We start from the raw sequence: 56,279 nt of genomic DNA on the forward strand, positions 1-56,279 counted from the left end.
GGCCGCATCGTGGAGATGCTGCTGTTCGCCGGCCTCGTGTACTTCATCATTTGTTTCTCCGCTTCGCTGCTGGTCAAGCGTTATCAGAAAAAGGTGGCCGTATGATCGAAATTAATAACGTTTCCAAGTGGTACGGCGCCTTCCAGGTGCTGACGGACTGCACCACCAAGGTTGCCAAGGGCGAAGTGGTGGTGGTGTGCGGCCCGTCGGGTTCGGGCAAGTCCACGCTGATCAAGACGGTGAACGCGCTGGAGCCGTTCCAGAAGGGCGACATCCTCGTGGACGGCACGTCGGTGGGAAATCCGAAGACCAACCTGCCCAAGCTGCGTTCGCGCGTGGGCATGGTGTTCCAGAACTTCGAACTGTTCCCGCACCTGTCGATCACCGAGAACCTGACCATCGCGCAGATGAAGGTGCTGGGCCGCTCGAAGGAAGAGGCGACAGCCAAGGGCCTGAAGTACCTGGAGCGCGTTGGCCTGAAGAGCCAGGCGGCCAAGTATCCGGGTCAGCTCTCCGGCGGCCAGCAGCAGCGCGTGGCGATCGCCCGTGCGCTGTCGATGGACCCGATCTGCATGCTGTTCGACGAGCCGACGTCGGCGCTTGACCCGGAAATGGTCAACGAAGTGCTGGACGTGATGGTGCAGCTGGCGCAGGAAGGCATGACCATGATGTGCGTGACCCACGAAATGGGTTTCGCCCGCAAGGTGGCCAACCGCGTGATCTTCATGGACGCCGGCAAGATCGTCGAGGACTGCGCGAAGGAAGAGTTCTTCGGCAACATCGACGCACGCTCGGACCGCGCTCGCCAGTTCCTGTCGAAGATTCTCCACCACTAATTGGGCATCCCGCTTCGAAAGCGGTGGTGATGAAGCGATTGGGTTAGACGGCGTTGGAGTGCGCCGGCCGTCCGTGCCGCTGCGAGGCCGTCTAATCCGCTTGGTTGGACTTTCGAGCAGTCTTCAAGATTGCCAAGTCAACTGATTTCTGATGTTTGTAATTGATAGCTATGTCGAAAGTTAGGATTGCCGAGAGGCTTCTGGAAGCCACCCTTTTTAAGGCGCGGTGGTTGCTCGCTCCATTCTACGTCGGCCTCGTCGTGTCGTTGATGATGCTCTTGTATGCATTCTCGCTGGAACTGATTCATGCCGTGTCGGAGATCGAGAGCATGACGCCGGAGCGGGTTATTTTGACGGTACTATCGCTTATCGACCTTTCGTTGGCTGGGAATCTCGTAGTGATCGTCATATTCTCTGGATACGAGAATTTCATCTCGAAGATTGACGTCGGTCAGCACGAGGATCGACCCAGTTGGATGGGTACGCTGGATTTCTCTGGTCTGAAGATGAAGCTGATCGGATCTATCGTCGCAATATCCGCCATTTCATTGCTCCGGGCGTTCATGACTCTGACGGAGAAAGGGCAAGTGTTGGACGAGCCTAGAGTTCGATGGCTCGTGATTCTTCACATAACATTCATAGTTTCCGGAGTCCTTTTTTCCACGATGGACTGGATTGCCGCTCGTGTGGACAAAGATAGCTAATATCGGAGAGTGAAGAGCTGTCCACATATTGATGGATAAATCAAGAATTATTTTGCTAACAGCAATATATTTTTATTGAATTGAATTTTGAATAATTAATGTCTTAAACATAGATAACAGCTGCCGATAGTATGTCTGCGCCACGATTTGGCGTGAATGGAAGCTATTGGAGGATCTATGTCGTTTACTTCGATGCGGACGCGGATGACTATCATCTGCGTTGCTATTGTGATTGCAGCAATGGGTATTGTCGGCGGAGCGAACTACTTCGCAGCAAGGAAGCACAACGACGTTGCAATTCGAGATGAGGTTTTAGCCGTCTCAAACAGCGAAGTAGGCGCTCTGGAATACTGGGTCTCGTCGAAGATCCGGTCACTCCTGGCTTTAGAGGATGTAGCGACAAAGCCTGACGCAGTGCCAGTATTTACAGTCTTGGCGCGGGCTAACGGATTCAGCAACGTCTATGTAGGTTATCCGGATAAGTCCTATCAGCGGATGCCGGTTGGGACCGTGAAGCCAGACTATGACCCTACGGCACGTCCATGGTACAAGCAAGCAGCGGCAGAAAGTAAGCCAATTGTTACTGCACCCTATGTGAGCGCGAACAGTGGCAAGTTGGTAGTGACGTTTGCAGCCCCAATCTTCCGGGAAGGAAAGCTTCTTGGCGTAATTGGAGGTGATGTCGAGATGGATACGGTCATTGCGAACGTTAGGGCGATTCGGCCAACCTCTGGCAGTTTCGCTTTCCTACTCGACGGTAGTGGAAGAATCGTGGCTCACCCAAACGAACAACTGACCTTGAAGCCGGCTACGGAGTTGTCCGGGAGGTTGGATGGTTCGATGATTTCGGCGTTTTCCGACATCGATGCGCTACAAACAGTCGCCATTGGTGGCACGGACAAGTTCGTGTACGCAAAGAATGTAGCCAAAACTGATTGGCGCTTGGTCGTTGCCCTGGATGAGAAAGACGCAACTGCGGGTATGCGCTCGCTGATTCTTACTTCGGCTTGGGTGCTCGTCGCTGTCTCCTGTCTCGCTGCCATTATTATGGGTGCATTGACATCGAAATCCTTCCGTCGGTTGTCCGCAATTCGTGACGCAATGGATGATATCGGATCCGGAAGCGGCGATCTCAGTATGCGGCTGGTTAGCGAAGGGCGGGATGAAGTTGCGCAGATTGCGCATTCATACAACGTTTTTGCCGACAAGCTTTCAGCCGTGTTGCATCAGATCCGGCAAGGCAGTAACACCGTACGGACTGCTGCTGAAGAGATTGCGGCCGGGAATGCACACCTCTCGCAGCGTACTGAGGAGCAGGCAAGCTCTTTGGAGCAGACGGCAGCCAGCATGGAGCAACTAACGAGCATCGTTAGACAAAACGCCGAAAACGCACGCCATGCGAGCTCTCTTTCGATAGATGCCTCTGGTGCTGCACAGCGCGGCGGCTCCGTCGTCGAAAGTGTGATAGCGACTATGGACGGCATCAACGATAGCAGCAAGCAGGCCGTAGCGATTATTGGGGTGATTGAGGGCATTGCGTTCCAAACGAACATCCTCGCGCTCAATGCAGCCGTGGAGGCTGCGCGGGCAGGCGAGCAGGGGCGTGGATTTGCGGTAGTGGCGGACGAAGTGCGTGGCCTGGCGCAAAGGTCAGCGAATGCTGCGAAGGAGATCAAGGCGCTAATCGATGATTCAGTGCAACGAGCCGTTGGCGGTGCCGAGCTGGTAACTCAGGCCGGTGCGACTATGTCGGAGATCGTCCTTTCAGTTAAGCGGGTATCTGACCTTATGGGCGAGATCTCTACCTCCGTCCAAGAGCAGAGTTGTGGTATCGAACAGGTCAATCAGGCCGTTACCGCAATGGACCAGGTTACACAACAGAACGCAGCATTGGTGGAAGAGGCTGCTGCTGCGGCGGAATCGTTGGAAGAGGAAGTGAGGAGTTTGGATAGCGCTGTGGGTATGTTCAAGCTACCGAACCCTTGAGCGTGCATAGGTGCGAGGCCGGTCTGACGACGATACCAAGTGGTTGATTTGTCTCCCGCCCAAAGTGGAGAGACGACGTCTGCCTGGCCGCCTCTGTAATCGCAATTTGTGTCAGGCTCCCTGTTGGATGACAGGGGAGCGCCAAGAGCTTCCCGAATGGGGAGCGGTGTTATCGCGAGGATTGACGAAGGCGGCGCTCTTACATGACGTCTTCGTCAGCCGCCATCGAGCTCTTGGAAGTCTCTGGATATTCCGACTTGAACATTGCTTCCAGTTCGGGAATCAGTGTGATGGCAGTGCGATCTTCAGCAAATCGCTTCCTTCTTGTTTCGATTTCGGAAGTAAAGTGTTCTCTCAAGGTCCCGCTGTCGCCTATGCCAGCGTTAATCTCACGACGGATATCGTCAGCGACATCTAGAACTTTGATGCCGTAGTAGGCAACGCACTGCTCTTCTAGGTGATAGACGTCCTCAATATCCGCCCAGGTATCCCACTGGTCGCGAATCCAGCGTTCTGTCGATGCCGACTGCCCCGGCAGCGCCTTCAAGCGTGCAACGAACGGGATTGGAAGTTCGGTCCAATTCGGCTCCGGCTCGAAGGATAACGATACTGACTTAAGCTTTTTGATATAGAACTCATCGTGATGAGCAGCGCGATGCCAAAGGGCGTTGCTGATATCGTAGAGATAGGCATCGCTGCGTTTGGCGAAGCTTTCCAGTTGCAAAGCAATGTCGAGATAGACGTGTCCGACTCTCTTCCTATCCTTCTCGTCCTCTCGCTTCCGATCGAGCAGCTTTGAACACACGTTCCAGCCGACATTTACCAGCGCACTAACTACAGCGCTTGACGCAACTAGTGTCAACCAGCTCGCGTTGGCCGCCTCGACGGTCATGGAATTCTCCCCTGATTTATTGTTTCAGTCCATTGACCACTACTGCGCGTCGAAAAATTCTGTGGTCAATATCCCATAGTTTGCCGCAGGATTCAGTGAATGACCATGATCAAAGCTGTCCGCGAGCGAAAATAATCCTTGTCGCATGATCGTGGCTCCTAGTACAGGCATGAGATGCCAAATGGAGCGCGCCTACGCAACGATTGGTGAAGCGGTCGTCTTTGCCCAGATTCTCGAAGCGGCAATTGTTCCGCTGTCGGAGATATTCAAGATGAAGTCAGATCCAGCCTACTTCGAGAAGACTGGCGGCGGATTCATTTCCGAAGGTATCTTTAAGAGTGCGACGGCAAACATCATCAAGGAGCTCGAAAAGCGCGGCGGGATTGACGCGGGGCTGCAAGAACTTCTGACCGCATACATCGACATGCGGCATACGCTGATTCATCGATGGTTCATTCAGAAGGGCTGGCCGGCGGATGGCGACGTTGATGCATTCGCGGAAGTGATTGCGTTTGCAGTCAAGGTCAAAATGGAGGCACGTGCGCCGGCTTTTCTATTCACAAGCTACGGTGTCAAGTACGGCCCTCCGGGCGCGGACCACAACAAGCTGGAACGGACATTCTTGGATGCCCATCTTGAAGGATCGCCTCCGTCGAGCGGGAACATGTTGGGTTGTGGTAATTCTGCGCCACCACTCTGGGAACCAATTGTTGGCCGGGAGGATAGAGCCTCGCAAGAGGACTGAGACTGGCTGCAATGCGTCGCTCGCACTGCGAATCCCGATTGCTACAAACCGGATCACATCACCTGAACTTGTCCCCAAAAGAGGGGACGCGGGGATGTTAGCCCCTCTGCTAGACTCGCTTGCAAGTGCCCACCATCGCACGCTGCCGTTTCCGCCGATAGGGCAGGGCGTATTCTTAATAGATTCGGATCGAGGGTCCATGCATCTACGCCGCGCCTGCCATGGTCAGTGTTCTGCGCCCGCGGTTCCGGCAACGCACCCTGTTCAATCCTCCACGCCTATTTCTTAAGATTTAGGGTGGGCTCGCCAAGATTGAAACTTGGCGCTACGACTAATGACTCTCGTAAAGCGGAACGGTCGAATTGTTCAGCAGTTTTAGAGCACGCTTCCTCCTTTGGTTTCTCAACAGTTTTGACGGAGAGGTAAATGGACAAGGATCAAGAACATGGTGCGGTCGCGCCCGCAGCTCTAGTGGACTCCGGTGAGATCAAGCTTACATTCACCAATTTCTCCTCTTATACGTTCTACCGGGACGTCTGGGGCGCGAACCAACAAGCAGTCCTTGGAAATCTCAAAAAATCGCCCGGCAATACGCTCGAAAAACACGGTGGCATGCAGGTTCTGGACCTGGGCCAAACTGCGTTTGCGTGGTTCGCTGATGGAGCCATTGATGTTTGGATGACTTGGTATTGTGAGGAGCTCAGACTTCGGCTCGGCGCCAAGATCTCCGCGCCGATGCAGGTGATTGGCATCGGGCCGAGGCCATACTGGCGAGCAAGTTGGGACAACCTTATCAATCAGGAGCCAGATTGGAAGTCTCCGGGAGATCCGTCGACCCAGTTTACCTTTGGTGATCGTGCGTCGTGGAAGGTGAAGGTCAAAGGTAAGCCTGAATCTTGGCACACGGCACTAGATCTTGTGATCGAAATCACCGACGCAGAGTAACTAATATGCCAATGCTCAGAATCTTTACTCTAGGCGGCCCGGACGGACCTCTTGTCGCAGAATTCAGCACCGGTGCCGGGATGGAACCCTATTATTTTCTCGGGGCAAGGTGGAACCAGCAATTCCAAGCGCTACAGATGTTGAGGGATGCTATGGCCACCGGAAGGCGAGAGATGGTTGTCGACGCTCTCGACACAGGGAATGTACTCAGAAATGTCGGCGGGATGAACTCCACTAGCGCCGAAGAAACCGTCGTAAACATGTTCGAAGCGAACAATAGTGCAGATATTCTCGGGGCGACCTTTGAGGTGGTGATTGAAAGCGATATGTTAGTTGATGAGCTTGCTGCGGTAGCGGCCATAATGTGATTGACGGTTTTTAGGCTCATGACTGCTGCTACCCGGGTTCTGGGTATCATTTTGCCATTCCTAGCATTTCTTCCAATGTGGACTACGATGGAATGATCGACGTGGCCCTGCCCAGCCGCACTGAACCGATTGGCACGACGACTCACTGAGAAGTCGCCATCCGGCTTCGCTCCGCCCATTGCCACTGCCCGAATCGGGATCGGTGGATCACATGGCAGGTCGCCGTCCTCGCATTTTTCCTAATCTGTAGGGTTGCGAGCGAACGGCCGCGTTAGCCTGGCGCGGCGCGACGCATGCGCCTTGGACGGAGGACCATCATGCCCGCCAAGCTCGGCCCGTTGTCGATCTACTCTACGATAAGCCCGTGCAATACGGCTGTTTTTCTGCACGGTCAGGTAATTGGTGCGACGGTGACCTTGGGCGTTACGCGAGCCGGCGTGCCGCTGGCCGGTGACGTAGGCCACGGCGTGGCGTCGTGGCCTGATGGAACCATTGGGTTAGCCATCGCGCTTGCCCCCGGCGACTGGATTACCGCGCGGCAAAGCCTAGCCGGCTTTACGGACAGTGATCCCGCGCCTGTGGTCCAGGTGCAGGCATGGCCGAGCGATGCCGACCTGCACACGGGCTCGTTCACCCGGCCGATATACGCTTGCGCACAGTGCATCGAGCTGCAAGGCCTGTTTCCGCTCGCCGAACTAGTGATTTCCGGCAGCCAAGGGCCGCTCGGTCGCAGTGTGGTAGGCGCGGACGGCATGGCACACGTGGACTTGGATCGCGAGTTGCGCTCTGCCGACTTACCCCTGCAGGCCACGCAGACAGCGTGCAACGGCACCCGTGCGACGTTGACGGACTCGCTGCGGGAGTTTGTGGCGCAGTTACCCGTACCCTTGCCTCAGCCGAGTGCACAACTACCTGCGCGCTGCAGCCCGGTCGTGCTCTGCAGTGGGCTGACACCTGGCGCGAAGGTCATCATCAGCCGTGGCGCGCAGGCATGGGTCGCCTGTGCGGGCCGCCCGTCAACACCAATCCGCATTCCGCCCTTGGCCCCGCCCGTGCCGGGCGACAACACATTGCAGGTCCAGGAAGTATTCGACGCCTGTGGTATCAAATCCTACCCGCCGGTGGATGTCCCTATCCTTGATGGCCCGCCCATGCCGGTGGCCACCGCGCCGCTATGCACCGGTCAGCCGCTGGTGCTCACACAATTGCAGCCTGGGGCTTTGGTTGAAGTCACACTGCCTGACGGGCAGGTGTTCGTGTTCAGCGCCGGCGCCGCGACTCAGCCGTTCAACGTGCCCCCGCTTATACCGGGCCTGCTGCAGGTTCGACAGAACCTTTGCGGGCAGGCCAACAGTTGGAGTGCGACCGCGCTAATTGGGGTTGGCGATCGCGTCCCGAGTGCACCGGAATTGATCTCGCCTGTCCCCCATGCGGTCGGCGTGGATCTGCGCGGCCCGCTGCAGTGGCAGCCTGGTGTTGCCACACCCTGCAACCAGACCAGTACGTTCCGGCTCCAGGTGACAGCCGACAAGCGCTTGACAGATGCCAAGCAGGCCGATGGGCTTACCTTCAACGCTAAGGACGGCAACTACGACATACCAAATATCGTTCCACTGCACTGGTGGTACTTCTACAAACCTGGCAACCTCAAGGGCAATACGGTCTACTACTGGCGTGTGGCAGGGCAGTTCATCGGGAACGCGGGGTGGCAAACTGGACCATGGTCGGCCGTGCACCAGTTCACCACTGCGGCTGAGTCGGCGACCACGCCGGCGGGTGCGCCACCGAACCAGCCGCAGCAGACAGCATTCCAGTTCATAGAGGACTGCTGCGGCAACGGCAACTATCGTCGCGTTGTGGTGGCCTCCGGCACCTCGCTGGCCGACGCGCAGGCGAAGGTGGAACAGCAGGCGCCGGGCTGCGACGTGCGGCCGTATGACGGGTTCTCCCCGGTGCCGCCGTGTAGTGCGCCGTAGGTGCGCGGTCTGCGCTAGACGCAGGCTGAGCTATGCGCAGACTAGCATCGCACGGCGGCCAATGCTCTATGATGAATGTAGCCGCCAAATCCATGGACGGCGAACTTTAGGGCGACCCGCCACTACAGGAGGTGGCGGGCCTTTTTCCCCTACAGGCCGTCGCGTTATTGGATCCTGCGAACTGTCGCGCAACGGCCGTCCGACCTACGTCGGTCGGCCAGTTGCTGGCTGAGTGTCGCCACTCAATGCTGAATAGGGCTTCACGGCCTGAACACGGATGACTCGACTGCTGAGATCCTGATCAACTCGTCGACGGCTACTCTGACCTTTGGTTGCTGGTGCCGCGTCTTCTGCCAGATAGCGTGGATCGGCATCGTTGTTGAGAGCTCTGGCAGCACTTCTCGTAGCGCTCCTGACTGCAAACCGTCGCGCGCCAACCACCCCGGAAGCTGTGCTAGCCCGCAACCCGAGATGCACGCATAGAGCAACGCATCGCCGTCCGTCAGCTCGTGCCGAGCTCGCACGTCGAACTCCGAAGCATCTGTATCGGATTTCGCCAGTAGCCAGCCCGAATGCGAACTGCGTCGCCAGCCAATCAGGCAATCATGCGCGAGTAGATCTTCCCTCTTTACCGGTATGCCGCGCCGCTCGAGATACGCGGGAGCCCCGCAAATGACGAGCCGCTGTTCGCCGAGTTTGCGTGCGACAACGTCCGGATATGCATCAAGTGCCCCAATGCGCACCGCCAGGTCCACACCTTCGCTCACAAGATCCACCGCGCGATCCTGCAGCGTGATTGCCAGGTCGAGGCGTGGGAAGCGCTGTGTCAGGCTCAATAACGCAGGTACGACATGACGGCGACCGAAGGTTGTTGGTAGATCGACGCGCAGACGTCCGATAGGCTGCTCGTGGCCTGTAGAAAGAAAGGCCTCTGTCTGATCCAACTCGTCGAGAATGCGGCGGCACGTCGCGAGAAACGCTTCGCCTGCCGAAGTGAGGTCGATGCGCCGCGTGGTTCGATGGAGTAATTGCACGGCGAGCCGCGTTTCCAGCCGCGAAATGCTCTTTCCAACCGCAGACCCTGTTATGCCGAGCACCTGGGCTGCTGCGGTAAAGCTGCCATGGTCGACGGTAGCCACGAATTCGCGTATCCCAGCAAAACGGTCATCCATCGTTGATTCTGGAATCCAGGGATTGAATGTATGGAATTTTAACCCCTAACTCAACATCAAGGCTGGAAATACACTCTGCGACGTGATGGACATCCGCTGTCCCGCGAACATGGAGTTTGAAATGAAAGCATGGCTTCTCAAGGATTTTGGCTTGCATAACCTGGAACTTGGCGAGGTGCCGACGCCGGTTCCGCAGCCAGGCGAGCTTCTGGTCAAGGTTGGCGCCGTTTCTCTGAATTTTCGCGACAAGGCAATCGTTGATGGCATCTATGAGCCGGCTTCCGTGCCTAAGCCGCTGATTCCCGTATCCGACGTAGCGGGTACCATCGTGGGCACGGGTGCTGGCGTGACTCGCTTCCAGGTCGGCGATCGCGTTAATTCCACACTCTATTCGCGATGGATCGACGGGCCGCCTGGCCCCAATGAGCCGGCGTATTGCCTTGGTATGCCGCTTCCGGGAGGACTCGCCGAATACATGATCATTCACGAGGACAGCGCAGTACCGGCTCCTCCCTCGATGAGCGACGAGGAGGCGTCGACTCTGCCTATTGCGGCGTTGACAGCTTGGTATGCGTTGATGGAGGTCGGCCATCTCCAGCCGGGGCAGACAGTACTCGTGCAAGGCACTGGAGGCGTTTCGATCTTCGCAGCACAGATTGCCATTGCGCACGGCGCACGCGTGATCCTCACGTCGAGTAAGGATGAGAACCTCGCGAAGGTGAAGGAGTTGCTCGCGAGTGATAGCGTCGATGGCATCAACTACAGGTCGCATCCGGGTTGGGAGCGCAGGGTACTCGAACTGACGGATGGGATTGGCGCGGATGTGACGATTGACGTCGCAGGTGGCAATGGCATCAACCTATCCGTCGCGGCGACAAAGGTGCAAGGGGTAATCGCGCAAGTTGGCTTTCTCACAGGTCAAACGACCGCGCTGAACCTCATGCCGCTGATCTTCCGGCAAACAACGATTCGGGGCATTGCGGTCGCGCCGCGATCCTCGTTTGAACGGATGAACCTCTTCCTCGAGGCTAAGAAGATTAAGCCGGTTATCGATCGCGTCTATCAATTTGACGAAACTGTGCAGGCGTTCGAACATCTTGCACGCGGGCCATTCGGGAAGATCGTCATCAAAGTCGCAGGCGCATAGTGGCAAGATTCGGTCGTCTGTGCTGGCAGTCGGCCGGACCGGTTCAGTTTTGGGTTGCTGGGGCGTCGGGGCTGCGAACGACTTACGCCTTAAAGACGAAAATCCCCTCGGCAATCAATCTTCTGCTGTTTGCCTGGGCAGCCACGCTCCGTCGCACTTCAACTTCGTGACATTCCGCACCGCGATACAGGTCTCGCGTCTCCGTAGTCAGGTGATTCGAGATAACCACGGGAATGCCCCTTGCCGCTGTGGTGCGAGCCAAATCTGCCAGCTCTTGTTGGCGTTCTCGCGGGAAGCCCTCTGCGATGTACTTCGTGAAGGATGGCGCATCGTCCAGGTCGACGTACGGAGGGTCGCAATAGATGACGTCTCCACGCACCGCAAGTTTGAACGCGTCCGTGAAGTCGCCCTGCACGATAACCGCCTTGTCTCGCGCACGCTCGCTGAAGGCTCGGATGCTTTCTTCTGGCAGCGCCGGAGCGTGAGCAGCCCGATTCCACGGCACGTTGAAGTTGCCCTTTGCTGAGTACCGCGACAGTCCGTTGAAGCCAAACTTGTTCAAGTAGAGGAAGTAGGCGGCGCGGACGTCGGACGGTGCAGCTCGATTGAAAGCTTCGCGGATATGGAGGTAGATTTCCTCGTTGGCTGCGTGCTGGGAGAACAGAGGGCGAGCGAGCTCAATGATTCGCTCGGGACGTAGGACCAGCTGCTTGTACATGCCAATAAGGTCAACGTGCGCGTCGAGCAGCAGGTAGCTCGGATAATCTGTTCCTAGGAACACGCTTGCGCCGCCAAGGAAGGGTTCGATAAGGCGATTTCCTGCGGGCAGAAGTTCCCTGAGCCTCGGCAGAAGCCGCGTCTTGCCGCCCGGCCATTTCAAAATTGGCCCAGCCGAAGCTGGGATATTGAGGAGAGAAGGAGTGCCGGCTTGTTCGGCGTGGAGGTGAGGATGTTTTTGCATCCCCGGTATAGCCGATTTGGCGGGGCATGACATGCTGTATGTTGTCGCTCGCCGAGGCTACTCACAGGTGCGCGTTCACCCCTCGAAAGTCTGGTCGTCATCCGTGCCGAACGCACTACTATTTAGGTTGCAAAAAATACAAACAACAAAGTGAGGGGAGCTATGAAAAGAACCGCGTTGATCGTGGTCAGTCTGTTGACGCAGGCATGCACTACGTCGCTACAGACACAAAATGTAGCCGGGCAACAGGAGGAAATCTCGGAAGGCGTTGCATACACTCTGCCGGCGACTGCCATCGAAGGCACCATATCGTTCGCACCGACTCGCTGTGTGGACGACAAAGGCAAGGGCACAGCTTCTTTCGAATACGAAATACTGAGTGCTGATTTAAAACAGCGCTTCATACCCGATCCGAAAGAGACGCGCGTCATCAAGCATGAGGAACTTAATGCTGCGTTCAAGAGAACGAATGTCAAAGTCCTTCATTATCCGAATACAGGGATGCTGAAGTCAATTAATGCGGATATCGACGATAGAAGCGCTCAGGTTATTGCATCGATCTCGAGTGTGGCAATTAACCTTGCGAAGGCAGGAGTCTTCCAAGGTGGCATTGTTGGAGCCGCTGGTGCCAAGGATGCATGTCCCGCATCCTTGCAGAAAGGCATAGATGATTTTCGGGCGCTGCAAGGGCGTATCTTGGCTGCCAAGCGGCAGGACGATGCGTTACGTGCAGACAATGACGACGTCGACGCCGCTGCTGCTGCCATGGAGGCGGCGCGTACCGCTGCTGCTGCGGCAAAGGAAGCGGAGGCGCAGGCAAAACTCAAAGCAGAAGTGGCTCAGAAAGAGGCTGCTCTCGCAAAAGCAAAGCGAAAGGTAGCGGGTAGATCTTTGCAAGCTCCCTCGTTGCAAGGGGAATACGACCGCCTACAAGCGATCGTTGTCGCGAAGGCCTCCGTCGCATGGGTGCCTGCCGGCTCGAAGGACCCTGACTGCAGCCAGGAAGTCGTCGCGCCATTCACAGAGTATCGGCAACGCTTTATTCCTTTGGCGAAGAACAGCACCGAAGCTGATGCGATACGTACGTTGCCGGTCCTGCCAGGCAAGGGATTCGCGGCAGTCGTTTGCTTAAAGCGTCTCACAGGCGCCCCGATTTTTGATCAGGGTAAAGCTCAACGAAGTGGTGTTGTATATCGGATTCCTCAAACGGGCCAGTTGGTGGTCGCTAAGAGCGCTAGCAACGTAGGGAGCCCGGAGGGGGGATCAGCGCTCATCCCCGTCGCACAGTACGGCCCCAAGGTGGCCATGACGCTGACGAATAAGGCGTTTGATAAGAACAACATTACAGTAGCGTTCTCGGAAGACGGTACGCTAGCAAGCTTCGAGTTCAATGCTGAATCACGTGCGGAGCGTGGCGCTGCATCGATGGAGCAGCTTAGCAAGGCCTATGGACAAGTCCTGGAGGAGCGAGACAAGGCGAAGCTGGCGAAGGAGAAGGCGCTTGACGACGAGGTGAAACGTCAGCGGCAGCTAGAGATTGATGGCTACAACGCACAGCTGGCCAGCATTGCGAAGCAACGTGAGCTGGAAGTTTCGCGAAGTGGCTTGATGGACCAGATGCAGGTGCAGATCGATGCGACCAACCGCGAAACCACTCTCCTGAACAGCCAGATTGAGCGCGAGAAGAAGCGGCGGGAGCTTGAGAACCTGAAGGCAGGTACGCCATGAGGGCTCGTCTCGCATTATTGATTGCGCTTCCGCTTCCGCTACCGTGTGCGGTCGCAGCCCAAACTATCCCGTCCGGTATGCCAGCCTCATCTCAGCGAGCGTTGGCCGAGGTCATGACGAAGAACACACAGCGCGAACTTGTTCCGTTCAAACTTGACCCTACCACGAAAGCACGCATCGATGACATCCGCGACATCGGCGTGTTAAAGCGTCTGGAACGCGAAGCTGCGATGGCTAAGGCGAGGCCATCTGTCGAGGCGCAGAAAGGTTTGCAGGAAGCCGTGCGGACTCGTCTGGGACTCTATGAACTCAGCGAGCGAGTTCCCAACGATGTGCTGCGCGAAGTTGACCCGACGCTTTCACAGGAAAAGCTGCGGTCGATGGCAGCAGGTGCAGATATAGACAAAAGCTTGGCGGCCATGCTTCTCACTTCGCTTCCACCGGAGCGTTTCAAGAAAGATCTTCCGGCCATTATTCACCCAAATACGCCCACGGATACTCCCGTGCCTCCGATTGGAATGTTGCCTGTCCATATCACTAACCCTCCTACACTGGACAAGGATAAGCAAAGAAAAGACGTTGATTTTTGGCGTCGAGGGTTTGGTGCGGTCGGCGCTCTGGCAGATACGCGCCAAACGCCACCTCTGATTGTTTGTTCCGGTCTTGTACTCGAAGGAAAGTGGTTTCTTACTGCAACCCATTGCTTGCTCGATAGTACGATCCAGGGAGCAGCATCTACCAAAGATCTCGCCGTCTTCTTACCTTTCCAAGGCGGCACGGCCAAAATCGTTGACCGGCAAGGTCGGACCAGCATTGATATGTTTGGAGTCGCGCTCCGTCCAACCATCAATTGGCTGGGCCAGGAAAGTGGCAAGCAACTGCCCACGTCGGAAGATGGTTTCAAAGCTGAGGTTGGTGATGGCAACGATATCACGTTACTGGAATTGGACATTCCAGGCGGGAAGCTGCCTCAAGCCGTACATGCTTCGCGTATCGCTAATACTGCTGAAATTAAGGTGCCCATCACGGTCGCTGGTTACGGCCGTACAACTGCGGTTGATTTGGTCAACAATCTGGGCCTTGAAATAGGTTGGCGGATGACGATTGCTGATCTGGATGATCCCATCAACTTAGTCATTGGCGACGATCGAAAGCGCGCTGCCGATGGCCGAGTCTGCTTCGGTGACTCTGGTGGTCCCGTTTTCCTCGGCTCTCTGTTGGGTGTCGAGACGCCCCCGTTTGTCGTGGCGGCAATGGCGAGTGCAGTCGATCCAGATACCGGGAACGACTGCAGCGTTGGAGTCCAGTTGTATGCGCGCCTTGATCGTCCTGAGGTGCGCCAGTGGCTATGCAAGAAGGCAAAGGTGGGGTGTTAAACGACGGCGACTACCACGATGAGAATCGTGGAAGAGTGAGAGAAGTCGGTTCTAGCGATTCAATGGGCAGCAGTGTGTGAGGCTTGCTGGAGCTGACTGCTCTTCGAGTATCCACGGTTGGATGCCATCCGCGCTGGTAATGCCTCTGGCCTTGCGGGCGACGTCCTTGCGTCGCTACACGCGCCGGCGTAACTCCACATCCTGGTAGCCCGAGCGACATCCGTAGCATTCGGCTTTCTCTATGTCTCCGCGGCTCGGCGCCGGAGGTTGACTCATCCTGACTGGCTGGAGCAGAAGCGCTATGACTTCTGTTACACAATAGTTTTTGGACGGAAACCCCCAGCAATAAGCCCTGATTTCAGGCACTCCATCTTCTCCAGTGCGCCTTGCGCGCGTTTTATTGAGCAATTTCGCGATATACCTCTCCGCGAGCCGCTCCGTCGGCACGCAGAACCGAGGTCAAAGACCTGCTCAATAACACCGCTTTGGAAGGTGGCTTCACATCTGAGACGCCAACTTCCAACGCTAGCTTCGCTGGAGTTTTCCTATGGGTGTACGCTTTTGCTGTTTCATCGCCATTTCCAACCTGGCCAGGACCCCCGACCCCCTAAGCTTCCACCGCTCGCTGTTGGCACAGCAGTGCTCCACGGTCGCCGTGGTCGCGCCGGCTTCGTATCCGCAACTCGCTGAGGGGCTGGTCCCCGATGCTGCCTACGAGTTTGAGACGAGCAGCCGGGAACGGTTCTGTTACGACGACATCAATGATCCGTGGTTCTACAACTACTGTCGAAAGCTGACTGTGCTGATTTCGCCGGGAAAGCCGCTGCAAGGTCGCAGGACCGTCGGCGAGTGGTTCAAGGCGGTTGCCGCACTGGCCGAGGATGAAGAGAAGTATCCTGAGACAGGTGGTCGCGGTCCGTTCTGGGAGTTGTTCCGCTACGGCATGTCCGGCATGACGTTCGGCCCCGTCGTCTGCAAGAAGCTGGTTGCGGACTTCGATGCGTGGGAGGAGGCAGTCAAATCGATTGGCGAAGACAAGTTCTATGAGTATCACATGGAGCTTCGTCGGTGCTTCGCCCACGCGGGTGACAACGGCATGGTGGTGTTTCCCTTCGGTTGGGTTACCCGCTTGGATGACCTCCCTCCCTACGGTGAACCCGTGCTCGGGCTGGACCAGAAGGGTGAGCAACTCGTCTGAGGTGATAGTGGTTTAGAAAGCTCCAACGGGCGTCCTCGCGGCGCTCGTTTTTCTTTTCGGCGGACGGGGTGGCCGGTTCCGCGAATTGAAGCCTTCCCGAGCGAGAGGCATCGGGCACAGAGCGCCGGCTGGTGCTGGCTTCGTTCGATTCGCGCCCTAGGCTCAGCCCCCCTTGACAGTTATTCCCATTTTGCTATCCAATAGTGCTGCGCGTGCCCCAAAGGGGCGCATAGCTAGCGCGAGCATGCAGGTGCTCCCACTAGCCGCAAGTCTCACCTCTGTTTTTCTCTTTTATCGTTTGGACGTCGCCTTTTGAAGCGGTAGTTCGGGGATAAACCTGCACATCGAGCCCGAATTCCACCAACATTCGAAAGGATTGGCGTATGGACGCGCGTATTCAAGAAGTTATCTCCCTCATAGCTCAGCTCCTCAGAGAGCTTCTCAGGCTAAATCCCGAGTATCTTAAACCCAGGCATGCTGAGCACTTGATGGCAGCGGGTTTCGGCTATCCGAATCTCCATGCGTACCTGACTGCGTCAAAGGCAGGCCTCGAGCGCTGCCGTGGCTACTACATTCCGGACTCCGCCATGATCGAGGCCAGGATGATCGAACTCGGCTATCCGCCCGAGTTGGCGCGCAAGTGCGTTGTCGTATTTGCCCAGGGGGTATCCAACGGAGGCTTTGCCAGAGTTGACATGGATGATGATCTGCAAGGCGAGCGTCAATTCATTCAGGGGTCCAGCGAGTTGATGAACCACGCCATGATGGTGCAGAACCTTGAGGACGACATCACGCGCGAAGAGAGCAGCGTCTGGACCACGCTGGCAAAACTCGGCATTCCTCATGACGGTGAGACGGAAGATAACCTGACCTGTGCTATCGAACTCTCGCAGGACTTCCCGTCCTTCCAGCATCTGAATCGAACGGTCGATGTGCCTTTCGTTGTGCGCTACGATCTGGAGCAAGGCGCGAACCCAGAAGCATTGTTCTACAAGACGAACCGGCGGATGGAAATCCGAGGCAATCTCCGGTTGCAACCCAGCGGTAAGCGCGGCTGGGCTTACCCGACCATTCGTCTGGAGGAAACCCCGTTTGTTGATCACCGTACTGACGAGGAGCGCCAGGGCCAATATACGATGTATCCAACGCCGGATTTCGACGAGCAGTTGTTCGACGATGGGGTTGCTGCGGGACGCCACGATACGCTCCCTCCGTCCGGAGCGTCATTCGATTTCCTCGCGGGCTGGATCATGACGGCCCACGGCGTGAATAGCACTGGGCATATGAGCACGGGCCTAATCGACAGGGCGTTCTTCGGAGCTCTCGAAAATGCCAAAGGCCTCAGCGGAATCGGCGGCCGTGAAGCGCTTCATCTCGCTTCGCAGGCTTGTCGCTATCTGGCATCCACGCGTATCCGTGGCGCGCTGGAAGAGTTGATCCAGGAACAGGCTGAAGACGAGCAGGTCTGGTAAGCAAAAAGGCAACCAGGACTGTTGGTGATGGTGTGGCGGTCATTTGGAGCAACTTCAAATGATCGTCGCCGGCGAAGGCCTCTCATGGCGCCCTCGACTTCGTAGCCGCTTTTTTTTCCCGACGCCAGAGTCGTTGCTGACGCGAGGTAGCTCGCGTCAGCGCCGAGCCTTGCGAATAGCAGGGGTTGACTGTGCTGGAGTAGCTACGATTTCTCCGCACACGTCGCAGACTGCCACCAAGCTATCCTTCACGAAACCTCGGTCATCACTAAACGTGACGTCGCGGCGCACGAAGGTCGTGCCTACAATCTTCGCGCAGCGAGGGCAGATGGCGCGGCTCTTGTCGCCTTCGCGGTAGGGCTTCGAACTCATGGGAAACCACGATAGACATCAAGGCGTCTTGCTTTCGCCCGATACACCGGCGTTATAGGACTCGCGCCAACTCGCTAGTGTTGTTTGAAGTGTCTCAAATGGAGCCCCAAAATCGATGTTCAACGCTTCAGTGAGGGACGCGATCAACCCGCGGATTTTTCCGCAATCAGTACACAGGGGGTGGGCGATGATTGAAACGCCGTTCGAGGCTGCCCAGATGACAAGGGCACCCATATGAACCGACTTGTCGCCGTCAAAGTACAGACGCTCGGGTTTGACGTCGCAAAAGCAGCGGTTAAGGAAGTCACCTACGTCGGAGTTCTTAGCAAGCCCCTCCGTCAACTCAAGCGCATCGCATGTTCCCGTGGACATATTGATGGCGAACTTCAGAGTGTCTGGATGAGGCGGTAAGCGTTTGGAGAATAGCTGCCATGAGCCGGGACACTCGATCTCGGGGAGCAGCTTAGCTTGCAGCTCCGCAAACCACTCGTCGGACTGCGACTTTGAGGTTGTCTTGGAAGGCATGGCCAGCTCCTTGTGCTTCTTGCTCGGAGCAAAGGACAAATCTGATGTGCTGTCAAGACGGGGTGAGCAGCGGGAATGGTGCTCCGAGAAAAAGGACGCATTGTGCTTGCGGCAGATGATCTATCCGGCCGCGGTTACAAGTTCTGGCGTCGCCGCGCTTGGCGGTCATAGCCGACCCTTGTTACACCCCCCAGTTTTGCTTGCAAACTGACCCCAATCGCCTAAAGTAAGAACATGACGCGTATAAATACGCGTCATGTGATGCGAAATCTATATGGTTGCAGGGATGGCGGCAGCTTCAATGTCGCATTGGTCTACAAACCGGCTGAGTCCGTGAATTGGCGCTGTCAGGCCGAGCTGAAGGAACAGCGTGAAGGGAACATCATGGTCCGCGAGCAACGTAGCGACCGTCGACGCGTCAATCGAAATACCGCGCTGTCCCAGCAGCGAGCACAAGACTTCGATGCTCAGCTTGTTTGCCAGGAGTTCGTTATGAAATATCTGGGTCGCGGCTTCAGCGATCGACAAATCCGACTCGAGGTAGGCGGCCCATTGAGGTGGGTACTCAGAATCAATGACCTTGAGCGTTGCCACAAAGAACTCCAGGCGAAAGCTGCCTCGTTGAATCTTGCTCTCAACGCTTCGAAAGGTCTCCGCCATTCCGGCGGCGGTTAGCCTAGTGGCAAGTTCTTGGTAGGCGATACCTTTACGCGCGAGAAGGCCGCGAGCAGTCCTCGCAGCCAGCCGCGTCCAAGACGTATCGGTATGGCGCAATTGATATATTCCGTTTGCACAGGCGAGCGCCGCCTGTTAGCAAGCTAACAAGCGGAAACCTGTGTTCGACTCGAAGAAGTAGAACCAAATGCCACCAAGGCAGAGTCGTCCAGCCCCCACGGCTTTGGCGCATCCATTCTAGCCGCACGGCTTGTATGTTGGCGAGAGCGTGTGCCAGGCCCCTCGGTTGGGGAGCCGCCTGTATGGCCACCCTCTTGTATCTCAACATCGATGGCGTATTGCATCCCCGAGCGGTGACCTTCGAGAACGGAAGGGCGCCCAGCTTGCGTACTCAAGATGGTCACAGACTATTCGAGAGGGCCGCGCTGCTGGAATCCATCCTCAGCGTGTATCCCGATACCAAGATTGTTCTCCACTGTTGGTGGCCCTATGTCATCGGATACCGCAATACCGTGCAGCATCTGCCGATGGAACTGCGAGCGCGAGTCATCGGATCAACAATGCCGGGAAACAAGAAGCTACGCTTTCATGCGCGGAGCCTGTGCATTCGAAAAGAGTGGCTCCGCCAGGACCTTCGTCGGCGCTCCCCAATGCATCCGATACTCCTCGACTCGGATTGGTCCCAGGCGCTACCTGAAATTGCGGAAGCTTCGATTATCGTGACGAACGACCAAGGCCTAGCAGCGTCAGGCGTATGCGATGCGTTGGGCCGGCTTCTTGGCCAAGCCACGCTCCTTGCGTGAATCGCACGTGCGTTGAAGGGGAAGACTGCCATGGAATACGATGAGCGCACGAGGATCTTCATCAATCTTGAAGGCGTGCTTGTACCGCCCAGGGTGGGCCCACTTCCTGACGAACCGACTAGCGAAGAAGGCTTGCATTATTGGCGTTGGAGCAGCGCCTTCGCAGAGATGGTCGATCTCTTCGATGCTGTCCTTGTTATCAGAAGTAGTTGGCTGCTGAACTGGACGCTAGACGAGTTACGTGAAAAGCTCCCGCCCGCGCTTGCCATGCGAATGGTGGGTGCAACAGACCCCATCGCGAGCTTGCGACTATCCGGTCTTTTCCGGGTTGCGACCCAGTATGAAGTCATCGCCCGATACGTGAGACTGCACAAGTTAGTGAACTGGTGCGTCGTGGACGATAGGTCGGAAGATTGGCCAGAAATGGAGCTCTGGCGCCAAATCAGTCCTCATCCTGGAATGGGTTTGAGCGACCATGCAACCTTGGCGGAGCTTGAGCTTGTGTTGCGCAGAATGGCATCATGAGGACTGAACGCGGCTCACCTTATCGAGAGTTTGAGTCTACCAAGCTTGAGCGATATGAATGTCTTTGGAAGGCTAGCCTTACCCAAGTACTTGATGTACTTATATTTCAATGACGCCTCTTCCGCGATTTCCGTGTAAGTCATTGGCCGCAATGATAGTGGGTGGGCGATTTGAAAGGCGACAACTGCATCAATTCGCTTGCTCCACCTTTCATCTAGTTCATTCAGCGGCAGATGCCTGTCATCGATGTTGGGCGATGATGCAATATTCCAATTGGCATGTTTGCGATTGTAGGTGGTTAACCAATGATTATCAGAAATCTCCAATGTCTTGTGCAGGATATAATAAGCGCTCTTTGCATCTGATAGAACGCCGCCGTACATGGCATAGGCTGCCTTCCATTGTTCTCGCAGCAGAACTCTTTTCCGTTCATCGAGTGCCGTGCAATATGGATAGTTTTCTCCGATCGTCTTGCGAATCGTCTGCGAATCCACCTCAAGAATCTCGGCGATTCTCGGTGCGGATTTTCCATCGGCATGGAGAGACAATACTTCTCTTCGCCACGATGGCGATGTAGATTCAATTTGATAATCTCCCGGCGATAGCTTGTCAGCTACATTGGTTTTTGAGAAGCTGAATGCAAATCCACACGAGCACTTCGCCGTGATCCGAAGGCCGGATGGCCAACAGTCCGCTGCTACGATTCTAGCAGTAGCAAGGCCATTATCCTTGTGGCATCTCTGATTTAGACACTTGAATGGTCCGAAGCCAACATCAACTAGGATCTTTCGTTTTTTCGCAACATCGTTTAGAAAGACCTCGATTGCAGCATGTTGCAACGGGTGTCCGTAGTCTCGATTGTTGATGCATTTGAATATCCAGCACGATCTATCACGCTCTAACTTTGGCAGCCCGAGAAGATCCAGAAGTGTGCCAGAGTAATAATCGTAAAACTCATCTATGATTGTTACCGGAAGCATTCGGGTGGACTTGCAGAGTCCGCCGTCCACTGCAAGAAGCATATAATAAATCGTGCGGTCGACATGGATGTCTAACTCACCGTTCAATGTCTTCGCTAGATGTTTGGAAATCTCCAGAGCGCGTGCAGCCTGTGTGGGTGTCAAACAAGAGGTATTGGATTCTGCAAGCGCAGCGTCATTGGCGTCTGCCCACTCATTGAGCCTATGGATGACGTATGGGGCATCCGTTTCGACGATGGATGTCTCATGATTAGGGCAAAAAAGTAACCCTGGTATCTGATGAGTTCGGTGCCAGTACGCTTCGCCGTTTTCCATATCTTCGCTCCGGCATACTGGGCACATTCTTAGATGAGGTGGACGCTTAACATGATTCACGGACGCTTTTGCGAAGCTTTTAATCCCTGTGCCAATCGGACCGCACGCCATCGTCATTAGGAGTTCAGCATCAAGGGGATGCAGGTGCCAAGAATAAAGAGGGAGTAACGTGAGTTGGTTAGCGATTCGAACTGGCGACATGCGCCATGTTGAGTACGTCATCTCGCTAATGTGGGTGAGACACCAGGGTAGATCCATTACCGGCCGTGTTCGACATCCTGTCAGAATTTCCAGGAATCGATTTCTATCGACAGGCCCTGCGTATGAAATGTATCGACGGACGGCTCCATAGAGCAGTTCGTCAGAGTATGGTCGCGGTAGAAGTACTGAAGCCATAGCTTAGCGGCCATCTGGGCCGGAGCTGTCCTTGGCTCGCTGTGCGATCGAGCGCCTGCGAGGAGGGCCCCCCTGAGCAAGGTACAGATTATGTGCCTTGTGGACCAGGGCAGATGCTCGAAGCGAAGGTGCTTGATTGTAGACTGCTTCCAGATGCGGCATGATTGACGCGGCGAGATCGGGAAAGCTGTCGGCAATGTACTGGCTCGCTTCCTGGTATTGCTCGTCTTCGGTATTTTCACCGATCTTCGCAGAATTGGCTGCATACTGTTTGACCTTTTCCTTTATCGAGAAAATAACGTCCCCTATGACATCGGAATAATTATTGGCTTGCCTCTTGTCGCGGGTGCGTATGGAATCAAGAATTTTTGTGACCATGTGCAGTTCACTGTAATAGACTTCAGTAACCAGCTCCGGCGTCAGACATTCCTTTCCGGATGTGATAGCTCGAATTTGGGAAAGCTGGAATAAGCAAATCGCGATGCCATATATTCCTTGAGAAAAGTTGTGGAAGAGAACTATAAACTCAAAGGTAAGCTCAACATATACCCTAGTCCACTGATATGGCCAGAGCGCGGTCATAAAATTATTCCAGTGGGCGTCTAGAGCCGGAAGATTCCACTCGATAGAGCCGTATTTTGCGGAGCGGCGTGCGGAATGAAGAGCTATTTGGAGGGGCTCCTCCCCTTGAGGGGTCGCTGCAATGAAAACTGGAGTTGGTGTTGTATTATTAAGATTAACAAAGTAATTGGTAATAGATCTTTGCGCGACTCCGCGTTGACTAAGGCAATTTTGGAATTCATCTATAACAAGAATGCCAACATTGTGTTTATCGATGACTTTATAAGCTTTGGCTTCGAGTTGCTCGATGGATGGCTTGGCAGAAAGTTCACTAATATATGGATGACCTACGCTATCGCCAATTTTCTGAATAACGTTGCGAAGCATGCCAGTTAGTCGTCCATCGGGTGAGCATTGGGTATATACGTAAGTTAATTGTAAACTGCCATCTCTGTGAACAACCCAAGGTCGGATTCGGTGAAGGATATTTTGTATTGTGAAAGTCTTTCCGAGTCCTGATATGCCAAATAAGCTGGCCATCGGCGCGCTAGTCGGTGCGATATACAGGTCTTTCGGAGCAGCGTATTCATAGAAATCCGGATTCTTTCGAAACCAGGCTATTCGGTCCTTGTTGTGATAATGTAATCCGAGTTTTACGCGCTCAATATATCCTTCTGTTATCATCCTGTGCATCGTGTCCACTACAGGATAATGTCTATCCAATTTTTGAAAAAACGTATCTAGTCGGCTTATTGCTACAAAACGATAAGAATCTAAAAGAAGTCGCTCGTCCGAACTGAATTCTGGGTAGATGGAGAAATTCGAATCAAAACTCTCCATGCCTAACAGGGGATCTAACAAACGAAGGAATGAATTGGAGCCATAATGAGTGCTCCAAAATTCCTTATAGTCGAATGATGAAGGTTTCATTGCAATTACTCCTGGCGCTTCCGGGAGTCAATCTCAGCCTGTATCTCTGCCGCTCGTTTGGCGCTGGTTTCTGAGGAAACTGATGTTGCCGGATTTGGTGTAGGTTGCCCTGTCTTGGTATGTTTAGCGTGAAACGGGTGCATTTTCGCCAAGTAGCGTTCAGCAGGGCGAACATCCCGAACGTGATGTGTAATCGGCTGCTTGAGTCCGGAAGCGGCGAGAACATCCTTTGTCTCTTTTTTGGCGTCGGATTTGATCTGACGCTGGGCGATCTGTGCGGCTATCCGCTGAGGTTGAGCACGAGCGGTTCCAGCGGCCTGATTCTCCAGCCTACGAAACTCGAGTTCGTTCTGCTCGGCCCAACTGAACTGTTGCAGTTCCTCGTTCACCAGCGTACAACGCTCGGGAGGACGAGCTTGCAACTGGATGGTGAGCTGACCAATGCGGTTCGGATTGATTCTCCCAGGGATGCGCCAAACACCTTTCTGACGCGCTCGTGCTGGCCAGTTCTCTGAAATACATGTGGGGCTGCTGTAAAGCGCATGCGCGCATTCGAGACCCTTTTCGGTGACAGCGACGCTGACTTCAGGGAAGACGCACGCCTCGACCTCAGCTTCTGTGCGAGAAGCCAAAACGCCGGAATAGTTCGCGATCCCCCAGTCCCACAGTAGTGCCGGAACCGCGGGGGTTCCATTGCCAATCATCTCTGCTGGGACGGGGTAGTCCCGAATGACGCGGCTACAGTTGTGGGTGATGACCGCGAGGATGGCGGAGCGAGTGAACTGGTCGATATCGAACGCCGCAGTGGTTTGGGGGTCAGGCTCCCGGTTTTGGGACCAGTTTGGCTCTACGTAGCCCGGGTATGAAGGGCCAAATGCTGAGCCGTAGATGCCAAACCGGCGCTCCACAATGGCCTTCAGGTCGGGGCGCCCGCCGGGCGTATTGTCAAGGCGAACGTTGAGGATATTAATGATGTCGTGAGCCAGACGAACGCTTAGCAACTCTCCCTTGTCCGCAAGGAGGCACGCGGGAAGGTGCCTGGAAGGCCATTGCCATGCTTCAATCTCAATGCCGTAACGTCGGCAGTACTGGACTTTGTCTTCCACGCAGTTCACGAGCGCGAGCATCGCTGCGTTCCAAGAGGGAGGCTCCAGTCCTATGTACATGCCAACAATCAATCGACTCCATGTGTCAATAACGAAGTACAGCGTTGGCCGACAGACCACAAAACGGCGGTCGAAGCGGCTTAGGATGTAGACCTTAGCCGTATGCGCGTCGATCTGAAATCTCTCGCCGGGACCTCGAGCAATATCGAATGAGCAGCCACTTAGCGAGCGTTTTGCGAGCAGCCATTCCTTTTCCGTGATGCGGCAATGCTTCCGAGAGCCGACCGGATATACAATACTTATTAGATATTGAAGTTGCCGAACTGTTGGGCGACAGTTTTTATCTATTTCTATATATTCTAGTCGTCCGTCGACAGCGATTATCTTGGTAGAATAAAATAGCTCAACGACGAAATCTACAGCATCCTGCAGGGTGACCTTTCTGGAGCTAAGCCAATAGTCAGCTCCGACAAGCAGGTGCTGTCGCAAGTCCTCGCTACTAACAGCGCCGAGATTTTCTTTTGTTGCGTATATTCTCCGGGCACCTAATGCTATTTCTGACACAGAGTTTTCATTTTTTCCTGGGCCGCCACAATTTCTGTAGTTTGTGCCAAGAGCGGTTTTGTTCATCCCGTATCGCCAGAATATTCTGAGAATTTTTTCGAGATGCTGGCGAGAGCAAAAATGTTTTTCGGCCAGAGAATCCAGAGCATTTGTGCGTGAATGACCATATAGTATGTCGATATATTCGGTCGACTCTACGACCTTTTTGATAAGGTCATTTCTTTGGCTGGTGATACGTTCATCGCCAGTTGATTCGGCAATCGCCAAGACCGATTCGAATTTAGCGGGTGGCGTATAAGGTAGTAATCTTGTGCAAGTTTCTGGATATCGTTTGAACGTCGATGCGAAAATATTGTCCACAACGTACTTTCCAGATTGTAGATCTTCAGCTAATGACGGGCATCCGAAGGGCCAGTATGAAAATTCATCAATACAAAATAAGACTGGACCAAGCGGAGGGGTTCCGCGGAATACGACTCGGAACCGATGATTGGTTTGAGTATTTCGGAGGACAAGATTCTCCGCGATTGGGATCGTTCCTGCTACTACACTCATATCCGACGAGTAATCAGAAAGCCGGGTGCCCGATAGCAACTACCTGTGCTGAGCTTATCGCTGGCGGCCGGGACCGCTAATGGCGATGCGCTTGAGGGGTGCGCCCACTGAAGTAGTTTGGTGGCACGGGTTGCCCACTTGCCTTGGGGCTTGAATTCAGCGCATAGATTGCACTCATAGCGCCGGCGTGAAAGGTCTGTTGCGAACTGCTTCGTGGCGAGAAGTACTCGAAGGATTGCGAGATAGGTCCCAGGGGTTGCGCCGGCTAGGTGATCACATTCTCGACAAACGCTTGTGGCTGTTTCTGAGGGGCGTCGCTGGAACTGAAGCAGCAGAAGGTCAATCTGTGCTTCGTTCGGCTTTAGCTGACGGTTGTAACCGTAAAGGCGCTCGAGATTGTCGCCGTAGTTAGTTCGGAGTTCGGTGTCAAGCCATAGCACCCATTCGAAGCCATGCAACTGAGAAACCTCTCTCTCCAAGCGAAGTTTTTCGACTGTGCGTTCGTTGCTAAGCGACTCTGTTGATTTTATAGCGTAAGCTCGCCTGAAAATAGTGCCATCGTTAAGATGAGTGGCCAGAATATCCGTAGTTATTACAATAGGAATTTTCGTTATCGGGTCTTCCGGATGCCGAATTTTGAGGCGAATGGCGACTCCAATTGTCTCCATTCGGTCGAGGAAGGGAAACTGCTCTTGTATCCCAATGCACTCATCGTCATACCACAGGTGGAGGTGCGCATACCATTCGTTGGTCGAGAGGTAGTGCAGGGTTCTTTTTCCGAATTTCTCTTCACCCGAGACTCGAGTAGATTTCCCGCGTGATGGAACATCGGAAACTGTGAACCATGGTATGTACGCTTCCCGTTCTTCCCGACCGCGTCCTTGCTTTATCCAGCGATCGATTTTTTCCTCATCGAATGAGTATTTTTTCTTGCGCTGCACAACATATACGGTAGGAATACCGAGTGTTGAGTCTATTTCAACTCTTTGTGCTGCTTTCATTTCATTTCGCTTGATCGAGAGGCTTCGCCTCTCGTTATAGCGATGATGGCAAAGAAGTCGAGCCCGGTACTTGACAAATGCCATATTTGATTCTATGCAGTAGAAAAATATCATCGCGTGCGATTTGCTGCACTGCAAATCGTATGATCTAAGCTGTACTGGCTATGTTCGTCGAACCGCTACATCGACGGTAAAGAGACTGTCGAAGCACGCATTTTCCCAACGAAGATTCCCGCTGGCTCTTTGAAGGGATATGGGGTCGGGAAGGCCGCGAGGATTCGCGAGGATTCGGGTGCCGCTCAAAACATAGTCGCAGCTACGCTGCACGTGCCCGTGTATCCATAATTCGCTGCGGCCCAACAGTCGAGTTAAGTCCGAAACGCAAGTGGGATTCAAGTCACTGTCCTCCAGGTACTTTTCCAAACTATTGGGATGAGGCGCGTGATGTGTCACCACGACGGTGGGGCCGCTGAATCGATGGTGTAAAACACGATCCAACCAAGCGAGGCTCTTCGTGTGTTCGCGCAATGCATCGCCGGTTTCGAAGGGCTTCAACCCGATTCGAATGTATTTGTAGTCGTACAACTCTGATGCGGCTATTCGACGCGCTTCTTTCCGGTCGCCATAGAGGGCGAAGTCGGTCCAAAGTGTCGTTCCTACAAACCTCACTCCCATGTACTCGTAGACGTCGCGGTCTAATGCAATCACGCTTGGATAGGTGCCAGTACGTGTGGCTTTGAACTTATCCCGCAGCAGAAGGAAGTCGTTCTCGAAATATTCGCGATTGCCAGGCACGTAGACAACCGGTTTGGGCCAGGTCGCAAAGTGTTCAATGCCCTTCATGCCGGCATGCACGTTTCCCGCAAGTACTAGCAGGTCCGCTTCGGGCGCCGGGGTTATGCCAAGCGAATGGCAGTCCAACTCCTCATTGAGGAACTCTAAGTCCAGGTCGGATGCAATCTGCAGCTTCACTTCACACTCCTTAGCGAATGCGCGCTAGGGGAGGGTGTGAACGCAATGCAATTTTTTTCCGGGCACCTAGCTCGCGGTAAGTGGCGCGGAATACCCACAGCGCATATGGCTGGCAAGGATGCGTTGCAACTGGGGGGCAGAAGTGCCAGCTGAGAATGGTGCTGGGCGTAAGAGCGCGGTGTGGTTCCGCAAGGTATGCCTGGCGAGGGGAGCAGGCGTGCGGGCAGCCGTCGCATCAATCAAGTGCTTCGGGCAGATGGAGAGTGAGGCAAGTTCAATATAGCGGAAGTAAGTCTTGTTGAGTCTGTGTGACCATCCGCTCCATTGCGTAGTCCGGAGCACAAATGTTCGTTTTGGTAACGACTTTTGTATAAGTAACGACTTTATTGTTCCCGGACAGCGGTACATCGAAGCAGTGTGACGTAGACGATTCAATACATTCGACCTGCGAGTGGTCTTTCGCACTGCGTCACGGGCGGCAAGGAAAAGTGGCATGCTATGGCCGCGCGCAAAATGCCCGCGTGGAGGTGTGCCATGACGATGCGTCAATTCGACGAGTTTCCCCCTCAGGAGCGGCAGGACGTTGAGGCCGTGTTCAGACAAGTCGGTCTCGCCGTGCAGGAGTTTGAGATTTCCGATGTCAACGGCACGGCGCGCCAGGTGACGGTGAGAAGGCAGGGCACGGGCGCCGAAAGCGTCTACGACGCCGGCCCGGGCACCTCATGGGTGGAAGAACTGGAGAGCGACCTGGAATGCGGGCTGTTCGGGCAATTGTCGGCCTGAGCGCTTCCGACTCCTCACGCGACCGTCGACTGCGGACAACCGTTACGCAGAACTCGTTCTCAGCCTTCAGCTTCGTCCGCGATCCGAACTGCGACCGACGATCGAGGCCCCGGCGATCAGTTCCTTGAGCAGTGCCAGCGATGCTGCGCCAGGCATGCGGTACGGGTCGAGTTCGCCCTGTGCCGAGTACTTGAGCAGTGTCGCGGCATTGATCTTGCCGGCGTTGACGCGCCCCATCGACCAGCCTGAAAACGCCCGCTCCGCGATTTCCTCGAAGTGCAGAAGCACCACATCGTGATGGCGCTTGTCCTGTCCGATATTGAGGTAAAGGCGCGACACCGTTTCACGGCTGCCCTCAAGCGCCTGCAGGAAGATGCTGTTGCTGTGGCACAGCACGCCGGTAATGCCGTGGCGGGGGTTTTGCGCCAGGCTGGTTTCGAGGATGGCATCCAGCACATCGGCGGCCAGTGGTTCCCGGGCGCGGCTGGCGTATAGCAGTCGAACTAGCATGGCGGCCTCCTGCGGTGGCGGAGCGGATCAGCGGCGATTCAGGTTCAGCAGCGTCAGGAATTCGCGACGCAGCTTGTCGTCCTTCAGGAATGACCCACGCATCACGCTATTGGTCATCTTGGCGTCGGTATCTCGCACGCCGCGCCAGTGCATGCAGAAATGCTCGGCTTCCATCACGATGGCAAGGCCGTCGGGATTCATCTTTTCCTGGAGCAGGTCCGCCACCTGGGCCACCGCCTCTTCCTGGATCTGGGGGCGGCACATGATCCACTCGGCCAGGCGGGCGTATTTGGACAGCCCGATCAGGTTGGAATGGCGGTTCGGCATGACCCCTACCCAAAGGCTGCCGATAATCGGGCACAGGTGATGTGAGCAGGCACTCCGCACGCGGATGGGGCCCACGATCATCAACTCGTTGAGCTGCTCGACGTTGGGAAATTCCGTCACTTCGGGCGCCTTGGCGTATCGTCCGGCAAAAATCTCCTTCAGATACATCTTGGCCACGCGGCGGGCCGTTTCGCGGGTGTTGTGATCCTGGTCGACGTCGATCACCAGCGTGCGCAGCACCTCTTCCATGCGTGCCTCGACCTCGGCCTGCAAGGCATCGAGTTCGCCGTGCTCGATGAAGCGGGCGATGTTGTCGTTAGCATGAAACCGCTCACCGGCCTCGGCGATCCGGGCACGAATGCGGTTGGAAACCGGCGTGTGGGCAGGGTGCGTGGTCCCCTCGGGGTGATCCTTGTGTGACATGTGCGGCCGCTGGTGATCGGCGGGAAAAAGGGCGCGGTGCGCGGTGCTTCACTATAAGCGAAAACGGGCCGCGCGGATTCAGCGCAAGATGGCAAGGGCCGGAAGGAGTGCCAGCGGCATCACGATGGCGCCCGTTTTAAGGAATGTGACGGCGCTGACAACATGCCCTTCGCGGCGCAGCGCCGTCAGCCACAACAACGTGGCCAGCGAGCCGGTGACCGACAGGTTGGGCCCCAGGTCCACGCCGATCAGCACCGCGGCCGTAACGGTGTCAGACGCGTGCCCGGCTGCCAGTGCCGACGCGGCGAATAGCCCGGCTGGCAGATTGTTGACGATATTGCTGACCACGCCGACCAGGGCGCCGGCCATCCCCGCGCCGACTACCGCTTCCGCGCCGTGACGCAGCGACAATTCGTGCACCCAGCGGGCCAGTTGCACGGTGAGACCGGTCCGCGACAGGCCTGCCACCAATACGAAGAGTCCGGCCACCATTGGCAGCACGCCCCACGATACCTCGGTCAGCGCTGGCCGCAGCAGCCGGGGCTGCGTGGCACAGACGGCCAGCAGCGTGGCGGCGCCGCCGATAAAGGTGGGCCAGCCCAGGTCCATGCCGCGCAGTGACGCCGTCAGCAGCGCCGCGCCGGTTAGGACGATGCCCACCGTGGTCAGCCATGCCTGCAGCGTTAGCGGCGGCGTTTCCACGTCGTCCGCGATGCGTTCGGCCAGGGATTCGCGCTGGGTCCAGTACAGGGCCACGAACGTCATGACGATGGCTACGACCGAGGGCAGCGTGAATCGCGCCAGCCAGCCCATCAGCGGTGGCATGCGTTCGCCGAACAGCACGAGGTTGGCCGGGTTCGAGATCGGCAGCAGGAAGCTGGCGGCGTTGGCGATGAACGCGCAGGCGTAGAGGTAGGGCAGGGGATGCCGTACGCGTGCGGCGCGCGTGGCGGCCAGCACGGCGGGGGTCAGCACCACGGCTGTGGCGTCATTGGACATGAAGGCCGTCACGGCGATACCGAAGCCATAAACCAGCACGAACAGGCGCCGCGCCGACCCGCGGGCGCTGCGCACGGCCAGGGCGGCCACATGATCGAACAGCCCGGTCTTGCGCGCCAGTTCGGAGATCAGCATCATCCCCGCCAGAAACAGGTAGACGTCGTTGCCACGCGCCACCGCTTCAAGGGCGTCGCGCCAGGGCAGCAGGCCGGCCACGCAAAGCAGCAGCGCGCCGGACATGGCCCAGAACGGCTCCGGCAGCCGGAACGGGCGGAACAGCACGCCCAGGGTGGCCAGCGTGGCAACGACCCAGATCAGCGGCGTGGCGTAGACGGGCATGGTGGCGTCAAAAGGGTGGCGTCAGATCAGAGGGTGGGCGTCAAAGATGCGGCATCAAAGGGCGGCGCCGCCGGCGCGCTGGGCGTTGGTGGATGCAGGCACGTCCAGCGCGGCGGGCGTCGGGGCCGGGGCGACCGGCACGCTGCCATCGGCCGGCAGGTCTGGCACGGCCGGTGGCGGCGGGAATCCCAGCGACGCCATGCCGTGGGTGCCGTCCGCGTTCTCGGCGTAGGCCCAATCGTTGTTGAACTGGGCCAGTTGCGGCGGTGGCGCGAAGCCGGCGTCGGGCACGCCGGCCAGGCGCCCTTCCATATAGGCAGCCCAGATGGGCAGTGCCGTGGTCGCGCCGAACTCGTGCCGGCCAAGGGTGCGGTTGTCGTCAAAGCCCATCCACGCCACGGTGACCACCTGTCCCCCGTAGCCCGCGAACCAGCCGTCCACCGAATCGTTCGTGGTGCCGGTCTTGCCGGCCACATCGTCGCGGTGCAGATAGCGCTTCACGCCGGCGCCTGTGCCTTCGTCTACCACGCTCTGCAGCAGGCTGTTCATGACGAAGGCGTTGCGCTCGGAAATCACGCGCGGCGGCTCGGTGGTATCGGCGGCAAACAGCACGTTGCCGTCGCCGTCGGTAATCTTCTCGATCAAGTACGGCTCGATGCGGTGGCCCTGATTGGCGAACACGCCATAAGCCGCCGCCAGCCGTAGCGGCGACGTGGTGCCCGTACCCAGTGCCATCGGCAGGTACGGCGGCAGGCGCTTGGTGGCAAAACCGAACTTGCCCGCGAAGTCGATCGCATACGGAATGCCGATGGTCTGCAGCGTGCGGATCGCCGGCAGGTTGCGTGATTCGGCCAGCGCCTGGCGCACCGTGATCGGGCCGACAAAGCGGCCGTCGTCGTTCGACGGCTGCCAGCGCGGTGAATTGTCGAGCGGCGCGTCGTTGATCAGCGTGCCTGGCGAGATGCCGCGCTCCAGCGCCGCCGAATAGATGAACGGCTTGAACGTCGAGCCTGGCTGACGCTGTGCCTGCGTGGCGTGGTTGTACCGGTTCGTGTTGAAGTCGCTGCCGCCCACCATGGCCTCGATGGCGCCGGTGCGGGCGTCCAGCGAGATCAGCGCCGCCTGGGGCAGCGCCGTGGCGGACTTTGCCGCGCCATGCCGTTTGCCGTAGCGCTCGATGCCGGCCTGCACGGCGTCATACGCCTGCGTCTGGTGCATCGACGATACCGTGGTGTAGACATTGATGCCGCGGGTGTAGGCTTCGTCGCCGAAACGGTCGTGCGCCAGCTGGCGCGCCAGTTCGGCCACGTATTCGGCGTGTCCGTCGAAGCGGCCATTGGCATCGTGGCTGACCACGATCTGCGCGTTGCGCGCATCGCGATACTGGTCCTGCGTGATCATGCCCAGCGCCAGCATGCGGCCGAGCACGTATTCCTGGCGGCGCTTGGCCCGCGGCAGGTTGACCACCGGATTCATCGTCGAGGGTGCCTTCGGCAGGCCCGCCAGCATGGCGGTTTCAGCCAGCGACAACCGCGCCAGCGGCTTGCCGAAATAGGTCTGCGCCGCGCTGCCGAACCCATAGGCGTGCTCGCCCAGGTACACCTGGTTCATGTAGAGCTCGAGGATGCGCTCCTTGGGCAGCGATCGGTCGATCTCGAAGGCCAGCAGGATCTCGTACCATTTGCGCGACAGCGTCTTCTCGCGCGACAGGTAGAAATTGCGCGCCACCTGCATCGTGATGGTGGACGCGCCCTGGGCGTAGCCTTCGCCGATGTTCGCCAGCGCGGCGCGGACTAGGCCTGGCACGTCCACACCCACATGGCTGTAGAACTGGTCGTCCTCGGCCGCCAGCAGCGCGTCGGACATCAGCTTCGGCATGCGGTCGATGGGGACGAACTCGCGATGCTCGGTGCCGAATTCACCGATCTGCACGTCATCACGGGTGAAGACACGCAGCGGCACCTGGGGGCGATAGTCGCGCAGCGCGTCGACGGACGGCAGCTGCCGCAAGCTGATCACCGCGGCAAAACCGGCCAGCAGCACACCGGCCGCCGCCAGCCCTGCGGTCACGGCCGCAGCCTTGACTACGATTTTTTTCATGGCGCGCATTCTACCGCGCTGCGGAAAGCGGCAACGGCACACCGGTTTCGGTCACGTCGGGAGGCGGCGCCTTCGGCGCATGCCGGGGCCCTTCGTGCGCCGGGGGCGGCTGATGCGGCACCTGCTGGGCGAATTCGCACAGGGCAAGCCAGGTCTCGGGAAATTCGACGATGGTGTAGTGATCCGCCCCGGCAATGGTCTGCACGGCCACCGGGCCGGGCCACGCGGCCATCAGCCGCTCGGAGCACGCGTGCGGCACCACGTCGTCGCGCTCGGCAAGCAGCACCTTGGTGCTCTGCACCACTTTCTTGCAGTGGGAGATCGAATCGAAGTGATGGCGCATCAGCTGGCGCAGCGGCACCAGCGGAAAGCGCTTGCGCACGATCTCGAGCAGCGAATCGTACGGGGTGATCAGCTGCAGGCTCTCGAAATCTTGCAGGTCGGCCAGCTGGATCGCCACGCCGGTACCGAGCGAGCGACCCACCACATGCACGCGCACGCCCGGAAAGGCGCGACGGATATGCAGCAGGAACTGGCTCGCGTCGGCCACGGCGGCGGCCTCGGACGGCATGCCGTCGGAGTGGCCCAGCCCACGGTAGTCGAAGGTGGCGAAGCCCATGCCGCCGGGCAGCCATTTCATGAACTGCAGCGTTTCCAGGACGTCTTCGCCGCGTCCCGGCAGGTAGAACAGCAGGTCGCGCACGCCTTCGTGGTCGGCATGGTAGGTGTAGCCGCGGAACAGGCCGCCGGGCACCGGGTGCGAATAGGCGTCGATGCCGTCGGGCAGGTCGCGCGGCGGGCGCCGGCGCGCATCGAACAGCAGGCGCTCTTGGTTGACGGTGAGATAGGTCCAATAGCAGGCAAAGCTGCCGGCCGTCACGAGAGTGGCGGTCAGCGTCCTGCGCAATAACGACGATGACATGGGGGCGTTGAACAGTGACGACGGGCGGTGACAGACGGGGTCACGGACAGTAATGTCCCGTCCAGCCTACCCGAATTTCTGGCAATGCGGCGTTGGACCCGGCAGGGTGCCCGCAAGTTCTTGTACGATATGCCGCATATCGACATTACGGCCACAGGGGGCTGTTGCATGAGTGACGAACAGAAGCGCGCCGAGGAGGCGCAGGCAATGGAGCGCGTGGTCAATGCCACGCGCCAGGTGCAGGTGGCCTTCACCGCGCTGCAAAGCCAATACCCACCGGAAGGCGGCGGCAAGCCGTCGAAGATCGCCTTGCAGACGTTTGACGCCGCGCTGCAGGCGCTGGAAGACGCCCAGGCGACGTTCGACGAAGTGCTCAACGACCTGCTGGACGGCAATCGCTGAACCTTCCCGTCGATGAAGTTTGACGCCCCGGCCCGGCGTGGCGCCGGGGCGTGGATATCGATCATTCGAGCGTGAACCTCGCTTCCTTGACGGCAGCCGAGTCAAAACCCACCTGCACGTTGAATTCGCCCGGTTCGGCCACGTATTCGAGGCTGGTGTTGTAGAACCGGAGCTTGTCCTCGCCGATCGGAAAGTCGATCACGCGCGATTCGCCCGGTGCCAGCATCACTTTGCGGAAGTCCTTGAGCTCCTTGACTGGCCGCACGGTGGATGCCATCACGTCCTGCAGATACAGCTGCAGCACCGTTTCGCCGGCACGGTCGCCGGTGTTCTTCACGGTCACGCTGGCCGTGAGCTGACCGTCGCGGGCCAGTTTCGCGCCGGACAGCCGCACATCGGACATGCTGAACGTGGTGTAGCTCAGGCCGTAGCCGAACGGGTACAGCGGGCCGTATTCCTCCTCGAAGTACTGCGAGGTGTAGTTCGGCGCCTTGCCCGGCGTGAACGGCCGGCCAATGCGCAGCGCGTTGTAGTACGTGGGAATCTGGCCCAGCGAGCGCGGGAACGTGACCGGCAGCTTGCCCGACGGATTGGCATCGCCGAACAGCAGGTCGGCGATGGCATGGCCGCCCTCGGTGCCGGGATACCAGGCCTCCAGAATGGCGTCGGCGTTCTCTTTTTCCCAGTTGATCGTCAGCGGGCGGCCGTTCATCAGTACCAGAACCAGTGGCTTTCCGGTGCGCTTGAGCGCCTTGAGCAGGGCCAGCTGGCTGCCGGGCAAGCCCAGGCTGGACCGGCTCGACGCCTCGTGCGACATGCCGCGCGTCTCGCCCACCGCCACCACGATCGTTTCCGCGCCACGCGCCACGCGCACGGCTTCGTCGATCATGTCGCCGTCGGCGCGCTTGTCCTGCACCACCTCGGGGTCGTCCCAGTTCAGGAAGTTCAGGTAGCCCACCACGCGCGGGTCGTCGGTGATATTGGCGCCGCGCGCGTAGGTCACCTGGCCCTTGCCGGCCAGCGCATCGCGCATGCCCTGCAGCAGCGTGACCGACTGCTTCGGTACGCCTGCGGCCGACCAGCTGCCCATCATGTCGATCTGCGCATCGGCCAGCGGGCCGATCACGGCCACCGTGCCGCCTTTCTTCAGCGGCAGCGTGCGATGGCGGTTTTCCAGCAGCACCATCGACTTGCGCGCCGCGTCGCGCGCTTCGGCGCGGTGCAGGCGGCTTTCGGCATTGACGTCGGGCGGATCGTCGGCGGCGCGGCCGATGCGGCGGAACGGGTCCTGGAACAGGCCCATGTCATACTTGGCGTTCAGCACTTCGCGTACCGCTTCATCGATCAGCGACATCGGCACCGCGCCGGACTTGACCAGCGTGGGCAACTGTTCGAGGTAGCGCGTATCGGCCATGCTCATGTCCACGCCGGCCTCGATGGCCAGCCTGGCGGCGTCGCGGCCCGTGCTGGCCACGCCATGGCGCAGCAATTCGTCGATGGCGCCGTGGTCGCTCACGGTCACGCCCTTGAAGCCCCATTCCTTGCGCAGCAGGTCGCGCAGCAGCCATTTGTTGGACGTGGCCGGCTGGCCGTTGACCGAGTTCAGCGCGATCATCACGCCGCCGGCGCCCGCTTCCAGGCCGGCGCGGTAGGGCGGCAGGTAGTCGTTGTACATGCGCTGCGGGCTCATGTCGACGGTGTTGTAGTCGCGACCGCCTTCCACGGCGCCGTACAGCGCGAAATGCTTGACGAACGCCATCACGCTGTCCGGGTTGGCCGGCGACGTACCCTGAAAGCCTTTCACGCTGGCGCGAGCGCATTGGGAAACCAGGAACGGGTCTTCGCCGAAGCCTTCCGACGTGCGGCCCCAGCGCGGGTCGCGCGAGATGTCGACCATCGGCGCGAACGTGGCGTCCAGGCTGTCGGATGCGGCCTCCTGGCCGGAAATCCGTGCGGCCTTTTCCACCACGCCCATGTCCCAGCTCGACGCCAGGCCCAGGCTGATCGGGAACACGGTGCGGTGGCCATGTACCACGTCATAGGCAAAGAAGATCGGAATCTTCATGCGACTGCGCATGGCAGCTTCCTGCAGCGGGCGATTATCCTTGCGCGTGACGGAGTTGAACGTGCCGCCAACGCGTCCGGCCGTGATTTCCTCCATCAGCTTCGGCGCGGGCATCTCGGGCCCGATGCTGATCAGGCGCAGCTGGCCGATCTTCTCGTCCAGCGTCATCCGGCCGATCAGGCTGTCGATGAACGCCTGCCTGTCGGCGGCAGTGGCCGGGTTGGCCGACGCCGGGGCGGCAGTGTCGGCGGGTGCGGCAGGGGCGGCGCCGGCAAACATGGGCGCGCAGGCAAGGCTGGCGGCAAGCGCCAGCGTGGAAAGCATTCGCATTGTTCGTTGTCTCTGATGGGCGGACTGGCGGACGCACTGCCGGGATCATCGGGCCCCATGATGCGGCAAGGGCGCATGCCCGGCTGTCGCCACGTGTCTGACAGGCACGTCAGGCGAAATCGGTTATTTTTCTGAACTGCGCCGCAAGTTTACAGCCTTACTGTGCCTAAAATGGCTAGTTTGTGGCCCCTGTGTGGCTTTTTCCGATGTAAATCCAGGAGGTTGATTGGTGTTTGCCGCTTTCGTCGCTCGCCCCGTCGCGTCGTTTCGTAACAGGTTGCAATTTGTCTTGCCGGGCGTCGCCCTTGTCGGATGCCTGCTCGGCGCCGCGCAGGCGCAAGCGTTTTCGCTGGATGACGTAACCGCCCGCGCGAAGAAACTGGCCGACCAGCCCTATGCGGCGCCGGTCAGCAACCTGCCGCCCGTCTTTGCGCAGATGCAGTTCGGCGACTACATCAAGATCCAGCCGAAGATGGACAACGTGGAGTGGAAAGGGGAGGGCACGCCGTTCAAGCTCGGCTTCTACCACCAGGGTATGCATTTCAGTACGCCGGTGCGGATCAACGAGATCGTCGACAGCCGCGTCCATGAGATCAAGTACGAACCCAGCCGCTTTGATTTTGGCGATCTCAAGCTCGACAAGGCCGCCACCAACAAGCTTGGCTATGCGGGCTTTCGGGTGCTGTACCCGATCAACCGCGCCGACAAGCTGGACGAGGTGATGAGCGTACTGGGCGCCAGCTATTTCCGGGTGATCGGCAAGGGGCAGGTCTACGGTCTGTCGGCGCGGGGCCTGGCGATCAACACCGGGCTGTCCGAGCCCGAGGAATTCCCGGCCTTCCGCGAGTTCTGGATCGAGCGGCCGAAGCCCGAAGACAAGCGCCTGGTGTTCTACGCGCTGCTGGATTCGAAGAACGCCACGGGCGCCTATCGCTTCGAGCTGCAGCCCGATTCCGACGCGGTGCTGAAGGTGCAGGCGCGCGTCTTCATGCGCGGCGCGGTCAAGAAGGTGGGTATTGCGCCGCTGACCAGCATGTTCCTGTTCGGCCCGCAGCAGATGCGCGATGCCAACAATTTCCGCCCGGCGCTGCATGACTCGAATGGCCTGGCGATCCATACCGGCGACGGCGAATGGCTCTGGCGCCCGCTGAACAACCCGAAGTACGTGGCGCTGAGCATGTTCCAGGTGAACAATCCGCGCGGCTTCGGCCTGATGCAGCGCGGCCGGGATTTCTCGTCATATGAGGACCTGAAGGACCGCTACGACCTGCGCCCGAGCGCGTGGATCGAGCCGCAGGGCGACTGGGGACGCGGCAAGGTCGAACTGGTGGAGATTCCCACACCGGACGAAACCAACGACAACATCGTGTCGTTCTGGACGCTCGACCAACTGCCGCCGAAGGGCACGCCGATCAGGGCCGACTACACGATCCACTGGACCATGGACGAGCGCGGCATGTTCGCGAAGGACCTGGCGTGGGCCAGGCAGACGCTGCGCACGGCCGGTGAGATCACGCAGAAGAACCTGATCCGTCATCTGGATGGCAGCTTGGGCTTCGTGATCGATTTCGAGGGCGGCCCGCTGGCCTCGCTGCCGGCGAATACGCTGGTGCAGGCGCAGTTCAGCGTCGGTGACAACGCCGAGGTCATCGAGAACGTGCTGCAGCCGAATCCGGTGACCAAGGGCTATCGCGTGACGCTGCGCATCAAGGTCAAGGATCCGAACAAGGTGGTGGAAATGCGCGAGGCCCTGGTGGCCAACGGCAAGCCGCTCAGCGAGACCTGGAGCTACCAGATCCCGCCGGGTACCGCCAACCAGCCGACGCCGGCCCAGGCCGTCAAGTAAGGGCTGCCGGCACGACTACAGGGCCAGCCACGCGCTGGCCCTTTTTCATTGCCATCTATCGGCCGGACACGCGGGCGCGCAGCGGCTTCAGCAGGTCCGCAAGACCGTTGTGGTCGAGCTCATGCATCAGCGCCAGCAGCCGGCCGATCTCGCCGGGCGGAAAGCCCTCGCGCGCAAACCAGTTCAGGTAGTTGCCCGGCAGGTCGGCGATCAGTGTGCCCTTGTGCTTGCCGAAGGGCATTTCTCGTGTGACGAGCAGGAGTAGCGATTCGCTGTCCGGCAGCATGCATGCGTTTCCTAGGGTAGAGAGCGCGCATTGTAGCGCCGCGTGGCGCGTGCTACCCACCGCCTTGGTCCTCTCCGCGCGGCCCGGCGCCTAGCACGGCGGCGCGGCGCAGACATACCGCTTGCGTGATCCGGCCCATTTCCGGTAGTCTCCGTTTTGCATACAAAAAATGAACGCAAATCGGAGACAATCCACATGGAGCTTGCCGCTCAAATCCCTCAGTTGCTGACTGGTCTGGAATGGTCGGGGTGCGCCCTGGCCATGAGTGGATCGTTCCTGGTGGCGCTGCACAATCGTGCGTCGCGCTGGGGATGGATCGCGTACCTGTGCTCGAACCTGGTGTGGAGCGCCTTTGCACTGGTCACGGGCACCTATGGCCTGTTCGTCCAGCAGCTGGGCTTCACGGCCACCAGCCTGTACGGACTGTATCGCCACACGCGGCATTACCGTCAGGAGGCACGCGCAGCGCGCGGTCCACAGGCGGCCTGAGCGGCTCGGTCGGCAAGCCGCCACCCAAGCCGGTTCAGCGTGCTTTCTTCAGCGCCGCGGCCTTGTAGATCGCCTTCTTGCCGGATTTGGCACTCTTGACCTCGTACTGCGGGTCGTCGGGAGATGCCTTGGCCACATGACCGCCCGCACGGGCCGTACCGGTCACCTTGCGGGTGACCGTGCCCGCCGTGGGGCCCTGAGAAGTTTGCCAATGGACCTTGTCGCCCTTCGATAGCGTGGCCATGCCGGTCTCCTGATTGGCGGCGACGGGGTTGCCGTCAGTGCCCGCCGTCAAAGCAACGCGCGTGCCGCCCATCCGGACTAACTGCGGCCAGCCGGGAAGCGTGAAACTTCCCGGCCCACCCTGACGTCGAAGCCTGCATTGCTACGATTCAGGCTCTACCATGCGCGTCATCTTCAGCACGATCGGCATATTTTTCCTGCTGGCTTCGGCCCAGGGGTGCACCACCGTTTCCGATATCGGCGAGCGGCAATCGAGCGTGACCGCCTACGGCACCGTGGATGCTGGCGTAAGCGTCACCCGGGACCGGTAGGCTGATAACTCCCTCCGAGCCGCCCCCGTCGATTTCAGAGCTCAGGCCGCCTCGGACACATGGGCCGCATAGCCGGTCTGTCCCGCGGCGATATCGGACCGCAGCGTCAGCGCCGGAATCTCGTAGGCGCCGCTGTTCTGCGGACGAAACGCGATTGGGGCGGCGGTGAAGAGCTGGTCCAGCCGCTCGCCCAGCGCATCGGTCGTGGCCTGGTAGCGCGCCGCGTCCATGCGGTTGGTGCGATAGACCAGGAACGGGGGCAGCACGTCGAAGCCCGGGTAGAACAGGATGCCGTGCTGGATCGGGAACAGGATGTCGTCCATCGGCCCGTTGATGCCGCGCGGGCCGTAGTGCGATTCCCAACCGCCCGTGGTCACCATCAGCATCGCCCGCTTGCCGGCCAGATTGCCTTCGCCATACCGGTTGCCCCAGCGCGCGTCCGAGTGCTCGCCCACGCCGTACGCGAAACCGTAGGCGTACACGCGTTCGACCCAGCCCTTGAGGATGGCCGGCATCGAGAACCACCAGAGCGGAAACTGCAGGATCACGGCGTCGGCCCAGCGCAGCTTTTCCTGCTCCCGGACGATATCGGGGCTCTGCACGCCGTTCTCGAAGGCGTGACGGGAATCGAGCGAGGGGTGGAATGGTGCGCCACCGGGTCGGCGCTCCAGCGTATCTCCGGCATCGAGCGGTGCCTTCCACTGCATGGCATAGAGATCCGATACCTGCACCTGGTGCCCGGCGGCTTCCAGTCGTTGCACCGCAAAATCCCGCAGCGACCCGTTCAGCGACGTGGGCTCGGGGTGGGCGTAAACAATCAGTACGTTCATGACAGCCTTCCATTGATCAATCGGTGAGGTCAGGATAGGCGCGGCTTGGGTATAGTAGAAATGAATATCCAGAATCCCAGCTATTAGCCATTGCAATGCGACACAAGCCATGACCAACCTGCGTCGCCTCGACCTGAACCTGCTGGTCACGCTGGATGTGCTGCTGTCGGAGCACAACGTCACCCGCGCCGCGGAGCGCCTGCACTATTCGCAGCCGTCGGTCAGCGTGCATCTGGCCCGGCTGCGCGAGATCTTTGACGATCCACTGCTGTTGCCGGGGCCGCGCGGCATGCGACCCACCGCACGTGCCGAATCGCTGCGCGGGCCGTTGCGCGACGCGCTTGCCGCGCTGGAACTTGCGGTCGCGCCGGAACACCCGTTTGATCCGGCCGTGGCCACCGACACCTGGCGCATCGGGGCCACCGACTACAGCGAGTCGACGGTGTTGCTGCCCGCGTTGGCAGGGCTGCGCCAGGCCGCGCCCGGCACCCGGGTGGCCGTGGTGGAGATGGTGCCGGCCAACCTCGTGCGGCAGGCGGAGCACGGCGACATCGATCTGGCCTTCCACACCACTGAAGGGTCTCCGGCATCGCTGCATCGCCTGCCGTTGTTCACCGAGCACTACGTGCTGGTGGGGCGCGCCGGGCATCCGCGCCTGAAGCGCAAGCCGACGCTCGCCCAGTTCTGCGCGCTGGAGCATGTGATCGTGTCGCCCGACGGCGGCGGCTTTTTCGGCGTCACCGACGAGGCGCTGGCGGCGGCGGGGCTTTCGCGTTGCGTGGCGCTGTCGGTGCCGCACTTCCTCTATGTGGCGGCCGTGGTGGCCAGCACCGATCTGGTGGCAATGCTGCCGGCGCGGCTGGTCGCCGACAACCCGGCGCTGCAGGTGATGGACGCCCCGATCGATGTCCCCGGTTACGAGATGTCGATGCTCTGGCACGAGCGCGTGCATCGCGACCCCGCGCACCAGTGGCTGCGCCAGGCCATCGTTGCATCGTTGCCCGCCGCCTGAGCGGGCACTCCGTTTCAGTTGCAGGCCGTGCCTGGCACGGGTTTGCCGGTGGTGGTCATCCCCTGGCAGGCATCGCCAGCCACTAGCGGGGCGTCGCCGGACTGGGCCGGTGCCAGCCGCAACTTGCCCGCAACGGTGCAGCAGCTGCGCGGCACGCTGACGTGTTGCGACTGCGGCTGACTCTGCGAAGGCGGCGACTGTTGCGGCGATGGTTGCGAAGGTTGCTGCGGTTGCGAGGAGGGCGGTGACGATTGCTGTGGCGACAGCTTAATCGTCGGCATCGACTTGTTGGCGGAGGATGTCGGCGTCGAGGCATCGGAGCCGTCGGCGTCGGGCGCCGTGCACGTGCCCATGTTGCAGATCCGGTCACCCTTGCACTGCATGTCGTGCTGGCATCCCTGCCCCAGGGCGGGAAGGGTCCAGGCCAGGCCAATGGCCGAAAAAAGCAGAGCATTACGCAGGGACATATCCCCTCCCACACGATAAAACGCGCGGCAACCGGCGCCATGCTTCGTGGGTACGGTACCCCGGCGCCGCATGTATTCAGCATAGGGCGACGCGTGCATGCGCCGCCATGCTCTTGTGCCCTATCCCACAGTGGCGGACCGGCCGCTGGATACCGGCGGATACAGGACTCCAGCGAAGGGCCATTGCGGCGGGGTCCGGCAGCGAAAACGGTTTTGCTTCACAATAGCGCCCTCGCGTAGTCGGGCCGCCCTCCGGCGGTACAACGCAGTACTACGTAGCAGTATCACCCGTATCACCCGCATTTCCCGCATTACCCATTACGACGCCGCACCGGAGCACGCTGGAGCCCCCGAGGCAGGACGCAAGATCCTGCCCGCCAGTGCGCGGCGCAAAGCCATAACAAGTGTCTCGCGATCTCTCCTCATGACCGCTCCTTCCGGAAATTTCGATAACGTCCCCGATCTCGCCCCCCAAGCCCACACCGATACGCCCCGCGACCGTGCCGCCGACCGCCGCGCGCTGCTGGCGCTTGGTGTGGGCAGCTTTGGCATTGGCACCGGCGAGTTCGTCATCATGGGCCTGCTGCCCGATGCCGCCCGCGACCTGGCCGTCAGCATCCCCGAAGCCGGACACCTGATCAGCGCCTACGCGCTGGGCGTGGTGATCGGTGCGCCGCTGCTGGCGGTGCTGGGCGCGCGCTGGCCGCGCCGCAACCTGCTGATCGCGCTGATGGCGTTCTTTGCCATCGGCAACGTGGCCAGCGCGCTGGCGCCGAGCTACCTGTCGATGCTGGTCCTGCGGCTGCTGACCGGCTTTCCGCATGGCACTTACTTTGGCGTGGCGGCGCTGGTGGCGGCCAGCCTGGTGCCGCGCGAGCGCCGGGCCCAGGCCGTGGGCCTGGTCATGCTTGGCCTGACCGTGGCGACGCTGGTGGGCGTGCCCATCGCGGCCGGCATCGGCACATGGTTGGGGTGGCGCGCGGCGTTCATGATCGTGGGCGCCATCGGCGCGTTGACGGTGCTGCTGGTCTGGTGCTGGGTGCCGTTCGTCCCGGCCGATCGCCATGCCAGCCCGCTGCGCGAGCTGTCGGCGCTGGCACGCAAGCAGGTGTGGTTCACGCTTGGCATCGGCGCGATTGGCTTTGGCGGCATGTTCGCGGTGTTCAGCTATGTCAAGCCGACCATGCTCGAAGTGGCGCACATGCCGGCCAGCGGCATCCCCATCGTGCTGGCGCTGTTCGGTGTCGGCATGGTGGCCGGCAACCTGGCGGGCGCCAAGCTGGCCGACCGCGCACTGATGCCAACCGTGGGCGGTGTGCTGGTGTGGTCGGCGCTGGTGCTCGGCGCGTTCGTGTTCACGGCGCACCACGCCTGGCTGGCGTCGCTGAACGTGATGCTGGTGGGCACGGCGGTGGCATTGGGCCCGCCGCTGCAGATCCGGCTGATGGACGTGGCCGGCGACGCACAGACGCTGGCCGCCGCGCTCAATCATTCGGCCTTCAACATGGCCAACGCGCTGGGCGCCTGGCTGGGCGGCGTGACCATCGCCGCCGGCATGGGCTGGACATCCACGGGTTGGGTTGGCGCGCTGCTGGCGCTGGGTGGCCTGATGGTGTTCGCGTGGTCTCTGGCCAGTGCGCCGCGCCGTGACGTTACCGTGACGGCTTGATGTCAGGTTCGACGGCGGACTTGCCCGTCGGCTGCGGCGCGGGGCTGGCATGCTCGTGCGCCGTGGCATCGATCACACGATGCACGAACTCCAGCTTGGCCACCACCGCCGGCGACAGGGTGAACGGGTAGCCATCCGGCACGCCCAGGCTACGGTTCAGGCTGTTCAGTACGTAGGTCAGCGGAAACCAGCGCTGCATCAGGCTGCGGAAGCTGGCGTCCTCCACGGGCGTCTGGTCTGTCAGTGTCGGCTCGCGCGGGCTTTCCGGCTTGAGCACCAGCCCGCATGACACTGCCGTGTCAAGCGTATCCACCATATGCAGGTAGTGGGCCCAGGTTTCGGCCCAGTCCTCCCACGGATGCATCGACGCATAGGCGCTGACAAACGACGCCTGCCAGTCGGGCGGCGCGCCTTGGTCATAGTGCCGCTGCAGCTCCGCCGCGTAGTCGGCGCTTTCGTCGCCGAACAGTTTGCGGAACGGTTCGATGCGCCGCGTGCCGGCAACTAGCCGGTTGAAGTAGAAATGTCCCACCTCATGTCGAAAGTGCCCCAGCAGCGTGCGATAGGCTTCGCCCATCTCGGTGCGGGTGCGTTCGCGGTACGCGTCATCGGCCTCGGCGATGTTGATGGTGATGCGGCCGTTGTCGTGACCGGTCATCGCCGGATCGTGCGGCCCGGTGTCCGCCAGAAAGTCGAACTGCAGGCCCGATACGGGATCGTCGTCGCGCGAGATGACCGGCAACCCCAGCGACTGCAGCGTATAGAGCAGGCGCCGCTTGGCGGATTCCAACCGGTACCAGTACAGGCGGTTCTCGGGCGCGTCGAGATTCGGAATGGTGTGGGTCAGCTTGCACGCCTCGCATAGCGTGCCGGGATCGTCCGCCGGCACCATCCAGTTGCAGACGGCTTCCATCTGATAGTTGTGGCAGCGGCGGAACATGGCGCCGTGGGCGTCGGGATGCAGGCTGCGCCAGCCGCCGGCATCGTCGCCCTCGAAGGCTGCCAGCTGCGATAGCGCGGGAACGAAGCCGAGCGTGGCCTGGCAGCGTTCGCAGGCGATGTTCTCGAAGAACACCAGGTTGTCGCAGCGATTGCAGTGGAACGTCTTCATGGCGCCGGCTCCCCTTGCCGGGCAGTCGGCGCCCGGTTGCCCTGATCCTGCGCGCAATGGGGCAGGGCGGCAACCGGTGCCTGTCCTACAGGCGCCGTGCGGCGCCGCGGGGTCAGAAGAACGACGAGTCGTCGTCCTGGCTGCTGTCGACGTAGTCGTCCAGCCCGTTGTCCAGGTTGCCGCCGCCGCTGTCGTCGCCGTAGAAGTTGTTCACCACGGTTTCGGAGCCCGTTGCTGGCTGCCCGCCGAAGAAGCCACCGCCGCTGCTGCCGCGATGGAACAGGTTCTCGATGCCCTGGAACAGCATGGCGCCGCCCGCCACGCCGGCAGCCGTGGTGGCGATGCTGCCGAGCGTGCCGCCTAAGCCGCCACCCAGAAAGCCTGGGCGCGCCGCCTGGGCTGGCTGTGCCGGTGCCGCCTGGTACTGGGGCGAGGGGTATTGCGGGGACTGGTACTGCGGGGACTGGTATTGCTGCGCCGGGGCAGCCTGCGTTGCGCGGCCGGCGCTGTTGCCCCAGGCGGTGTCGTTGTCCATGAAGCCGCGCCCGCCCGGGCCATTGGCAGCCTGGGCTGCCTGCAGCTGCATCTGCAGCGACTGGATCTGCGCCTGCGCCTGTTGCAGCGCGCGATCGAGCAGCATCGACCGCTGCACCAGCAGGTAGGCGGTATCGGGCTGGTGCGCGGCCGCATCGGCAATCATTGCCGCGGCCTGGGCGTCCTTGCTGTCCACGCGCGCCTGGGTCAGTTGGCTCAGGAAGGCTTCCAGTGCTTGCACGTCTTGGGGAGTCATGGCTTCACCTCTTTGGGGTTCGGTTGCGGTACGGCTCAAATCTAGGGCCGCAGACTTAAACGAAACTTAAAGCCATCCGGCCACGCCGAGGCTACACTTTTGTTTCAAATGATCTCCACCCGAAACATTTCATGTCCGCCCTGCGTACGCTCTATCCCGAAATCGAACCCTACGAGACCGGCACGCTCGACGTGGGCGACGGTCATGTCCTGTATTTCGAGCGCGTCGGCACGCGCGGCGCCAAGCCGGCCGTCTTCCTGCATGGCGGGCCCGGCGGCGGCATTTCGCCGGACCATCGGCGCCTGTTTGATCCGGCGCGCTACGACGTGCTGTTGTTTGACCAGCGCGGTTGCGGACAGTCCACCCCCCATGCCTCGCTGGAGGCCAATACCACCTGGCATCTGGTCGACGACATCGAAAAGCTGCGCCAGTTGATCGGCGTGGAACAATGGCTGGTGTTCGGTGGGTCTTGGGGGTCGACGCTGGCGCTGGCCTACGCGCAGACCCACCCGGTGCGTGTCAGCGAACTGGTGCTGCGCGGGGTCTACACGGTCTCGCGGGCCGAACTCGACTGGTATTACCAGTTCGGCGTCTCGGAGATGTTTCCCGACAAGTGGGCGCGTTTCCAGGCCCCGGTGCCTGCCGCCGAGCGGGGCAACATGATGGCGGCCTACCGCAAGCTGCTGACCGGCGACGACCGCGAGAAGCAACTGGAAGCCGCACGCGCCTGGAGCGTCTGGGAAGCCGAGACCATCACGCTGCTGCCCAATCCCGACATTGCGGCCAAGCATGACGAAGGCCACTTTGCGCTGGCCTTTGCGCGCATCGAGAACCACTACTTCACGCATCGCGGCTGGCTTGACGACGGCCAGTTGCTGCGCGATGCCCACAAGCTGGCCGGCATCCCCGGCGTGATCGTGCATGGCCGCTATGACATGCCGTGCCCCGTCCGCTACGCCTGGGCGCTGCACCAGGCATGGCCCGACGCCGACTTCCACCTGATCGAAGGCGCCGGCCACGCGTGGACGGAACCGGGCATCATGGACCGGCTCCTGGCCGCCACCGACCGCTATGCAGCGGATGTTTCCGGCAAATCGAGGAATTAATCTATCCGCCGGAAAGCCCGTGGCGATCGAACGATCGTGCGCCTATACTGGCCCCTGTTGCGTTGCAGCAATGTCTGCAAGTCAGGCGGACATGGCTGTTGCAAGGTCCGAAGTCAGAGTCTGGAGAGCACGATGGTTCCTTGCGAACTTTGCAAGAACCTGCTGGGTCGTCCTGGTTATGTTCCGCCTCATCCGCGCCTGGCGCGGTCCGGCGATGCGCTGCGCGCCGGCAAGCAGGTCTTTGTCTACACATGCCAGCATTGCCGGCAAAGAATTGTCCTGTCCACGCACGACGACGGTGCCGATTACTGGACGGGGCACGAACCCGGCGGGACGTAGCCCGCCAGAAGTCGCCCAATCCCACGGCCGCCGTCGTCAGCTGCCCAGCGCCGCCGCCATGTTTTCCACGCGCAGCGTCTGCGGTTCGGACAGCGAAATGTTGGCGGCGCGCAGCCGCTTCAGGATCTCGAACAGCAGGTCGCTCTTGGTGCCCGCGGCGATGCGCGGGCTGCCCACATAGCCCGTCACACTCAGCGTGATGCCGTTGGGCGCCAGCTGGCTGAACGTGACCGATGGCGTGGGGATGTCCAGGATGTTCTCGTTCGCACGATAGACCTCCAGCAACAGGTCGCGCACCGCTTCGGGGTCGGTGTTGAGCGGGAAGGTAAGCTGAAGCGTGGCCACCCCCTGGGTGCTGTTGCTCATCGTCACGTTGCGCACGTTCTGCGAGATCAGCTGCGAGTTCGGCACGATCACCGTGGATCGGTCGCCAAGCTGGATCTCCGTGGCGCGCACGTTGATGCGGCGGATGTCGCCTTCCACGCCGGCCAGGCTGACCATGTCGCCCACCTTCACCGGTCGTTCGGTCAGCAGGATCAGGCCCGACACGAAGTTCTTCACGATCTCCTGCAGGCCAAAGCCGATCCCGACGGACAGCGCGCTGACGATCCACGCCAGGTTTTCCCATTTCACGCCCAGCAGCGACAGCGTCAGCAGTACCAGCAGCACATAGCCGACATTGCTGAATAGCGTGATCAGCGATGCGCGCAGGCCGGGCTCGGAACAGAGCTTGGGCAGCAGTTCGGCGTCCAGCCAGCGGCGCACCGAGCGCAGCAGCCAGATGCCCACGGTCAACGCGATGACCGCGTTGAGAATGCGGTCCGGCATGATGTTCATGCTGCGCAGCCGTTCGCCACCCAGCACCGTCAGCAGGCTGTTCAGCAGGTCTACCGGCGTGGTGCCGAAGCCGCCCGTCAGCAGGGCCAGCACCGCCAGCAACAGCAGCACGCTGGCGCCGATGCCGGACAAGACCGTCGACACCTGTTCCAGGTGCGAATCGCCCACCCCGAACAGCTGCTTGATGATGCGACCGCTGCGATGGCTGGCCGAGAACAGTGCCTCGCTGATGTCGCGCGTCAGCTGGGTCAGCAGGTACAGGCTGCACAGCACGATGTCGAACCAGACCAGTTCGTAGGTCAGGAAGCGCGCAAAGCTGATGTAGCCGATCAGCAGGGCGCCGAACGACACCACCACGATCAGCGTGACGGCCGCGTGGATCAGCCCGGCCAGCGTGGCGCGCTCTTCAGGCCGCTCGCCGGCAGCCACCAGTTCACTGCGCACGCGGTTGGCGCGCAACAGCGCAGCGCCGATGGTCAGTACCACCACCAGCGAGACCAGGCCCCGTCCCAGCAGCGTGACCTGCACCGTGGTATCGGCCATGCGGTTGAGTTGCTCCAGCGTACCGGCGAGCAGCAGCAGGCCGGCCAGCACCGTGGGGAACGGCCGCATCGCCAGCGCTACCGGATCGGCCAGCGCGGGCAGCCGCCAGCTGGGGTGGCGCGTGCACAGCAGGGCGCGCCCCAGGCCGGCGATCAGCGCGCTGGTCATGGTCAGCTTGGCGATCTCGTTCATCAGGTCCTGCAGCGCGGGCGATATCTCGTCGCCGCCCGTGAAGGCGGCATAGACGATGCGCACGGCCAGCGCCGTGGTGGCCACGGTGGTCAGCGCCGTGGCCAGGGCCAGGGCGCTGCGGCGCAGACGCGTTTCAGGCAGCTGGGTCAGGCAGAACCAGGCCAGCCCGCGCTCCAGCAGCCGCCGGCCCAGCGACCACACCGCCAGCGCGACGGCCAGCAGGATGATGGTCTTGCCGCGCTGCGAGGATTCCCAGGCCAGCTGGATACGCGGTCCGATGTCGTCGGTGAAATTGCCCAGCCGCTCGCGGTCTTCCTCGGACACCTTGAACAGCGGCGTCCAGAAGGTGGGGTTCAGGATACTTTCCGAGCGCAGCGCGAGCTGGTCCTTCAGGCGGCTGCGCTGCAGCTTGCCCAGCTGGTCGCGCAGGTGGGCGATGTTGTCCTTGCTGTCGGCCGCCTGCTTCAGTTCGTCGTCGAGCTGGCCCTTGCGCGCGTTGAGTTCCGACCGCTGCCTGATGACGGCGGGGGCTTCCTTGGCGGCTTCCTTCGCCTTGCTGCCGGGGCTGGCTTCGGGCGGCAGCCCGAGCAGGTCGACCTGCGCCTGCAACTGGGCGCGCTGCGGCGTCAGCGACGCGGTGAGCTTGTCGACATCGTCGTCGAGCTGCTTCAACGCGTCGTTGAGATCGCCCAGCTTGATGTTGCCGGACGCACTGGACGCCTGCTGTTTCACGCGATCCTGCTCGGACTGCAGGCGCTTCAGTTCGGAGATGGCTTCGGCGTGCGTCAGCGTGGGAATTTGCTGCACTTCCGCCTCGGAGGCGGGTTCGGCCGCGAAACCTGCGGGCACTTGGATCAGTGCCGCGATGACAAGGCTCATGATGAGCCAGGAGATTCGGCGCATGACTTGGGGCGCGGTGGTTGACCGGCCGGGCAGTATAAAAGCCGCCTCCCGCTGGCCCGGTGTACATTACGCCTTGCACTGCACAGCTACACATGCTGTTACATAATCGCTTCTCCGAGAGACCACAAAAGGACCCCCACGCCATGACGCTTGCGATCGAACGCATTGACCACATCGTGCTCAACGTAAAGGATGTGGAGGCCAGCGTGGCCTGGTATGAGCAGGTGCTGGGCATGCATCGCGAAGACTTCGAGTCGCGCACCGGCAAGCGCGTGTCGGTCAAGTTCGGCCAGCAGAAAATCAACCTGCGCCCGGTGAACGAAGACACGGTGGCGTGGTTCACCGGCGTGCACCCTACGTCGGGCAGCGACGACCTGTGCTTCATCACGAAAATGCCCCCGAAAGAGGTGATCGCCCATTTCCTGGCGCACAAGGTGGCCGTGGAAGTGGGGCCGGTGCAGCGTACCGGCGCGCTGGGGCCGATGACGTCCGTGTACTGCCGCGATCCCGACGGCAACCTGATCGAAGTGGCGAGTTATCCGGCGTAGCCAGGCGCCTCGCACCGCTGACGCTTGCCCTCTCACCCAACCCCTTTCCCGCATGCGGGAGAGGGCAGGCCGATCCATCTCTCATCACGCATCATGAAGTACGCCGCACCGCTCGCATCCGCACTGTTCGCCCTGTCTGCCGTCGCCTCCGCCCACGCCGCTGGCGATATCGCGTCTGGCAAGGACATCTTCACCACGCGCTGTGCAGCGTGCCACCACGTGGGCCCGTCGGCCCGGGCGGCGTTCGGGCCGCAACTGAACGGCGTGTTCGGCCGCAAGGCCGGCGGCACCGACGACTACCGTTATTCCGATGCGATGAAGGCATCCGCCGTGGTCTGGGATGAGCACACGCTGCGCGCGTTCCTGCAATCGCCGGCCAAAGTCGTGCCCGGTACCAAGATGCGCTTCTGGGGCATGAGCAACGCGCGCCAGCTGGACGACCTGCTGGCCTACCTGCGCACGTTCCAGCAGTAGCCGTAGCCGTCGCCGCCCGTCATTCCACGTGCGCTTCGAGGATATCGATCATCCGCTGCGCCAGCGGTGACAGGTAGGCCCCTGCGCGCGTGATGACGCCCACGCGGCGGCCCAGGTCCAGTGCATCGGCGCGCAAGGCAATCGGCCGCAGGCCCAGGCGCTTGCTGTTGGTCGTCGATCCGGCAATGCACAGCATCTCGGTGCCACGCACCAGGTCGAACAGCGTGGCGCTGCCGAAGTCCGTTTCCACGCGCAGCATGGGCGCGGGCAGGCCGATGCTGGCAAAGGCGCTGTCGATCTGCTGGCGGATCAGCACGTGCCCGGTCGGCAGCAGCCACTGCTGGCCCACCAGATCGGCCAGTGTCAGGTCGCGCCGGCGCTGCAGCGGATGGTTTTCGTCGGCCACCACGGCCAGGCGGTCGGTGAACAGCTCGCGCGTCGCCAGCGCCGGGTTGGCCTGGCGCGGCAGCGGGGCCACGGCCAGGTCCAGTTCGCCGGCCTGCACCTGGTCCATCAACTCGCGTGCCACGCGCATGCTCAGGCGCAGCCGCGCCACGGGCCGTTCGCGCAGCAGTTGCTGGCAGGCGCCCAGCACCAGCGCATTGGGCATCGATGGCGAATAGCCAAGCCGCAGCAGCCCCTGTTCGCCAGTCTGGATGCCGCGCATCTCCTTGATCGCGTCGTCGTATTCCAGTCGGATGCGGCGCGCGCGCTCCAGAAATACCGTCCCGGCCTGCGTCACGCGCATGCCCAGCGTGGTGCGCTCGAACAGCGGCACGCCCAGTTGCGCCTCTACCCGCTGGATCGCCTTGGTGAGCGCCGGCTGGGTCATGCCCAGTGCCTCGGCGGCGCGGCCGATGCCGCCGTGGGCGCCCACGGCCAGCACGTAGTCCAGGTCACGTGTCTCCATCGTGTCTTGTGTTCCTCATTCCGACTGGTTATGACTTAATTCCAGTCACGGCATTGTGGTGATGTCATGCATCTTACAGACTTGGGTCACAACACACATCCAGATTGGAGACAACGATGACGTTCGCCTACTTCCTCCGGCGTGCGGCGCGCTACTGGGGCGACAACCCCGCCGTGCTGTACCGCGACCGCGTGCTGACCTATCGCCAGCTTGACGATCGGTCGACCCGGCTGGCCAATGCGTTGCTGGCGCTGGGCCTGCAGCAGGGCGACCGCGTGGCGATCCAGTCGCGCAACTGCCCGGAGATCATCGAGATCGAATGTGCGCTCTACAAGGCCGGGCTGGTTAAGGCGGCGCTGAATCCGCGCTTCACGGCCAACGAGGCGTCCGACGTGGTCGAGAACTGCACGCCGCGCGTGATGATCGCGGGGCCGGGCTACACGGGCTATTCGCGTGACACCCGTGGGTTTGGCTGCATCGAGCATTTCATTGCCCTCGCGGGTGCGGAAGGTGCCTATGGCGCCTACGAGTCGTTGATCGAACGCGGTGCCAATTCGGCAATCGACTATGTGCCACAGCCCGACGACCTCGCCGTGCTGCACTTTTCATCCGGCTCCACTGGCAAGATCAAGGCGGCGATGCAGAGCTACGGCAACCGGCTGGCGTCGATGCGCAAGATGATCCTGACCATGGACCGCCCCGCGCGCCCCGGCGACCGGCTGGCGCTGATCGGCCCGATCACGCACGCGTCGGGCATGCTGATGCAGCCCTATCTGTTCCTGGGCGCCACGCTGGTGCTGTTCGAGAAATTCGAGCCCGCAGGCTTCCTGGCCGATGTGGCGCGCCTGAAGCTGACGCACGTGTTCATGGTGCCCGCCATGATCAACATGCTGCTGGCCGAGCCCACGCTGGCTACGGCCGACCTGAGCAGTCTCAAGACGCTGGCCTACGGCGCCGCGCCGATGGCGCCGGCACGCATCCGCGAGGCCTGGGCGCGTATCGGGCCGGTGCTGTCGCAGGGCTACGGCGCAAGTGAATCGACTTCGGGCGTGACGCGCCTGTCCATCGCCGACCACGCGCTGGCGATCGAAAGCAAGCCCGAACGGCTGGCGTCGTGCGGCCGCGCGCTGGGCGAAACCGAGGTGCACGTGGTCAACGAACGCGGCGAGGAGGTCAGCGGCGACGAGATCGGCGAACTGGTGATTCGTGGCGCGGACGTGTTCCAGGGCTACTGGGGCGAGCCCGACCTGACGCGCGAGGTGCTGATCGACGGCTGGCTGCACACCGGCGACCTGGCGCGCGTGGATGCCGACGGCTACGTGTACCTGGTCGACCGCAAGAAAGACATGATCATCTCGGGCGGCTTCAACGTGTATCCGACCGAGGTGGAAGCCACGCTGTACCAGCATCCCGACGTGATGGAAGCCTGCGTGATCAGCGTGCCCGACGACACCTGGGGCGAGAGTGTCAAGGCCGTAGTGGCGCTGTGGCCGGGCAGGCAGGCCAGCGCCGCCGAGCTGATCGGCCACTGCCGCGCGCGCATTGCCGACTACAAGTCGCCGCGTTCGGTGGACTTCGTCGCCGAACTGCCCAAGAACGCGAGCGGCAAGCTGGCGCGCAAGCTGGTGCGCGAGCAGTACTGGCTCGGCGCCAGCCGCCGCGTGAACTGATCCACGGAGACAAGAGACATGTTCGACCATCTGACCAATCCCGTGCTGATCGAAACGCGGGCGGCGGTGCAGCGCTTTATCGACGAGGAACTGCTGCCGCTGGAGCGCGAACTGGGCCTGGGCACCGAAGACCCGTGGCCGCGCGACGTGCTGCGCAACGTCTGGCGCCGTTCCAGCGAACTGGGGCTGTACGCGGCCTGCCTGCCTGTGGAGCTGGGCGGCAAGGGCCTCAATATCTCGGAACAGTGCGCGCTCAAGGCCGACCTCGCCGCCAGCGGCGCGGTGCTGGCCCCGCACGTGCTGGGCGACCTGGGCGGCCCGCCGCGCGTGGGCAATATGCTCAAGTACGCCACGCCCGACCAGGTGGCGCGCTACTTCCAGCCGGTGATCCAAGGCCAGAAATCCACCTGCTTCGCGCTGACCGAGCCGCATTCGGGCTCCGACGCGCAGAGCATCCGCACCAGCGCGGTGGTGGATGGCGACGAACTGGTCATCAACGGCGAAAAGCATTACATCAGCGGCGCGCCGTTTGCGGACTTCGCCATCGTGATGTGCGTGACCGATACCACGACCACACCGCCGTCGATTACGGCCGTGCTGGTCGACCTGAACTTTCCCGGCGTGACCGTCAGCACCGAGTACGTGCCGATGTCGGGCCAGCATATCGACGCCGACATCCGCTTCGAGAACGTGCGCGTACCGCGCGCCAACATCTTCGGCGGCGAAGGGCGGGGCTTCAAGCTGGGCATGTCGCGCATCAACGTGAACCGGCTGCTCCACTGCCCGTCGATGCTGGGGCTCGCCACGCGCGCCTACCAGGCATCGGTGGCGTATGCGGGCCAGCGCCGCCAGTTTGGCGGACCGATTGCGCGCTTCCAGGCCATCCAGCACATGCTGGCCGACATGGCGGCGGCGCTGTGGGCGTGCGAGAGCATGATCGCCCAGACCGCGTTGCTGGCCGATGCCGGCGCCGACCTGCGCATGAAGGCGGCCGCGTGCAAGCTGTTCGTGTCGGAGCGCTGCTTCGAGGTGGCGGACAAGGCCGTGCAGATCCACGGCAATCTGGGCGTCACGCGCGGGCATCCCGTGGAGCAGACCTGGCGCAAGCTGCGCATGTTCCGCATCTTCACGGGCACCAGCGAGATCCAGCGCAATACCATTGCCAAGGCCATCCTGGACCCGGCCGGGGCCTGATTGCGCCACACACGCGCCACATACAAAAAAGACAGGAGACACCATGAATCGTCGTCAATGGCTGGCCACGGCAGGCACCGCGGCCGGTGCCGCCGCACTGGGTGGCGTGATGAGCCGCGTGGCGGTGGCCGCCGCGCCGTATCCGTCACGCCCGATCCGGCTGATCGTGCCGTTTATCGCGGGCACCGCGCCCGATTCCATCGCCCGCACCATCTCGGCGGAACTGTCGCCGGTGCTGGGCCAGCCGCTGGTGGTGGAGAACATCGGCGGGGCCGGCGGCATCATCGGCGCGCGGGCGCTGAAGCGGGCCGAGCCCGATGGCTACACGCTGGGCATCCTGGCCAACCAGCATGTGATCAACGTCCATCTGTACAAGGATCAGCCGTACGACGCCGCCAAGGATTTCACGGCCATCTCGGCGCTGTCGGGCGGCCCGGTGGTGCTGGCCGTGCCGGCGGCGTCGCCGTTCAAGACGGCGCGCGAACTGATCGACGCGATGAAGCAGAAGCCCGGCGCGCTGAACTTCGGGTCGGGCGGCAAGGGCAGCGTCTCGCACCTGGCCGTGGAATCGCTGCTGCACCAGCACCATGTCGAGGCCGTGCACATCCCGTACAAGGGCGCCAGCGAGATCCTGACGTCGATGCTGAGCGGCCAGACGCAGTTCGGCATGCCGGTGATGTCCACGGCGGCGCCGTTCCTGCGCAACGGGCAGATCCGCGCGCTGGCGGTGTCATCGGCCGCCCGGACGGGCTACTTTCCGAACGTGCCCACGCTGGCCGAATCGCTGCCGCCCGGCTTCGTGCTCGACAACTGGAGCGGACTGTTTGCCCCGGCTGGTCTGCCGGCGCCCATGGCGAAACGGCTATTCGATGCGGTGGCGGCGCTGCAGTCCAGCGGCAAGCTTGACGCAACGATGAAGGCGAACGCGGGGGAACTTCGGAAGAGCGATTCGCCAGCCCAGTTCACGCAGATGGTGGCGGCGGACAATGCGCGCTACGGGAAGCTAATCGGAGAGATCGGGATGCGGGGGGAGGCGGGGTGAGGTGAGGTTGTCAAGTCCTAACATAGGTTGACAGGTTTTGACGCCGCTACTCGCACCTAGCCCGCCAAGGCAACAGACGCCCGATGAATTTCATGGGGTGTTTTGTATTGCAAAGCCTGATGGGGCCTTTCGCGGTTATAAATTCGCACGGACTCCCTGACCATGTGGCTCGCCTGCTACAGAACGGCAGGGCGACTGAGCAGGAGTTCGCTCTTGAGGATGCCGTTGATGCGCTCGGCCATGGCGTTCTGATAGCAGTCGTAGCCGTCGGTCATGGAGCAGGTCAGACCATACCGCTCGTGGATGGCCTGGCAGTAGGTGGAGCAGTATGGGCGGACTCAACCGGGTCGGCAATCAATCTCAGGAGGCGATCGAACTTTCGCTCTTTGTTCTCCGTTGACCATGTCGTCAGTTTGCTTTGCATTTCACTGATTATCAAAGGTCTCTACCTCACTATGGTCAGCTAATCAACCGAACAAAC

General features: G+C 60.4%; 51 protein-coding genes and 2 pseudogenes. 28 read left to right on the forward strand and 25 right to left on the reverse strand.

Annotated features, from left to right (window positions below; translation table 11 throughout):
• The 4 genes and pseudogenes from CYJ10_RS29950 to CYJ10_RS29965 all read left to right on the forward strand — a co-directional run.
• Window positions 1–105: pseudogene (locus CYJ10_RS29950) on the forward strand (amino acid ABC transporter permease); the annotation flags it as partial.
• Window positions 102–836, forward strand: coding sequence for an amino acid ABC transporter ATP-binding protein (locus tag CYJ10_RS29955; protein WP_101685074.1), 735 nt, complete (start codon window positions 102–104; stop codon window positions 834–836). The pseudogene CYJ10_RS29950 and the gene CYJ10_RS29955, both read left to right, overlap by 4 nt.
• A gap of 170 nt (window positions 837–1,006) precedes the next feature.
• A complete protein-coding gene (locus tag CYJ10_RS29960) occupies window positions 1,007–1,540 on the forward strand; it encodes a TIGR00645 family protein (protein WP_101685075.1) in 534 nt (177 codons plus the stop codon).
• A 156-nt stretch (window positions 1,541–1,696) separates the two neighbouring features.
• Window positions 1,697–3,526, forward strand: a complete 1,830-nt coding sequence (locus CYJ10_RS29965; protein ID WP_101685076.1) for a methyl-accepting chemotaxis protein — start codon at window positions 1,697–1,699, stop codon at window positions 3,524–3,526.
• Between the two features lie 199 nt (window positions 3,527–3,725).
• On the opposite strand, the gene CYJ10_RS29970 is transcribed toward CYJ10_RS29965, so the two are convergent.
• The gene (locus tag CYJ10_RS29970) at window positions 3,726–4,418 is read right to left on the reverse strand and encodes a hypothetical protein (protein WP_101685077.1); all 693 of its coding nucleotides are present in this window, start codon (window positions 4,416–4,418) and stop codon (window positions 3,726–3,728) included.
• Window positions 4,419–4,599: 181 nt separating this feature from the next.
• Here CYJ10_RS29970 and CYJ10_RS29975 point away from each other — a divergent pair, with 181 nt between their 5' ends.
• The 4 genes from CYJ10_RS29975 to CYJ10_RS29990 all read left to right on the forward strand — a co-directional run bounded on the left by CYJ10_RS29975 (window position 4,600) and on the right by CYJ10_RS29990 (window position 8,452).
• The gene (locus CYJ10_RS29975) at window positions 4,600–5,163 is read left to right on the forward strand and encodes a hypothetical protein (RefSeq protein WP_101685078.1); all 564 of its coding nucleotides are present in this window, start codon (window positions 4,600–4,602) and stop codon (window positions 5,161–5,163) included.
• 426 nt (window positions 5,164–5,589) lie between these two features.
• Complete coding sequence (locus tag CYJ10_RS29980; protein ID WP_101685079.1) at window positions 5,590–6,108, forward strand: hypothetical protein; 519 nt, start codon at window positions 5,590–5,592, stop codon at window positions 6,106–6,108.
• A 5-nt stretch (window positions 6,109–6,113) separates the two neighbouring features.
• Window positions 6,114–6,476: a hypothetical protein gene (locus tag CYJ10_RS29985; RefSeq protein ID WP_146002148.1), complete on the forward strand. Its 363-nt coding sequence runs from the start codon at window positions 6,114–6,116 to the stop codon at window positions 6,474–6,476.
• A gap of 317 nt (window positions 6,477–6,793) precedes the next feature.
• Entirely contained in the window at window positions 6,794–8,452 is a 1,659-nt protein-coding gene (locus tag CYJ10_RS29990) for a hypothetical protein (protein WP_146002149.1), read from the forward strand.
• Between the two features lie 260 nt (window positions 8,453–8,712).
• On the opposite strand, the gene CYJ10_RS29995 is transcribed toward CYJ10_RS29990, so the two are convergent.
• Entirely contained in the window at window positions 8,713–9,624 is a 912-nt protein-coding gene (locus CYJ10_RS29995) for a LysR family transcriptional regulator (RefSeq protein ID WP_101685082.1), read from the reverse strand.
• Window positions 9,625–9,745: 121 nt separating this feature from the next.
• On the opposite strand from CYJ10_RS29995, the gene CYJ10_RS30000 reads away from it, so the two are divergent.
• Window positions 9,746–10,771: a zinc-dependent alcohol dehydrogenase family protein gene (locus CYJ10_RS30000; RefSeq protein ID WP_101685164.1), complete on the forward strand. Its 1,026-nt coding sequence runs from the start codon at window positions 9,746–9,748 to the stop codon at window positions 10,769–10,771.
• An 82-nt stretch (window positions 10,772–10,853) separates the two neighbouring features.
• Here CYJ10_RS30000 and CYJ10_RS30005 read toward each other — a convergent pair whose 3' ends face one another.
• On the reverse strand, window positions 10,854–11,732 hold the full coding sequence (locus CYJ10_RS30005; protein ID WP_257993602.1) for a Dam family site-specific DNA-(adenine-N6)-methyltransferase: 879 nt from the start codon (window positions 11,730–11,732) through the stop codon (window positions 10,854–10,856).
• 162 nt (window positions 11,733–11,894) lie between these two features.
• On the opposite strand from CYJ10_RS30005, the gene CYJ10_RS30010 reads away from it, so the two are divergent.
• The 4 genes from CYJ10_RS30010 to CYJ10_RS30025 all read left to right on the forward strand — a co-directional run bounded on the left by CYJ10_RS30010 (window position 11,895) and on the right by CYJ10_RS30025 (window position 17,506).
• On the forward strand, window positions 11,895–13,460 hold the full coding sequence (locus CYJ10_RS30010; RefSeq protein ID WP_101685084.1) for a hypothetical protein: 1,566 nt from the start codon (window positions 11,895–11,897) through the stop codon (window positions 13,458–13,460).
• A 113-nt stretch (window positions 13,461–13,573) separates the two neighbouring features.
• On the forward strand, window positions 13,574–14,836 hold the full coding sequence (locus CYJ10_RS30015) for a trypsin-like serine peptidase (protein ID WP_180863111.1): 1,263 nt from the start codon (window positions 13,574–13,576) through the stop codon (window positions 14,834–14,836).
• Between the two features lie 547 nt (window positions 14,837–15,383).
• Window positions 15,384–16,034, forward strand: a complete 651-nt coding sequence (locus tag CYJ10_RS30020) for a hypothetical protein (protein WP_101685086.1) — start codon at window positions 15,384–15,386, stop codon at window positions 16,032–16,034.
• A 383-nt stretch (window positions 16,035–16,417) separates the two neighbouring features.
• The gene (locus CYJ10_RS30025; RefSeq protein WP_101685087.1) at window positions 16,418–17,506 is read left to right on the forward strand and encodes a hypothetical protein; all 1,089 of its coding nucleotides are present in this window, start codon (window positions 16,418–16,420) and stop codon (window positions 17,504–17,506) included.
• Between the two features lie 390 nt (window positions 17,507–17,896).
• Here CYJ10_RS30025 and CYJ10_RS30030 read toward each other — a convergent pair whose 3' ends face one another.
• Together CYJ10_RS30030 and CYJ10_RS34480 are read right to left on the reverse strand one after the other, a co-directional pair.
• On the reverse strand, window positions 17,897–18,403 hold the full coding sequence (locus CYJ10_RS30030; RefSeq protein ID WP_101685088.1) for a hypothetical protein: 507 nt from the start codon (window positions 18,401–18,403) through the stop codon (window positions 17,897–17,899).
• A 270-nt stretch (window positions 18,404–18,673) separates the two neighbouring features.
• The gene (locus CYJ10_RS34480; RefSeq protein ID WP_219621551.1) at window positions 18,674–19,177 is read right to left on the reverse strand and encodes a DUF6471 domain-containing protein; all 504 of its coding nucleotides are present in this window, start codon (window positions 19,175–19,177) and stop codon (window positions 18,674–18,676) included.
• Between the two features lie 203 nt (window positions 19,178–19,380).
• On the opposite strand from CYJ10_RS34480, the gene CYJ10_RS30040 reads away from it, so the two are divergent.
• Window positions 19,381–19,881, forward strand: coding sequence for an HAD domain-containing protein (locus CYJ10_RS30040; protein ID WP_101685090.1), 501 nt, complete (start codon window positions 19,381–19,383; stop codon window positions 19,879–19,881).
• Between the two features lie 30 nt (window positions 19,882–19,911).
• On the forward strand, window positions 19,912–20,406 hold the full coding sequence (locus CYJ10_RS30045) for an HAD domain-containing protein (RefSeq protein WP_101685091.1): 495 nt from the start codon (window positions 19,912–19,914) through the stop codon (window positions 20,404–20,406).
• Window positions 20,407–20,420: 14 nt separating this feature from the next.
• On the opposite strand, the gene CYJ10_RS30050 is transcribed toward CYJ10_RS30045, so the two are convergent.
• The 5 genes from CYJ10_RS30050 to CYJ10_RS30070 form a co-directional block, all read right to left on the reverse strand.
• Window positions 20,421–22,097, reverse strand: a complete 1,677-nt coding sequence (locus tag CYJ10_RS30050; protein ID WP_101685092.1) for a TnsD family Tn7-like transposition protein — start codon at window positions 22,095–22,097, stop codon at window positions 20,421–20,423.
• 3 nt (window positions 22,098–22,100) lie between these two features.
• Complete coding sequence (locus tag CYJ10_RS30055) at window positions 22,101–23,588, reverse strand: ATP-binding protein (protein ID WP_101685093.1); 1,488 nt, start codon at window positions 23,586–23,588, stop codon at window positions 22,101–22,103.
• Between the two features lie 5 nt (window positions 23,589–23,593).
• Window positions 23,594–25,525 (reverse strand): DDE-type integrase/transposase/recombinase, encoded by a 1,932-nt coding sequence (locus CYJ10_RS30060; RefSeq protein ID WP_180863112.1) that lies wholly within the window; start codon window positions 25,523–25,525, stop codon window positions 23,594–23,596.
• Window positions 25,526–25,809: 284 nt separating this feature from the next.
• Window positions 25,810–26,814: a TnsA endonuclease N-terminal domain-containing protein gene (locus CYJ10_RS30065; protein ID WP_180863113.1), complete on the reverse strand. Its 1,005-nt coding sequence runs from the start codon at window positions 26,812–26,814 to the stop codon at window positions 25,810–25,812.
• Window positions 26,815–26,976: 162 nt separating this feature from the next.
• On the reverse strand, window positions 26,977–27,786 hold the full coding sequence (locus CYJ10_RS30070) for a metallophosphoesterase (RefSeq protein ID WP_101685096.1): 810 nt from the start codon (window positions 27,784–27,786) through the stop codon (window positions 26,977–26,979).
• Between the two features lie 534 nt (window positions 27,787–28,320).
• On the opposite strand from CYJ10_RS30070, the gene CYJ10_RS30075 reads away from it, so the two are divergent.
• Window positions 28,321–28,569, forward strand: a complete 249-nt coding sequence (locus CYJ10_RS30075; protein ID WP_101685165.1) for a hypothetical protein — start codon at window positions 28,321–28,323, stop codon at window positions 28,567–28,569.
• Between the two features lie 66 nt (window positions 28,570–28,635).
• Here CYJ10_RS30075 and CYJ10_RS30080 read toward each other — a convergent pair whose 3' ends face one another.
• The 5 genes from CYJ10_RS30080 to CYJ10_RS30100 all read right to left on the reverse strand — a co-directional run bounded on the left by CYJ10_RS30080 (window position 28,636) and on the right by CYJ10_RS30100 (window position 34,189).
• On the reverse strand, window positions 28,636–29,079 hold the full coding sequence (locus CYJ10_RS30080) for a BLUF domain-containing protein (protein WP_101685097.1): 444 nt from the start codon (window positions 29,077–29,079) through the stop codon (window positions 28,636–28,638).
• Window positions 29,080–29,106: 27 nt separating this feature from the next.
• Entirely contained in the window at window positions 29,107–29,829 is a 723-nt protein-coding gene (gene folE / locus CYJ10_RS30085) for a GTP cyclohydrolase I (protein WP_101685098.1), read from the reverse strand.
• Between the two features lie 78 nt (window positions 29,830–29,907).
• Window positions 29,908–31,167 (reverse strand): arsenic transporter, encoded by a 1,260-nt coding sequence (locus tag CYJ10_RS30090; RefSeq protein ID WP_101685099.1) that lies wholly within the window; start codon window positions 31,165–31,167, stop codon window positions 29,908–29,910.
• A gap of 54 nt (window positions 31,168–31,221) precedes the next feature.
• On the reverse strand, window positions 31,222–33,276 hold the full coding sequence (locus CYJ10_RS30095; RefSeq protein WP_101685100.1) for a penicillin-binding protein 1A: 2,055 nt from the start codon (window positions 33,274–33,276) through the stop codon (window positions 31,222–31,224).
• A gap of 1 nt (window position 33,277) precedes the next feature.
• A complete protein-coding gene (locus tag CYJ10_RS30100) occupies window positions 33,278–34,189 on the reverse strand; it encodes an alpha/beta hydrolase (protein ID WP_101685101.1) in 912 nt (303 codons plus the stop codon).
• Window positions 34,190–34,357: 168 nt separating this feature from the next.
• Between CYJ10_RS30100 and CYJ10_RS30105 the strand changes: the two genes are divergently transcribed.
• Window positions 34,358–34,591 carry a hypothetical protein gene (locus CYJ10_RS30105; protein WP_101685102.1) on the forward strand — a complete coding sequence of 78 codons (234 nt, stop codon included), beginning with the start codon at window positions 34,358–34,360 and terminating at the stop codon, window positions 34,589–34,591.
• 61 nt (window positions 34,592–34,652) lie between these two features.
• Here the strand turns inward: CYJ10_RS30105 and bglX are convergent, their stop codons facing one another.
• Window positions 34,653–36,980: a beta-glucosidase BglX gene (gene bglX / locus CYJ10_RS30110; protein ID WP_101685103.1), complete on the reverse strand. Its 2,328-nt coding sequence runs from the start codon at window positions 36,978–36,980 to the stop codon at window positions 34,653–34,655.
• Window positions 36,981–37,275: 295 nt separating this feature from the next.
• Between bglX and CYJ10_RS30115 the strand changes: the two genes are divergently transcribed.
• The gene (locus CYJ10_RS30115; RefSeq protein ID WP_101685104.1) at window positions 37,276–38,832 is read left to right on the forward strand and encodes a glucan biosynthesis protein G; all 1,557 of its coding nucleotides are present in this window, start codon (window positions 37,276–37,278) and stop codon (window positions 38,830–38,832) included.
• A 55-nt stretch (window positions 38,833–38,887) separates the two neighbouring features.
• Here CYJ10_RS30115 and CYJ10_RS30120 read toward each other — a convergent pair whose 3' ends face one another.
• Window positions 38,888–39,118 carry a DUF3820 family protein gene (locus tag CYJ10_RS30120; RefSeq protein ID WP_101685105.1) on the reverse strand — a complete coding sequence of 77 codons (231 nt, stop codon included), beginning with the start codon at window positions 39,116–39,118 and terminating at the stop codon, window positions 38,888–38,890.
• A gap of 195 nt (window positions 39,119–39,313) precedes the next feature.
• Between CYJ10_RS30120 and CYJ10_RS30125 the strand changes: the two genes are divergently transcribed.
• Window positions 39,314–39,607 (forward strand): nicotinamide mononucleotide transporter, encoded by a 294-nt coding sequence (locus tag CYJ10_RS30125; RefSeq protein ID WP_101685106.1) that lies wholly within the window; start codon window positions 39,314–39,316, stop codon window positions 39,605–39,607.
• Window positions 39,608–39,641: 34 nt separating this feature from the next.
• Here the strand turns inward: CYJ10_RS30125 and CYJ10_RS30130 are convergent, their stop codons facing one another.
• Complete coding sequence (locus CYJ10_RS30130; protein ID WP_101685166.1) at window positions 39,642–39,851, reverse strand: hypervirulence associated TUDOR domain-containing protein; 210 nt, start codon at window positions 39,849–39,851, stop codon at window positions 39,642–39,644.
• 160 nt (window positions 39,852–40,011) lie between these two features.
• Between CYJ10_RS30130 and CYJ10_RS34340 the strand changes: the two genes are divergently transcribed.
• The gene (locus CYJ10_RS34340) at window positions 40,012–40,161 is read left to right on the forward strand and encodes a hypothetical protein (RefSeq protein ID WP_180863114.1); all 150 of its coding nucleotides are present in this window, start codon (window positions 40,012–40,014) and stop codon (window positions 40,159–40,161) included.
• A 41-nt stretch (window positions 40,162–40,202) separates the two neighbouring features.
• On the opposite strand, the gene CYJ10_RS30135 is transcribed toward CYJ10_RS34340, so the two are convergent.
• Complete coding sequence (locus CYJ10_RS30135; RefSeq protein ID WP_101685107.1) at window positions 40,203–40,991, reverse strand: NAD(P)H-dependent oxidoreductase; 789 nt, start codon at window positions 40,989–40,991, stop codon at window positions 40,203–40,205.
• Window positions 40,992–41,100: 109 nt separating this feature from the next.
• On the opposite strand from CYJ10_RS30135, the gene CYJ10_RS30140 reads away from it, so the two are divergent.
• Window positions 41,101–42,003 (forward strand): LysR family transcriptional regulator, encoded by a 903-nt coding sequence (locus CYJ10_RS30140; protein ID WP_101685108.1) that lies wholly within the window; start codon window positions 41,101–41,103, stop codon window positions 42,001–42,003.
• 14 nt (window positions 42,004–42,017) lie between these two features.
• On the opposite strand, the gene CYJ10_RS30145 is transcribed toward CYJ10_RS30140, so the two are convergent.
• Window positions 42,018–42,470: a hypothetical protein gene (locus tag CYJ10_RS30145; RefSeq protein ID WP_101685109.1), complete on the reverse strand. Its 453-nt coding sequence runs from the start codon at window positions 42,468–42,470 to the stop codon at window positions 42,018–42,020.
• Window positions 42,471–42,894: 424 nt separating this feature from the next.
• Between CYJ10_RS30145 and CYJ10_RS30150 the strand changes: the two genes are divergently transcribed.
• A complete protein-coding gene (locus CYJ10_RS30150; protein WP_101685110.1) occupies window positions 42,895–44,139 on the forward strand; it encodes an MFS transporter in 1,245 nt (414 codons plus the stop codon).
• Here CYJ10_RS30150 and CYJ10_RS30155 read toward each other — a convergent pair.
• Window positions 44,123–45,250 carry a zinc-binding metallopeptidase family protein gene (locus tag CYJ10_RS30155; RefSeq protein WP_101685111.1) on the reverse strand — a complete coding sequence of 376 codons (1,128 nt, stop codon included), beginning with the start codon at window positions 45,248–45,250 and terminating at the stop codon, window positions 44,123–44,125. The genes CYJ10_RS30150 and CYJ10_RS30155 overlap by 17 nt on opposite strands.
• A 112-nt stretch (window positions 45,251–45,362) precedes the next feature.
• Window positions 45,363–46,040 (reverse strand): DUF2076 family protein, encoded by a 678-nt coding sequence (locus tag CYJ10_RS30160; protein WP_101685112.1) that lies wholly within the window; start codon window positions 46,038–46,040, stop codon window positions 45,363–45,365.
• Window positions 46,041–46,171: 131 nt separating this feature from the next.
• Between CYJ10_RS30160 and pip the strand changes: the two genes are divergently transcribed.
• Window positions 46,172–47,146, forward strand: coding sequence for a prolyl aminopeptidase (pip, locus tag CYJ10_RS30165; RefSeq protein ID WP_101685113.1), 975 nt, complete (start codon window positions 46,172–46,174; stop codon window positions 47,144–47,146).
• 375 nt (window positions 47,147–47,521) lie between these two features.
• Here pip and CYJ10_RS30175 read toward each other — a convergent pair whose 3' ends face one another.
• Window positions 47,522–49,960 carry a DUF3772 domain-containing protein gene (locus tag CYJ10_RS30175; RefSeq protein ID WP_101685115.1) on the reverse strand — a complete coding sequence of 813 codons (2,439 nt, stop codon included), beginning with the start codon at window positions 49,958–49,960 and terminating at the stop codon, window positions 47,522–47,524.
• Between the two features lie 143 nt (window positions 49,961–50,103).
• Here CYJ10_RS30175 and CYJ10_RS30180 point away from each other — a divergent pair, with 143 nt between their 5' ends.
• Together CYJ10_RS30180 and CYJ10_RS30185 are read left to right on the forward strand one after the other, a co-directional pair.
• Complete coding sequence (locus CYJ10_RS30180) at window positions 50,104–50,508, forward strand: VOC family protein (protein ID WP_101685116.1); 405 nt, start codon at window positions 50,104–50,106, stop codon at window positions 50,506–50,508.
• Between the two features lie 93 nt (window positions 50,509–50,601).
• Complete coding sequence (locus tag CYJ10_RS30185) at window positions 50,602–50,982, forward strand: c-type cytochrome (RefSeq protein WP_101685117.1); 381 nt, start codon at window positions 50,602–50,604, stop codon at window positions 50,980–50,982.
• A gap of 19 nt (window positions 50,983–51,001) precedes the next feature.
• Here the strand turns inward: CYJ10_RS30185 and CYJ10_RS30190 are convergent, their stop codons facing one another.
• Window positions 51,002–51,892, reverse strand: coding sequence for a LysR family transcriptional regulator (locus tag CYJ10_RS30190; RefSeq protein ID WP_101685118.1), 891 nt, complete (start codon window positions 51,890–51,892; stop codon window positions 51,002–51,004).
• A gap of 116 nt (window positions 51,893–52,008) precedes the next feature.
• On the opposite strand from CYJ10_RS30190, the gene CYJ10_RS30195 reads away from it, so the two are divergent.
• From CYJ10_RS30195 to CYJ10_RS30205, 3 genes are read left to right on the forward strand one after another with little or no spacing between them, the layout of a single operon-like run.
• A complete protein-coding gene (locus CYJ10_RS30195) occupies window positions 52,009–53,562 on the forward strand; it encodes an AMP-binding protein (RefSeq protein WP_101685119.1) in 1,554 nt (517 codons plus the stop codon).
• Between the two features lie 18 nt (window positions 53,563–53,580).
• On the forward strand, window positions 53,581–54,756 hold the full coding sequence (locus CYJ10_RS30200; RefSeq protein WP_101685120.1) for an acyl-CoA dehydrogenase family protein: 1,176 nt from the start codon (window positions 53,581–53,583) through the stop codon (window positions 54,754–54,756).
• A 43-nt stretch (window positions 54,757–54,799) separates the two neighbouring features.
• The gene (locus tag CYJ10_RS30205) at window positions 54,800–55,798 is read left to right on the forward strand and encodes a tripartite tricarboxylate transporter substrate-binding protein (RefSeq protein WP_101685121.1); all 999 of its coding nucleotides are present in this window, start codon (window positions 54,800–54,802) and stop codon (window positions 55,796–55,798) included.
• Between the two features lie 56 nt (window positions 55,799–55,854).
• Here the strand turns inward: CYJ10_RS30205 and CYJ10_RS30210 are convergent.
• A pseudogene (locus tag CYJ10_RS30210) lies at window positions 55,855–56,127 on the reverse strand (integrase core domain-containing protein); the annotation flags it as partial.
• Window positions 56,128–56,279 lie beyond the last annotated feature (152 nt).

This window comes from Cupriavidus pauculus (assembly GCF_002858765.1).
Taxonomy (GTDB): domain Bacteria; phylum Pseudomonadota; class Gammaproteobacteria; order Burkholderiales; family Burkholderiaceae; genus Cupriavidus; species Cupriavidus pauculus_B.

Coding starts and splice junctions, on each gene's coding strand:
- CYJ10_RS30135 (WP_101685107.1), bottom strand. CDS start 40,991: ATGAACGTACTGATTGTTTACGCCCACCCCGAGCCCACGTCGCTGAAC.
- CYJ10_RS29965 (WP_101685076.1), top strand. CDS start 1,697: ATGGAAGCTATTGGAGGATCTATGTCGTTTACTTCGATGCGGACGCGG.
- CYJ10_RS30075 (WP_101685165.1), top strand. CDS start 28,321: ATGACGATGCGTCAATTCGACGAGTTTCCCCCTCAGGAGCGGCAGGAC.
- CYJ10_RS29975 (WP_101685078.1), top strand. CDS start 4,600: ATGGAGCGCGCCTACGCAACGATTGGTGAAGCGGTCGTCTTTGCCCAG.
- CYJ10_RS30120 (WP_101685105.1), bottom strand. CDS start 39,118: ATGCTGCCGGACAGCGAATCGCTACTCCTGCTCGTCACACGAGAAATG.
- CYJ10_RS30000 (WP_101685164.1), top strand. CDS start 9,746: ATGAAAGCATGGCTTCTCAAGGATTTTGGCTTGCATAACCTGGAACTT.
- CYJ10_RS30125 (WP_101685106.1), top strand. CDS start 39,314: ATGGAGCTTGCCGCTCAAATCCCTCAGTTGCTGACTGGTCTGGAATGG.
- CYJ10_RS30145 (WP_101685109.1), bottom strand. CDS start 42,470: ATGTCCCTGCGTAATGCTCTGCTTTTTTCGGCCATTGGCCTGGCCTGG.
- CYJ10_RS30140 (WP_101685108.1), top strand. CDS start 41,101: ATGACCAACCTGCGTCGCCTCGACCTGAACCTGCTGGTCACGCTGGAT.
- CYJ10_RS30100 (WP_101685101.1), bottom strand. CDS start 34,189: ATGTCATCGTCGTTATTGCGCAGGACGCTGACCGCCACTCTCGTGACG.
- CYJ10_RS30095 (WP_101685100.1), bottom strand. CDS start 33,276: ATGCGCGCCATGAAAAAAATCGTAGTCAAGGCTGCGGCCGTGACCGCA.
- CYJ10_RS29970 (WP_101685077.1), bottom strand. CDS start 4,418: ATGACCGTCGAGGCGGCCAACGCGAGCTGGTTGACACTAGTTGCGTCA.
- CYJ10_RS30025 (WP_101685087.1), top strand. CDS start 16,418: ATGGACGCGCGTATTCAAGAAGTTATCTCCCTCATAGCTCAGCTCCTC.
- CYJ10_RS30055 (WP_101685093.1), bottom strand. CDS start 23,588: ATGAAACCTTCATCATTCGACTATAAGGAATTTTGGAGCACTCATTAT.
- CYJ10_RS30200 (WP_101685120.1), top strand. CDS start 53,581: ATGTTCGACCATCTGACCAATCCCGTGCTGATCGAAACGCGGGCGGCG.
- CYJ10_RS30130 (WP_101685166.1), bottom strand. CDS start 39,851: ATGGCCACGCTATCGAAGGGCGACAAGGTCCATTGGCAAACTTCTCAG.
- CYJ10_RS29990 (WP_146002149.1), top strand. CDS start 6,794: ATGCCCGCCAAGCTCGGCCCGTTGTCGATCTACTCTACGATAAGCCCG.
- CYJ10_RS30010 (WP_101685084.1), top strand. CDS start 11,895: ATGAAAAGAACCGCGTTGATCGTGGTCAGTCTGTTGACGCAGGCATGC.
- CYJ10_RS30045 (WP_101685091.1), top strand. CDS start 19,912: ATGGAATACGATGAGCGCACGAGGATCTTCATCAATCTTGAAGGCGTG.
- CYJ10_RS30005 (WP_257993602.1), bottom strand. CDS start 11,732: ATGCAAAAACATCCTCACCTCCACGCCGAACAAGCCGGCACTCCTTCT.
- CYJ10_RS30080 (WP_101685097.1), bottom strand. CDS start 29,079: ATGCTAGTTCGACTGCTATACGCCAGCCGCGCCCGGGAACCACTGGCC.
- CYJ10_RS30180 (WP_101685116.1), top strand. CDS start 50,104: ATGACGCTTGCGATCGAACGCATTGACCACATCGTGCTCAACGTAAAG.
- CYJ10_RS30190 (WP_101685118.1), bottom strand. CDS start 51,892: ATGGAGACACGTGACCTGGACTACGTGCTGGCCGTGGGCGCCCACGGC.
- CYJ10_RS29985 (WP_146002148.1), top strand. CDS start 6,114: ATGCCAATGCTCAGAATCTTTACTCTAGGCGGCCCGGACGGACCTCTT.
- CYJ10_RS30040 (WP_101685090.1), top strand. CDS start 19,381: ATGGCCACCCTCTTGTATCTCAACATCGATGGCGTATTGCATCCCCGA.
- folE (WP_101685098.1), bottom strand. CDS start 29,829: ATGTCACACAAGGATCACCCCGAGGGGACCACGCACCCTGCCCACACG.
- CYJ10_RS30090 (WP_101685099.1), bottom strand. CDS start 31,167: ATGCCCGTCTACGCCACGCCGCTGATCTGGGTCGTTGCCACGCTGGCC.
- CYJ10_RS30205 (WP_101685121.1), top strand. CDS start 54,800: ATGAATCGTCGTCAATGGCTGGCCACGGCAGGCACCGCGGCCGGTGCC.
- CYJ10_RS29980 (WP_101685079.1), top strand. CDS start 5,590: ATGGACAAGGATCAAGAACATGGTGCGGTCGCGCCCGCAGCTCTAGTG.
- CYJ10_RS30195 (WP_101685119.1), top strand. CDS start 52,009: ATGACGTTCGCCTACTTCCTCCGGCGTGCGGCGCGCTACTGGGGCGAC.
- CYJ10_RS30160 (WP_101685112.1), bottom strand. CDS start 46,040: ATGACTCCCCAAGACGTGCAAGCACTGGAAGCCTTCCTGAGCCAACTG.
- CYJ10_RS29960 (WP_101685075.1), top strand. CDS start 1,007: ATGTCGAAAGTTAGGATTGCCGAGAGGCTTCTGGAAGCCACCCTTTTT.
- CYJ10_RS30065 (WP_180863113.1), bottom strand. CDS start 26,814: ATGAAAGCAGCACAAAGAGTTGAAATAGACTCAACACTCGGTATTCCT.
- CYJ10_RS30105 (WP_101685102.1), top strand. CDS start 34,358: ATGAGTGACGAACAGAAGCGCGCCGAGGAGGCGCAGGCAATGGAGCGC.
- CYJ10_RS30175 (WP_101685115.1), bottom strand. CDS start 49,960: ATGCGCCGAATCTCCTGGCTCATCATGAGCCTTGTCATCGCGGCACTG.
- CYJ10_RS30150 (WP_101685110.1), top strand. CDS start 42,895: ATGACCGCTCCTTCCGGAAATTTCGATAACGTCCCCGATCTCGCCCCC.
- pip (WP_101685113.1), top strand. CDS start 46,172: ATGTCCGCCCTGCGTACGCTCTATCCCGAAATCGAACCCTACGAGACC.
- CYJ10_RS29955 (WP_101685074.1), top strand. CDS start 102: ATGATCGAAATTAATAACGTTTCCAAGTGGTACGGCGCCTTCCAGGTG.
- CYJ10_RS30030 (WP_101685088.1), bottom strand. CDS start 18,403: ATGCCTTCCAAGACAACCTCAAAGTCGCAGTCCGACGAGTGGTTTGCG.
- bglX (WP_101685103.1), bottom strand. CDS start 36,980: ATGCTTTCCACGCTGGCGCTTGCCGCCAGCCTTGCCTGCGCGCCCATG.
- CYJ10_RS30185 (WP_101685117.1), top strand. CDS start 50,602: ATGAAGTACGCCGCACCGCTCGCATCCGCACTGTTCGCCCTGTCTGCC.
- CYJ10_RS30020 (WP_101685086.1), top strand. CDS start 15,384: ATGGGTGTACGCTTTTGCTGTTTCATCGCCATTTCCAACCTGGCCAGG.
- CYJ10_RS29995 (WP_101685082.1), bottom strand. CDS start 9,624: ATGGATGACCGTTTTGCTGGGATACGCGAATTCGTGGCTACCGTCGAC.
- CYJ10_RS30050 (WP_101685092.1), bottom strand. CDS start 22,097: ATGGCTTCAGTACTTCTACCGCGACCATACTCTGACGAACTGCTCTAT.
- CYJ10_RS30015 (WP_180863111.1), top strand. CDS start 13,574: ATGACGAAGAACACACAGCGCGAACTTGTTCCGTTCAAACTTGACCCT.
- CYJ10_RS30155 (WP_101685111.1), bottom strand. CDS start 45,250: ATGAAGACGTTCCACTGCAATCGCTGCGACAACCTGGTGTTCTTCGAG.
- CYJ10_RS34340 (WP_180863114.1), top strand. CDS start 40,012: ATGCGCGTCATCTTCAGCACGATCGGCATATTTTTCCTGCTGGCTTCG.